This window comes from Peribacillus sp. NPDC097264 (genome assembly GCF_050277925.1).
GTDB lineage: Bacteria > Bacillota > Bacilli > Bacillales > DSM-1321 > Peribacillus.
The window spans coordinates 57,672-115,342 of the sequence record NZ_JBNNSR010000010.1 but is presented as its reverse complement, the minus strand read 5'-3'; the positions used below and the strand labels follow the sequence as shown (position 1 = coordinate 115,342).

The 57,671-nt window shown below is 42.3% G+C and carries 59 protein-coding genes, 4 pseudogenes and 1 riboswitch (1 of these 64 only partly in view); of the genes and pseudogenes, 27 read left to right on the top strand and 36 right to left on the bottom strand.

The genetic code is table 11. The annotated features are described in order from the left end of the window. The 5 genes from ACQKL0_RS16585 to ACQKL0_RS16565 form a co-directional block, all read right to left on the bottom strand. Positions 1-159, bottom strand: the 5' portion of a protein-coding gene (locus ACQKL0_RS16585) for a tRNA dihydrouridine synthase (protein ID WP_427688644.1). 819 nt of this gene lie to the left of the window's left edge; 159 of the gene's 978 nt are visible here — the first part of the coding sequence; its start codon is at positions 157-159; its stop codon lies off the left edge, out of view. 180 nt (positions 160-339) lie between these two features. Beyond that, entirely contained in the window at positions 340-1,722 is a 1,383-nt protein-coding gene (gene rlmD, locus ACQKL0_RS16580) for a 23S rRNA (uracil(1939)-C(5))-methyltransferase RlmD (protein ID WP_427688642.1), read from the bottom strand. Continuing rightward, positions 1,719-2,603 carry a DNA-3-methyladenine glycosylase family protein gene (locus tag ACQKL0_RS16575; protein ID WP_427688640.1) on the bottom strand — a complete coding sequence of 295 codons (885 nt, stop codon included), beginning with the start codon at positions 2,601-2,603 and terminating at the stop codon, positions 1,719-1,721. Before ACQKL0_RS16575 ends, rlmD begins: the two co-directional genes overlap by 4 nt. Positions 2,604-2,726: 123 nt before the next feature. Continuing rightward, the gene (pdaA, locus tag ACQKL0_RS16570; RefSeq protein WP_427688729.1) at positions 2,727-3,503 is read right to left on the bottom strand and encodes a delta-lactam-biosynthetic de-N-acetylase; all 777 of its coding nucleotides are present in this window, start codon (positions 3,501-3,503) and stop codon (positions 2,727-2,729) included. 368 nt (positions 3,504-3,871) lie between these two features. Next, entirely contained in the window at positions 3,872-4,057 is a 186-nt protein-coding gene (locus ACQKL0_RS16565; RefSeq protein ID WP_402871756.1) for a hypothetical protein, read from the bottom strand. Between the two features lie 114 nt (positions 4,058-4,171). On the opposite strand from ACQKL0_RS16565, the gene ACQKL0_RS16560 reads away from it, so the two are divergent. Continuing rightward, entirely contained in the window at positions 4,172-4,417 is a 246-nt protein-coding gene (locus ACQKL0_RS16560; RefSeq protein WP_427688638.1) for a hypothetical protein, read from the top strand. 42 nt (positions 4,418-4,459) lie between these two features. On the opposite strand, the gene ACQKL0_RS16555 is transcribed toward ACQKL0_RS16560, so the two are convergent. Together ACQKL0_RS16555 and ACQKL0_RS16550 are read right to left on the bottom strand one after the other, a co-directional pair. Beyond that, complete coding sequence (locus ACQKL0_RS16555) at positions 4,460-6,028, bottom strand: fumarate hydratase (RefSeq protein WP_402989112.1); 1,569 nt, start codon at positions 6,026-6,028, stop codon at positions 4,460-4,462. A 210-nt stretch (positions 6,029-6,238) separates the two neighbouring features. Continuing rightward, the gene (locus ACQKL0_RS16550) at positions 6,239-6,427 is read right to left on the bottom strand and encodes an SE1561 family protein (protein WP_402871764.1); all 189 of its coding nucleotides are present in this window, start codon (positions 6,425-6,427) and stop codon (positions 6,239-6,241) included. A gap of 155 nt (positions 6,428-6,582) precedes the next feature. Between ACQKL0_RS16550 and yfkAB the strand changes: the two genes are divergently transcribed. Both yfkAB and ACQKL0_RS16540 read left to right on the top strand, forming a co-directional pair. After that, positions 6,583-7,704, top strand: coding sequence for a radical SAM/CxCxxxxC motif protein YfkAB (gene yfkAB / locus ACQKL0_RS16545; protein WP_402872303.1), 1,122 nt, complete (start codon positions 6,583-6,585; stop codon positions 7,702-7,704). A gap of 31 nt (positions 7,705-7,735) precedes the next feature. Further along, complete coding sequence (locus tag ACQKL0_RS16540; RefSeq protein ID WP_402989115.1) at positions 7,736-8,047, top strand: hypothetical protein; 312 nt, start codon at positions 7,736-7,738, stop codon at positions 8,045-8,047. Positions 8,048-8,077: 30 nt separating this feature from the next. Here the strand turns inward: ACQKL0_RS16540 and ACQKL0_RS16535 are convergent, their stop codons facing one another. Next, the gene (locus tag ACQKL0_RS16535) at positions 8,078-8,875 is read right to left on the bottom strand and encodes a YfkD family protein (RefSeq protein WP_427591592.1); all 798 of its coding nucleotides are present in this window, start codon (positions 8,873-8,875) and stop codon (positions 8,078-8,080) included. 490 nt (positions 8,876-9,365) lie between these two features. After that, entirely contained in the window at positions 9,366-10,430 is a 1,065-nt protein-coding gene (gene cax, locus ACQKL0_RS16530; protein ID WP_402871770.1) for a calcium/proton exchanger, read from the bottom strand. A 190-nt stretch (positions 10,431-10,620) separates the two neighbouring features. Between cax and ACQKL0_RS16525 the strand changes: the two genes are divergently transcribed. Together ACQKL0_RS16525 and ACQKL0_RS16520 are read left to right on the top strand one after the other, a co-directional pair. Beyond that, on the top strand, positions 10,621-11,787 hold the full coding sequence (locus ACQKL0_RS16525) for an MFS transporter (RefSeq protein WP_402989121.1): 1,167 nt from the start codon (positions 10,621-10,623) through the stop codon (positions 11,785-11,787). A gap of 329 nt (positions 11,788-12,116) precedes the next feature. Next, positions 12,117-14,036, top strand: coding sequence for a heavy metal translocating P-type ATPase (locus ACQKL0_RS16520; RefSeq protein WP_402989124.1), 1,920 nt, complete (start codon positions 12,117-12,119; stop codon positions 14,034-14,036). Between the two features lie 347 nt (positions 14,037-14,383). Here ACQKL0_RS16520 and ACQKL0_RS16515 read toward each other — a convergent pair whose 3' ends face one another. Beyond that, positions 14,384-15,220, bottom strand: a complete 837-nt coding sequence (locus ACQKL0_RS16515; protein ID WP_402871780.1) for a YihY/virulence factor BrkB family protein — start codon at positions 15,218-15,220, stop codon at positions 14,384-14,386. A 16-nt stretch (positions 15,221-15,236) separates the two neighbouring features. Further along, positions 15,237-15,638 (bottom strand): YtxH domain-containing protein, encoded by a 402-nt coding sequence (locus ACQKL0_RS16510; protein WP_402871783.1) that lies wholly within the window; start codon positions 15,636-15,638, stop codon positions 15,237-15,239. Between the two features lie 209 nt (positions 15,639-15,847). Here ACQKL0_RS16510 and ACQKL0_RS16505 point away from each other — a divergent pair, with 209 nt between their 5' ends. The 3 genes from ACQKL0_RS16505 (at position 15,848) to mobB (ending at position 17,952) form a co-directional block, all read left to right on the top strand. Beyond that, positions 15,848-16,072 (top strand): DUF1128 domain-containing protein, encoded by a 225-nt coding sequence (locus ACQKL0_RS16505; protein ID WP_402871786.1) that lies wholly within the window; start codon positions 15,848-15,850, stop codon positions 16,070-16,072. A gap of 99 nt (positions 16,073-16,171) precedes the next feature. Then, positions 16,172-17,437: a molybdopterin molybdotransferase MoeA gene (locus ACQKL0_RS16500; protein ID WP_402989127.1), complete on the top strand. Its 1,266-nt coding sequence runs from the start codon at positions 16,172-16,174 to the stop codon at positions 17,435-17,437. Beyond that, positions 17,434-17,952 carry a molybdopterin-guanine dinucleotide biosynthesis protein B gene (gene mobB / locus ACQKL0_RS16495; RefSeq protein WP_402872306.1) on the top strand — a complete coding sequence of 173 codons (519 nt, stop codon included), beginning with the start codon at positions 17,434-17,436 and terminating at the stop codon, positions 17,950-17,952. Before ACQKL0_RS16500 ends, mobB begins: the two co-directional genes overlap by 4 nt. A gap of 46 nt (positions 17,953-17,998) precedes the next feature. Here mobB and map read toward each other — a convergent pair whose 3' ends face one another. The 11 genes from map to ACQKL0_RS16440 all read right to left on the bottom strand — a co-directional run bounded on the left by map (position 17,999) and on the right by ACQKL0_RS16440 (position 27,624). Continuing rightward, positions 17,999-18,745 (bottom strand): type I methionyl aminopeptidase, encoded by a 747-nt coding sequence (gene map / locus ACQKL0_RS16490; protein WP_402871791.1) that lies wholly within the window; start codon positions 18,743-18,745, stop codon positions 17,999-18,001. Between the two features lie 111 nt (positions 18,746-18,856). Continuing rightward, complete coding sequence (locus tag ACQKL0_RS16485; RefSeq protein ID WP_402871794.1) at positions 18,857-19,372, bottom strand: type 1 glutamine amidotransferase domain-containing protein; 516 nt, start codon at positions 19,370-19,372, stop codon at positions 18,857-18,859. 543 nt (positions 19,373-19,915) lie between these two features. After that, complete coding sequence (locus ACQKL0_RS16480; protein WP_402989130.1) at positions 19,916-21,136, bottom strand: MFS transporter; 1,221 nt, start codon at positions 21,134-21,136, stop codon at positions 19,916-19,918. A 56-nt stretch (positions 21,137-21,192) separates the two neighbouring features. Beyond that, a complete protein-coding gene (locus ACQKL0_RS16475; RefSeq protein ID WP_402958917.1) occupies positions 21,193-21,768 on the bottom strand; it encodes a TetR/AcrR family transcriptional regulator in 576 nt (191 codons plus the stop codon). A gap of 201 nt (positions 21,769-21,969) precedes the next feature. Beyond that, positions 21,970-22,251 (bottom strand): late competence development ComFB family protein, encoded by a 282-nt coding sequence (locus tag ACQKL0_RS16470; protein ID WP_402871797.1) that lies wholly within the window; start codon positions 22,249-22,251, stop codon positions 21,970-21,972. A gap of 45 nt (positions 22,252-22,296) precedes the next feature. After that, positions 22,297-23,052 carry a flagellar motor protein MotB gene (gene motB, locus ACQKL0_RS16465; protein ID WP_402958915.1) on the bottom strand — a complete coding sequence of 252 codons (756 nt, stop codon included), beginning with the start codon at positions 23,050-23,052 and terminating at the stop codon, positions 22,297-22,299. Further along, positions 23,045-23,836: a flagellar motor stator protein MotA gene (gene motA / locus ACQKL0_RS16460; RefSeq protein ID WP_402871803.1), complete on the bottom strand. Its 792-nt coding sequence runs from the start codon at positions 23,834-23,836 to the stop codon at positions 23,045-23,047. The genes motB and motA overlap by 8 nt, the downstream gene beginning before the upstream one ends. Positions 23,837-24,087: 251 nt before the next feature. Next, positions 24,088-24,294, bottom strand: coding sequence for a hypothetical protein (locus ACQKL0_RS16455; protein ID WP_402989133.1), 207 nt, complete (start codon positions 24,292-24,294; stop codon positions 24,088-24,090). Between the two features lie 151 nt (positions 24,295-24,445). Next, positions 24,446-25,219 (bottom strand): YibE/F family protein, encoded by a 774-nt coding sequence (locus tag ACQKL0_RS16450; protein WP_427688634.1) that lies wholly within the window; start codon positions 25,217-25,219, stop codon positions 24,446-24,448. Next, positions 25,216-26,355, bottom strand: a complete 1,140-nt coding sequence (locus ACQKL0_RS16445; protein ID WP_402871812.1) for a YibE/F family protein — start codon at positions 26,353-26,355, stop codon at positions 25,216-25,218. Before ACQKL0_RS16445 ends, ACQKL0_RS16450 begins: the two co-directional genes overlap by 4 nt. A 177-nt stretch (positions 26,356-26,532) precedes the next feature. Further along, the gene (locus tag ACQKL0_RS16440) at positions 26,533-27,624 is read right to left on the bottom strand and encodes an AbrB family transcriptional regulator (RefSeq protein ID WP_402871814.1); all 1,092 of its coding nucleotides are present in this window, start codon (positions 27,622-27,624) and stop codon (positions 26,533-26,535) included. Positions 27,625-27,761: 137 nt separating this feature from the next. On the opposite strand from ACQKL0_RS16440, the gene ACQKL0_RS16435 reads away from it, so the two are divergent. The 11 genes and pseudogenes from ACQKL0_RS16435 to ACQKL0_RS16385 all read left to right on the top strand — a co-directional run bounded on the left by ACQKL0_RS16435 (position 27,762) and on the right by ACQKL0_RS16385 (position 36,616). After that, on the top strand, positions 27,762-29,018 hold the full coding sequence (locus tag ACQKL0_RS16435; protein WP_427688631.1) for an MDR family MFS transporter: 1,257 nt from the start codon (positions 27,762-27,764) through the stop codon (positions 29,016-29,018). An 87-nt stretch (positions 29,019-29,105) separates the two neighbouring features. Then, the gene (mreBH, locus tag ACQKL0_RS16430) at positions 29,106-30,113 is read left to right on the top strand and encodes a rod-share determining protein MreBH (RefSeq protein WP_402871816.1); all 1,008 of its coding nucleotides are present in this window, start codon (positions 29,106-29,108) and stop codon (positions 30,111-30,113) included. Positions 30,114-30,238: 125 nt separating this feature from the next. Then, positions 30,239-30,916 carry a hypothetical protein gene (locus tag ACQKL0_RS16425; protein WP_402871819.1) on the top strand — a complete coding sequence of 226 codons (678 nt, stop codon included), beginning with the start codon at positions 30,239-30,241 and terminating at the stop codon, positions 30,914-30,916. A 79-nt stretch (positions 30,917-30,995) separates the two neighbouring features. Continuing rightward, the gene (locus ACQKL0_RS16420; protein ID WP_402871822.1) at positions 30,996-31,559 is read left to right on the top strand and encodes a tyrosine-type recombinase/integrase; all 564 of its coding nucleotides are present in this window, start codon (positions 30,996-30,998) and stop codon (positions 31,557-31,559) included. A gap of 51 nt (positions 31,560-31,610) precedes the next feature. After that, positions 31,611-32,108, top strand: coding sequence for a cation:proton antiporter regulatory subunit (locus ACQKL0_RS16415; protein WP_402871825.1), 498 nt, complete (start codon positions 31,611-31,613; stop codon positions 32,106-32,108). Between the two features lie 6 nt (positions 32,109-32,114). Then, a complete protein-coding gene (locus ACQKL0_RS16410; RefSeq protein WP_402871828.1) occupies positions 32,115-33,338 on the top strand; it encodes a cation:proton antiporter in 1,224 nt (407 codons plus the stop codon). A gap of 253 nt (positions 33,339-33,591) precedes the next feature. After that, a complete protein-coding gene (locus tag ACQKL0_RS16405; protein ID WP_402871831.1) occupies positions 33,592-34,458 on the top strand; it encodes a YihY/virulence factor BrkB family protein in 867 nt (288 codons plus the stop codon). 206 nt (positions 34,459-34,664) lie between these two features. Then, a pseudogene (locus tag ACQKL0_RS16400) lies at positions 34,665-35,214 on the top strand (IS3 family transposase); the annotation flags it as partial. 87 nt (positions 35,215-35,301) lie between these two features. Further along, on the top strand, positions 35,302-35,475 hold the full coding sequence (locus ACQKL0_RS16395) for a hypothetical protein (RefSeq protein WP_403079921.1): 174 nt from the start codon (positions 35,302-35,304) through the stop codon (positions 35,473-35,475). 123 nt (positions 35,476-35,598) lie between these two features. Further along, positions 35,599-35,724, top strand: a pseudogene (locus ACQKL0_RS16390) (nuclear transport factor 2 family protein); the annotation flags it as partial. Between the two features lie 13 nt (positions 35,725-35,737). Further along, complete coding sequence (locus ACQKL0_RS16385) at positions 35,738-36,616, top strand: ergot alkaloid biosynthesis protein (protein WP_402871837.1); 879 nt, start codon at positions 35,738-35,740, stop codon at positions 36,614-36,616. 76 nt (positions 36,617-36,692) lie between these two features. Here the strand turns inward: ACQKL0_RS16385 and ACQKL0_RS16380 are convergent, their stop codons facing one another. Both ACQKL0_RS16380 and ACQKL0_RS16375 read right to left on the bottom strand, forming a co-directional pair. Beyond that, a complete protein-coding gene (locus ACQKL0_RS16380) occupies positions 36,693-37,307 on the bottom strand; it encodes a TetR/AcrR family transcriptional regulator (RefSeq protein ID WP_402958894.1) in 615 nt (204 codons plus the stop codon). Between the two features lie 583 nt (positions 37,308-37,890). Beyond that, the gene (locus ACQKL0_RS16375; RefSeq protein ID WP_427688628.1) at positions 37,891-38,619 is read right to left on the bottom strand and encodes an SDR family oxidoreductase; all 729 of its coding nucleotides are present in this window, start codon (positions 38,617-38,619) and stop codon (positions 37,891-37,893) included. Positions 38,620-38,816: 197 nt separating this feature from the next. Between ACQKL0_RS16375 and ACQKL0_RS16370 the strand changes: the two genes are divergently transcribed. Further along, a complete protein-coding gene (locus ACQKL0_RS16370; protein ID WP_427688627.1) occupies positions 38,817-39,161 on the top strand; it encodes a winged helix-turn-helix transcriptional regulator in 345 nt (114 codons plus the stop codon). Positions 39,162-39,733: 572 nt separating this feature from the next. Beyond that, positions 39,734-40,063 (top strand): chaperone CsaA, encoded by a 330-nt coding sequence (gene csaA, locus ACQKL0_RS16365; protein WP_402871847.1) that lies wholly within the window; start codon positions 39,734-39,736, stop codon positions 40,061-40,063. Between the two features lie 359 nt (positions 40,064-40,422). Here csaA and ACQKL0_RS16360 read toward each other — a convergent pair. Both ACQKL0_RS16360 and ACQKL0_RS16355 read right to left on the bottom strand, forming a co-directional pair. After that, a pseudogene (locus tag ACQKL0_RS16360) lies at positions 40,423-40,707 on the bottom strand (IS110 family transposase); the annotation flags it as partial. Between the two features lie 653 nt (positions 40,708-41,360). Then, on the bottom strand, positions 41,361-42,215 hold the full coding sequence (locus tag ACQKL0_RS16355; RefSeq protein ID WP_402871850.1) for an alpha/beta fold hydrolase: 855 nt from the start codon (positions 42,213-42,215) through the stop codon (positions 41,361-41,363). 187 nt (positions 42,216-42,402) lie between these two features. Here ACQKL0_RS16355 and ACQKL0_RS16350 point away from each other — a divergent pair, with 187 nt between their 5' ends. Beyond that, the gene (locus ACQKL0_RS16350; protein WP_402958890.1) at positions 42,403-42,852 is read left to right on the top strand and encodes a MarR family winged helix-turn-helix transcriptional regulator; all 450 of its coding nucleotides are present in this window, start codon (positions 42,403-42,405) and stop codon (positions 42,850-42,852) included. 344 nt (positions 42,853-43,196) lie between these two features. Here the strand turns inward: ACQKL0_RS16350 and ACQKL0_RS16345 are convergent, their stop codons facing one another. Further along, complete coding sequence (locus ACQKL0_RS16345) at positions 43,197-43,943, bottom strand: SDR family NAD(P)-dependent oxidoreductase (RefSeq protein WP_402871862.1); 747 nt, start codon at positions 43,941-43,943, stop codon at positions 43,197-43,199. A 170-nt stretch (positions 43,944-44,113) separates the two neighbouring features. On the opposite strand from ACQKL0_RS16345, the gene ACQKL0_RS16340 reads away from it, so the two are divergent. Together ACQKL0_RS16340 and ACQKL0_RS16335 are read left to right on the top strand one after the other, a co-directional pair. Next, a complete protein-coding gene (locus ACQKL0_RS16340; RefSeq protein WP_402871864.1) occupies positions 44,114-44,470 on the top strand; it encodes a winged helix-turn-helix transcriptional regulator in 357 nt (118 codons plus the stop codon). Positions 44,471-44,900: 430 nt separating this feature from the next. Then, the gene (locus tag ACQKL0_RS16335; protein WP_427688624.1) at positions 44,901-45,242 is read left to right on the top strand and encodes a hypothetical protein; all 342 of its coding nucleotides are present in this window, start codon (positions 44,901-44,903) and stop codon (positions 45,240-45,242) included. A gap of 258 nt (positions 45,243-45,500) precedes the next feature. Here ACQKL0_RS16335 and ACQKL0_RS16330 read toward each other — a convergent pair whose 3' ends face one another. The 5 genes from ACQKL0_RS16330 to ACQKL0_RS16310 all read right to left on the bottom strand — a co-directional run bounded on the left by ACQKL0_RS16330 (position 45,501) and on the right by ACQKL0_RS16310 (position 50,589). Continuing rightward, positions 45,501-46,475, bottom strand: a complete 975-nt coding sequence (locus ACQKL0_RS16330) for a FecCD family ABC transporter permease (RefSeq protein ID WP_402872311.1) — start codon at positions 46,473-46,475, stop codon at positions 45,501-45,503. Positions 46,476-46,494: 19 nt separating this feature from the next. Beyond that, positions 46,495-47,493, bottom strand: a complete 999-nt coding sequence (locus tag ACQKL0_RS16325; RefSeq protein ID WP_402871868.1) for a FecCD family ABC transporter permease — start codon at positions 47,491-47,493, stop codon at positions 46,495-46,497. Between the two features lie 11 nt (positions 47,494-47,504). Beyond that, positions 47,505-48,437: an ABC transporter substrate-binding protein gene (locus ACQKL0_RS16320; protein ID WP_402871870.1), complete on the bottom strand. Its 933-nt coding sequence runs from the start codon at positions 48,435-48,437 to the stop codon at positions 47,505-47,507. Positions 48,438-48,439: 2 nt separating this feature from the next. After that, positions 48,440-49,228 carry an ABC transporter ATP-binding protein gene (locus tag ACQKL0_RS16315; RefSeq protein ID WP_402871873.1) on the bottom strand — a complete coding sequence of 263 codons (789 nt, stop codon included), beginning with the start codon at positions 49,226-49,228 and terminating at the stop codon, positions 48,440-48,442. A 191-nt stretch (positions 49,229-49,419) separates the two neighbouring features. Then, the gene (locus ACQKL0_RS16310) at positions 49,420-50,589 is read right to left on the bottom strand and encodes a DHH family phosphoesterase (RefSeq protein ID WP_402871875.1); all 1,170 of its coding nucleotides are present in this window, start codon (positions 50,587-50,589) and stop codon (positions 49,420-49,422) included. A gap of 224 nt (positions 50,590-50,813) precedes the next feature. Here ACQKL0_RS16310 and ACQKL0_RS16305 point away from each other — a divergent pair, with 224 nt between their 5' ends. Further along, positions 50,814-52,319: a methyl-accepting chemotaxis protein gene (locus ACQKL0_RS16305; protein ID WP_427688622.1), complete on the top strand. Its 1,506-nt coding sequence runs from the start codon at positions 50,814-50,816 to the stop codon at positions 52,317-52,319. Between the two features lie 58 nt (positions 52,320-52,377). Here the strand turns inward: ACQKL0_RS16305 and ribH are convergent, their stop codons facing one another. The 3 genes and pseudogenes from ribH to ribE all read right to left on the bottom strand — a co-directional run bounded on the left by ribH (position 52,378) and on the right by ribE (position 54,171). Continuing rightward, entirely contained in the window at positions 52,378-52,848 is a 471-nt protein-coding gene (gene ribH, locus ACQKL0_RS16300; RefSeq protein ID WP_402871881.1) for a 6,7-dimethyl-8-ribityllumazine synthase, read from the bottom strand. Positions 52,849-52,911: 63 nt separating this feature from the next. Next, positions 52,912-53,514: pseudogene (gene ribB / locus ACQKL0_RS16295) on the bottom strand (3,4-dihydroxy-2-butanone-4-phosphate synthase); the annotation flags it as partial. A gap of 18 nt (positions 53,515-53,532) precedes the next feature. Beyond that, positions 53,533-54,171 carry a riboflavin synthase gene (ribE, locus tag ACQKL0_RS16290; RefSeq protein ID WP_427688620.1) on the bottom strand — a complete coding sequence of 213 codons (639 nt, stop codon included), beginning with the start codon at positions 54,169-54,171 and terminating at the stop codon, positions 53,533-53,535. Between the two features lie 148 nt (positions 54,172-54,319). Next, positions 54,320-54,450: riboswitch (FMN riboswitch) on the bottom strand. 287 nt (positions 54,451-54,737) lie between these two features. Here ribE and ACQKL0_RS16285 point away from each other — a divergent pair. Both ACQKL0_RS16285 and ACQKL0_RS16280 read left to right on the top strand, forming a co-directional pair. Beyond that, a complete protein-coding gene (locus ACQKL0_RS16285; protein WP_427688618.1) occupies positions 54,738-55,328 on the top strand; it encodes a GNAT family N-acetyltransferase in 591 nt (196 codons plus the stop codon). 223 nt (positions 55,329-55,551) lie between these two features. Further along, complete coding sequence (locus ACQKL0_RS16280) at positions 55,552-56,280, top strand: tryptophan-rich sensory protein (protein ID WP_427591609.1); 729 nt, start codon at positions 55,552-55,554, stop codon at positions 56,278-56,280. A gap of 26 nt (positions 56,281-56,306) precedes the next feature. Here the strand turns inward: ACQKL0_RS16280 and megL are convergent, their stop codons facing one another. Beyond that, positions 56,307-57,482 (bottom strand): methionine gamma-lyase, encoded by a 1,176-nt coding sequence (megL, locus tag ACQKL0_RS16275; protein ID WP_402871894.1) that lies wholly within the window; start codon positions 57,480-57,482, stop codon positions 56,307-56,309. Positions 57,483-57,671 lie beyond the last annotated feature (189 nt).

Sequence of the window (57,671 nt, the reverse complement as noted above, 5' to 3'; positions counted from 1 at the left end):
AGGATGACAATAACTTTCCGAATTTGTAAACTCTGTAAAAAATACATCGGGTCTGCCTGCTTCAGCCACTACATGGCGAAACACAACATCCGTCACTTCTTCCATTGGTGCCAGTACAAAAAATGGTCGTGGTAAATCACGCCAAAAATTATCTTTCATCTTTAGATCCAAGTCCTCTCATTAAGGGTTACCAGGCTATGTGAACCAGTTTCCCACTATTTTAAAATCTTCTTTGCCTTCTAAAAGTCCAGCCATGGGCCGCCATGAAAAAGGCCCGGAATTCGGTCATGTTAGTGAACCGAAAACCGAGACTGAATGGGACATCTTTATTTATCTGGATTACTTTTTCAACGTCAATTTCGTGACCACTTCAACATGACTTGTCTGCGGGAACATATCCACAGGTTGCATGGTTTCTACGTTATATAGAGCACTCAATTCATGCAGGTCTTTTGCCAATGTGGATGGGTTACATGATACATACACAATGGTTTTTGGTTTGACCTTCAGGATTGTTTGCAATAAGGATTGGTCCAGGCCGGTTCTTGGTGGATCGACGACGAGTACGTCTGGTTTCCAGCCTTCTCTGATCCAGCGTGGCAGGATGTTTTCGGCTTTTCCTGTTTCATAGTGCATGTTGGTGCGTTTATGTTTGATGGCATTTTTCTTGGCGTCTTCGATCGATTCCTTGATGACGTCCATGCCGCGTACTTCTTTTGCATCTTCCGATAACCAAAGTCCGATTGTCCCTACGCCGCAATAAGCATCGACGACTTTTTCTGTACCTGATAGGGCTGCCGCTTTTTTCACTTCTTCATACATGCGAACCGTTTGAACCGGGTTCAATTGGAAGAACGTGCGCGCCGATAGTTCATACGATAGGTCACCCAATGTTTCGTTGATGACCTTTTCGCCAGCAAGGTGGATCGTTTTTTCGCCGAAGATCAGCGATGTGTTTTGGTTATTGACGTTTTGAACGACCGATTTCACTTCTGGCAATTGGTCACGGATTTGTTTAAGCAATTGATCTTTTTGTGGAACCTCTTCCGCTCCCGTTACTAAGACCACTTGCACTTCGCCCGTTTCAAATCCAACGCGTGTGATGATCGTACGGATGACACCTTTTCTTTTTCTCTCATTATAGATCGAGATGTTCAGGTTCTTCAGGATCTTTTTCACCGTACGGGTGATTTTATTCGTTGCCTTATGCTGCACAAGGCAGTTCGGGATATCGATCAATGTATGGGAATTCAAGCCGTAAAGCCCGGCAATCAGCTTGCCATCTTTCTGGCCGACTTGATATTGGCTTTTGTTGCGGTAGTTCCAAGGATCTTCCATGCCGATCGTTTCTTGGATATCCAATGAATCAATTGGGAAATCCGTATGGCGTTCCATCGCTTGGATGACCATATCGCGTTTTTCGACCAATTGTTGGTCATAGCTTAAATGTTGCAGCTGGCAGCCACCACATTGTTCGTAGACTGGACATGGTGCGGCAATGCGGTGCGGTGATTCTTTCCGGATTGTTTTGATTTTTGCTTCGGAAAAATTCGGCTGAACTTTTGTGATCATCGCAACGATTTCTTCTCCAGGAAGGGCACCTGGGACGAAGACGACTTTCTTTTTAAAATAGCCGACTCCCTCTCCGTTGATGCCAAGGCGTTTAATCGTTAAGGGTAAGGTTTGGTTTACTTCTAGGGTTGTATCTTGAAAGTTTGTCATTTCTTTTCACTCCGTTTTTCGATGCTTCTCCACAAATAGAGGGAAGCGTAGCTTAGATATGGGGCCCACTTCAAACTGTAGGTCTCCATTTCTTCTTGGGTCGGCTTTTGCGGTAAGCCATATAATTGTTTCAGGGCATTTTGGATGCCAATATCGGCTTTTGGGAAAAGGTTCGGTCGCCCTAAGCCAAATAGCAGGAAGTTTTCCGCCGTCCATCTGCCGATTCCGCGTATTTTTATAAGTGTATCCATAATCTCTTGATCGGATAGCTTGTCCAGCTCATCCACACCAAGGTGGCCATGGACGATTTGCTGCGATAAACCGATGACGTATTCCGCTTTTCGGCCGCTGAATTGAATCGCCCTGAGCTGTTCGACCTGAAGCTGCGCAGTCGTTTCCGGTGTCGGGTAAAACCAGGCTCCATCGATCTGGTAGCCGAATGTTTTAACGAATCGTTCCGTTAATGTATGAGCAAAAGCCAGGTTCAATTGCTGGTGAATGATGCATTTGACGATGCAACTATAATAATCGAAGTCAAGGACAATGGCCGTGCCACGGTGCTCTTCAAAAATGTCCCGTAAATCTGACTCCTGGAAGTGCTGGGAAACGGCAGCCAATGGCTCATGCCAGTGAAAAACTTTTTTTAAGCGTTGCAGCGCCTTTGGTTTGTTTTCCTCTGATTGGCCTTTGATGACGAAGACCGGGTCTTCGGTGTCACCGATTGCCTGTACGTGTATAACGGTTGGTACTTTTTCTATATATAATGGAACTTTTACCGTCCTGTTCATAAAATCAACTACTTGAAGTGGGTCTAACGATAATCGTTCGAGTACAAGATCAAAATTATAGGGTCCTTGGACCTCTACTTTTTCCGTCCACACAAGCGATCCATCCTTTTAGCAGTTTTCCAGGTATTATAGCATGTTTTCGAAAATATTACTTGTTATTGAGGATAATGGCAAAAAGCGGAACCTGATTTTCCTAGTCAGGTTCCGCCTTTCATGTTAATACAACATCCTGTTCTGCAGTTGTTTTTCTATCATTAAATCATCCAGGCTTTTGAATGTGTACCCTTTTTTCTCAAGATCCGTCAGAATCGAATCGAGTGCTTCAGCATTATCTTTTGAAACCGTATGCAACAGTAAAATCGCTCCCGGATGGATCTGTTTCATGACTTCATCATGGGCGAAAGCTGCTCCACGCTGTTCATCGACGACCCAGTCCTTGTAAGCAAGCGACCAAAAAATATGGTAGTAGCCTTCTTGTTGGGCAATTTTCATCGTCCGTTCGTTAAAAACCCCACGCGGTGGCCGCAAATAATTCATCCCTTTTTGCCCCGTCAATTTTTCCGTCGCATCCTTGACCCGAAGTAATTCGGTGCGGATGACCCCGTCTGTCACGCTCGTCATGTCTGGGTGGTTCCATGAATGGTTTCCGACAATATGGCCTTCATTCGCCATCCGGACGACAAGTTCAGGCGCCGTCTTTAAATAATGGCCGGTGACGAAAAAGGCCCCCGGTGCCTTATGTTTCTTGAGTACATCTAAGATTTGCGCCGTATAGCCATTTTCATAGCCATTATCGAATGTTAAGTAAATATCCTTTTTCGAGGTATCCCCTTTATAAATCGCTTCATATTTAGGCAGCATCTCATTGAAATTTTTACCCGCATCCGCCGGAGTTCCGTTTTTCCCTTTATTGAAGCCCCAATTATAGGACTCTGCAAAAGCCGGGCCCGCCAAAGACCAGAGTAAACAGAGAATAGCCGACATCATCGCCATCTTCTTCATTGAATCGTCCCCCAATTTCCTTTTTCTTAGTGTTTGAAACGGAAGGATTTATATGCACGATTTTGTGTGTGGCTGAATTATTCTCGTTTCTGGTTGAATAATTCTTGCTCGTGGTCGAATTATGGCTCGCCGTGGTTGAATTACCTACCCGCGTGGTCGAATTCCCGCGCCGGTGGACAGCTTCAAATGAGGTAAACGTCGATTTATCTCGGTTGACGGTCGAATTATTTCCCTGAAAGTCGAATTCCGCTTGCCCACCGTCGAATTAATCGTCTAACAGTCGAATTCCCGCTCCGTATGTATAAAATCCTCACAAAAAAAGGGCCTGTCCCAAATTGGGATAGGCCCCCGAAGTCTGTTTATCCTTTAAATAATGCCTGTGCTGCCTGCCAAATGATGGCGATGGCAAAAACAAGGACGATAACGATTCCGATAACGACTAGAAATGTTCCTAGACCGGAGAAAATCGTGCCTGCCACAGGAAGAAGAATGAACGCAAAACCTGTCAACAAGGCGATGAAGTATAGGAAGTAATTGTTCTGCATAAAATCCCCTCCTTTCCCTTCTAATATATGTTCCGTAAATTCCGTTAGTTTGTACTCCTTTCAGGTAATAATCGCCCTTTTTTTCATATACATAAGAAAAGGGGGGCGTATGTCATGCTGGAATGGTTGATTACGATGGGGTTTATCGGTTGTCTCGCGCTTGGTGCAGGAGTGTTTGTCTATTTTGTGAGAAGTGGGTTTGATTCGAGTGACATTTCACGAATCGATCCCTTTCTTGAACCTGAAGCGGAATCTGAGTCTTTTCAAGAATCTGCTTCTATAACGGAACCGGAGCTGGAATCTCCAACTGAAATAGAACCAGAGTTCAAGTCCGATGCCATTCCCAGAAAGGAAGAGTAATGAAAAAGACGCTCAGCCAAATCGGCGAGCGTCTTTTTTCTATTACTTGAATACGGGTTCTTTGAATTGAGACAGTTTGTCCAATGATGATTGTTGAACATCTTTGTGTAGGCTGTTTCCGTGTGAATCCATCGTCACGACGGCAGTGAAGCCTTCGACGTTAAGATGCCACATGGCTTCAGGAATGCCGAATTCAGTGAAGTTCACGCCTTCGACCGATTTAATGCAGTCTGCGTAGTATTGAGCCGCTCCGCCGATTGCGTTAAGGTAAACGCCGCCATGTTCACTCAGGGCTTCCAACGTTTTTGGTCCCATGCCGCCTTTCCCGATGACCGCGCGGATACCGAAACGTTTCATGATATCGCCTTGGTACGGTTCTTCACGGATACTTGTTGTCGGTCCGGCTGCTTTCACATGCCATTTGCCTTCTTCATCCTTCAGCATAACCGGTCCACAATGGTAGATGATCTGTCCATCAAGGTCGATTGGTGAAGGGTTTTCAGACAAGTGCTTATGGATGGCGTCACGGCCTGTGTACATTCTGCCGTTAATGTGGACGACGTCCCCGACTTGAAGCGCACGGATCTGCTCTTCCGTGATTGGTGCTTGAAGCGTGATTTCACGTGGTGCTTCCACGTCTGTTTCGATGGAGACGGCCACTTCTTCACGTGCTGCTTTTTCAGCTTCACGAGCAAAGTCGATTTTCTCGCCTTCTTGATACAACCATTCGTTGATTGCACCTGTTTCCGGGTTTACTTTCACACCTAAGCGGCGGAAAGCCCAACAGTTGTATGCAACAGATACGAAGAAGCTTGCAGGAATGCGATGCATGACGCCGATTTTACAGCCAAGCAATGTCGTTTCGCCGCCGAAGCCCATTGTTCCGATTCCAAGTTCATTCGCTTTTTCCATAATATACTCTTCTAGCTTGCGAAGATCTTCATTCGGGTTCACATCTTCATTGCTACGGAAAAGTTGCGCTTTAGCCAAGTCATATCCGGATGAACGGTCTCCCCCGATACCGACACCGATGAACCCGGCACTGCAGCCTTGACCTTGTGCTTGATAGACAGAATGAAGGATGCATTTACGGATCCCGTCCAAATCACGGCCCGCTTTCCCTAATCCTTCAAGCTCCATTGGTAGGCTATATTGGATATTTTTATTTTCGCAGCCGCCACCTTTCAAGATCAGGCGCACATCAATATAATCTTCTTCCCATTGATCGAATTTCATGACAGGTAGACCTTCCCCAAGGTTGTCCCCGCTGTTTTTTCCTGTCAAAGAGTCGACAGCATTTGGACGAAGCTTGCCGGCCTTTGTCGCTAAAATAAGGGCATTGCGGATTGCTTCTTTTATTTCAAGTTGGTTCACACCAACAGGAGTTTTTATTTTAAAAGTCGGTAGACCTGTATCCTGGCAAATCGGAGATACATTGTCGTCAGCCATTGTAATATTGTTCGTGATGGTCGCTAGGCTCAATGCTGAACGCGTACCTGCATTTTCACGTTGTTTCGCGCTCTTGACCGCACGACGAACATCCTTTGGAAGATTCGTTGAAGTTTCAACGATAAGACTGTACATGCTTTCTTGGAATTTCTGAATATCCAAATTTCTCTTCCCCCTCTTAATCCCCTAGATATATCACGACAAAAGTAGTCATGACTTGACACCCGTTTTATTATACATCTTCCATAATCTTTCGAAAACAAGTAATTCATTTTCCTTCATAAAAATTGGCATATAAAAAGGGACGACGATTTATCCCGTCATCCCTTTTGAGCATATTCATATTTAAAAAATCATAGTATCCTACAGGTATTATTCTTCTGAACGAGTTTTGAATTGTTGCACTTTATCTTCAAGATCATCTAGCATGCCGATTAGACGGTCGATGTCTTCCAGGTCTGTACTCTCGGGTTCGATATGGTCCAGAACCTCCACGAACATCGTTAGGCGTTCCTTAAGATAGGATAATTGGTCGTTTTTATCTGTAATGGATTTTCCCATGAGGCACTCTCCTTCTGTTCTTCCTTCCATCGTAACGAAAAATGCTCCAAAGTGCAATGGTAAGCTATTGTCCGGGGTTCGCCATTTGACAATTTTTGTTCCCATTGTTCATAATGGGTTAGTGCATTATTACGTAAGGAGTTTTAAACATGTCTATACTGAAGCAAGATCTCTTAACACCAATTACACCCAAGTATGATCCTTGGGAAGCATATATGGACGTCGATCAATATGGAAAGCTCACTCTTACCAATGTGGAATTCACAACCACAACCCTTTGCAACATGCGTTGTGAACATTGCGCAGTCGGTTACACCCTGCAACCGAAAGATCCCGATGCTCTTCCTTTGGAATTATTGATTCAGCGCCTTGACGAAATCCCATCGCTCCGCTCGCTAAGCATAACAGGCGGCGAACCGATGCTTTCAAGAAAACAAGTGAAGAATTATGTCTTGCCTCTATTGAAATATGCGCGTAGCCGCGGCGTTCGCACCCAAATGAATTCCAACTTGACGCTTGACTTGGAAAGATATGAAGAAATCATCCCGTACCTCGATGTCCTTCACATTTCACATAACTGGGGAACGATTGATGAATTCATTGATGTCGGCTTTGCCATGATGGATCGTAAACCTACCCGTGAACAGCGGAAGAAATTATTCGATAAAATGATTGAAAATTCCCGTGCCCTTACAAAGGCCGGTGTGTTGGTTTCGGCTGAAACGATGCTGAATAAAAGCACACTGCCCCATCTTGCGCATATCCATAAACAGATTGTCGAGGAAATGGGCTGTCAGCGCCACGAAATCCATCCGATGTACCCTAGTGATTTTGCTTCGGCCCTTGAAACATTATCATTGGAAAAAATGCGCGAAGCCATTCATCATCTGCTTGATATCCGGGACGAAAATGTCTGGATGCTGTTCGGAACGCTACCATTCTATCCTTGTAATGCCCATCCAGAAGACCTTGAACTTTTAAAGCGCCTTTATAGCTCAAAAAAAGTGACAGTTCGCAATGACCCGGATGGACGATCCCGCCTGAACGTCAACATCTTCACCGGGGAGGTCATCGTGACCGACTTCGGCGATGCTCCAACATTGGGGAACATCCAAGATCAGCCACTGACTGAATCGTATGAAACATGGATGAATTCAAAACTGGCCAATGAATTGAATTGCCACTGCCCGGCGGTCAAATGCCTTGGACCTAACGTCCTTGTCAAAAATGCCTACTATCCAAAAGAGGACTTCAAAACGAGAAAATCCCTTATATAAAAAGAAACTCGCCAAACCGGCGAGTTTTAGTTTGTCGACAAAAGAGGTCCAGAATGGTTCATTACGGACCTCTTTTAAATTTGAACACTTTTCATGGTTTTTTGGCTTAAAAAGGCTGTCCATTGCCTCTTCCTTGGCCATTTCCGGTTGTCTCCAAATCCAGTTGGCCATCTTTTTCAGACGTTTAGAAAGAGAGTTGATTGGAGTGAAAGGCGTGAAGACTCCTGCGGGAATTGAGGGAAAGGTGAGACCCCGCAGGAGCGTATGCGACGAGGAGGCTCACCGCCCGCCCGCGGAAAGCGAAATGCCTGGAACGCAAATCAACACCCATTTTAGAAGATAAAAAAGAAACTCGCCAAACCGGCGAGTTTTTTTATCTTGGCTGTTGTGTAACCGTAAAGCTGAAGGATACGTGGTCCTGAACGGGTATCCATGCACCGATGCCTTGCGAGGTGATGTTTTTAATCACAATCGTGCGCTTATTCCCCCTCAAGTTCAGATACACTTCCCCATAGGTGACCTTCCCTTTTTCATTGACGGCAGATGCATAGCTGGATAAATAACCAATCCGGTTGGAAGCAATATTGTATACTTCATCCTTTTTTGTCCCGGCTCCGATGATGGTTTTAAAAGCGAGTGGCAAATTCGTCTTTTCCGTTGCTTTTAGCAGCATCATTTTCTGGACATCTTCAGCCTTTGGAATTTTCGCGGTCAAGCCCCCGGTCACTTCCTTTTGACTTTCTTGGACATAGCGGATCCGGTATGGAACCTCGCCGCCGCGATTATCATAGTAGTTCATGTTGATCTTTTGATACTCCCAATTAGGGGATGTCTCCAACGATTCATAATTCAATGCCCAATGGCCAAGGTAAATCGTCGCTCTATATCCAAAGGCAAGTGGCGCTTTCGCTATCGCTGATTCATTCAGCATATGAATGAGTTCTGGATTTTCAATTTTTATATCCGATGAATCAATCAATTGTTGGGCAAATTTGCTTGCCTGAAGCATTGGCAGATCTTGAGTCGGGTTCGGATACGTATTTTCCTTGGCGACATTTAAAACGGAAGGCGGGATATTCACCTTGTTCCGAGTTTGTTTGTCTTCCGCTCCTGCATTCGTCTGAATGAAAGCCACTACTGTAATCAATGTGATAAGAATAAGTCGTCTCATGCTGTCGTCTCCTTTAAAGGGTTCCATCTTTTGTTTATAGATTTTGTTTCTATTCAACATTCTATACATGGTGGGTGGAAGTCTATTTTGTAACATATTTGTAAAGTTCTGAATATTTACTTTTCTTTAAAGATGGAGTATACTTAACTTACCTTATAAAAAGGAGGCGAAAACGTTCATACCTAATACCATTCAGGAGGTATGCTTATCGATTCAATCTACGATGCCCTTTAAAAGGATGACAGAAAACGTATTCGCCACTACTTAAATTCACTATGCGAAAGGACGGTGTAACACTCTAGAATATTTCACAACTTTAACAGAAGTATCTTTTTACTTTAACAGAAGCATGATGAAAGATTTTGGATGAATCTATGGATTGTACTATACCTTTATAAAAATGACTCTGCTACGTCTCAATCACAGCAGAGTCATTTTTGTATGCCTTTTTATGAATAAAAGGCCTCCCGATACGGAAGACCTTCCACGTTTATAATAGATAAAACCCAATTCCCATTATGAAATAAGCGGCCAATAGGGTAAGCCCTTCAAACCAGTTCGTCTCTCCATCATTCGAAATCATGATCATCAAGAGAACAGCGGTCACCATTGAAATCAACTCTGGCAAGGTGAAGACAAGTGGCATATTCGTTGAGAACATTAACGAGATCAACACAAGAACCGGTGCGACGAACATCGCTACCTGCAAGGTCGAACCGACGGCGATCTCGACGGCAACATCCATTTTGTTTTTGTAGGCCATGATGACGGCGGATGCATGCTCAGCCGCATTTCCTACGATGGCCACGATAATGACCCCGATGAATAATTCAGTCCATCCGAAGGTTTCCCCGACTTCACTGAAGGTATGAACCAGTTTTTCCGATACGAAAGCAACTGCAACGGTGGCCAAGGCAAGAACCATGATTGCCTTTTTCTTGCTCCATTCCGGAACTTCTTCCTCATGGGGTTCTTCCCCTTCTCTTTTTTCCGCTGGTTGGTATACACCGCGGTGTGTCACCAATTTAAAGAATAGGGCAGCTAAGTATAATAAAATTAAAATAACGGAAATCCCGACACTTAACGACATCGTGCTTGTTTCGTTCATATTCTGAGAGAACACTTCAGGAATAACAAAAGCGACAACGACGGCAAAAATCAATAATCCTGCGTTATGCCTCGCATCAAATACATTGAATTTCTGACGCTTGTATTTCGTCCCACCGATAAAGAAAGATAGTCCAGCGACCAGCAATAAATTTCCTAAAACCGATCCTGTCAAAGATGCTAATACGACGCCAATCAACCCAGCCTTTAATGAGAAGATCGAAATGATCAACTCGACGGCGTTACCAAAGGTTGCGTTCAGTAAACCGCCAATCCTCGGTCCCATCACAATCGCCAGGCTTTCTGTCGCCCGGCCCATGAATCCTGCAAGCGCGATGATCGTTAAGCAATAGACGATGAACATCACGACGCTAGGCCAATGGAGAAAAGACCCAATGAACGATAGAGGCACCCCTAATACGACGAGCCCCAAAAATATTTTATCCAAGAAACTTCCCCTCACTTCTCATGTCCATTTTATTATGTAACAAAAGTAATCATACATTTCTTTATTTAAATGAAAAAGATAAATTTTTTCTAAATCCTCTTCATGTCCATATTTACCCGATTTTCTATTGCTTAATCCTCTTCTTTCCATGTAACATCAACTAGTATACATAAAATAGGAGACGAAAAATATGAATCAAAAACTGCTTATTCCTGTATTAATCTTCATGGTCGGCATATCCGGTTTCTCACAAGGTATGCTTCTTCCGATCATCGCCGTCATTTTCGAACATGATGGACTCAGCTCCTCTTTAAATGGACTGCATGCCGCTTCCCTGTATATTGGAATCCTTTTAATTTCACCTTTTATGGAAGCGCCTCTCCGTAGATTCGGTTATAAACCATTGATTTTGTTTGGTGGATTGACGGTCATTCTCTCGCTTGCCTTATTTCCGCTTTGGAAATCGTTCTGGTTTTGGTTTATATTGCGATTTTTCATTGGAATCGGCGATCATACGTTACACTTTGCGACCCAAACATGGATCACGGCCATTTCGCCCCTGGCGAAAAGGGGCAGGAATATCGCGATATACGGATTGTTTTTCAGCCTTGGCTTCATGATTGGACCGCTTATGACGAAGTTGCTTGATGTGAATCAAGCCTTGCCCTTCATCATCACTTCCATTCTTAGCCTGCTTACGTGGATGTCCGTTTTCCTGATTAAGAACGAAATTCCCGAACACGATGATACCGAAAGTACCTCTTTCCTCGATACGCTCAAGCGATTTTGGAAAGTGAGCCGGATCGCCTGGGTTGCCTTCTTACTGCCATTCACCTTTGGCGTGCTTGAAGCATCTCTTAATAGCAACTTTCCAGTCTTTGCATTGCGTTCCGGCATTAGTCTGACCGCCGTAGCGATTATCATTCCTGCTTTCTCGGCCGGTACATTGCTCACACAGATTCCCTTGGGTATGTTGAGTGATCGCTTCGGTCGGAGGAACATCTTGCTGGTCATTATTTTTTCCGGGTCCCTTATCTTTACTGCGGCTGGGCTTCTTACTCCTTTGGTCAGCGGCCTCTTCTTCTGTTTTTTGTTGGGAGGAATGATGGTAGGATCGACGTTCTCTCTTGGCATCAGCTATATGGCTGATATCCTGCCTCGCCATCTTATGCCGGCCGGAAATTTATTATGCAGCATTTTCTATAGCGTGGGCAGCATCGCCGGTCCCTACTTCGGTGGATTGGCCATCGAACACTTACCAGGCGGAAGCTTTTTCTATCTAATCAGCATCATGCTAGTGCTCATCTTCTTTGCGCTGATGTTTTTCAAAGAAAAACAGTCTGCCACCGGGATCTAATTGTTTTGTAGTATCTTGATTCCCTCTTATATTATTCAGGTTCATTCTCTTTACATATCCTAAAATTAGCTTTACTGTTTATTTATATTTTTTCCTAGATTAGAATCATTCTTCTTTATTTTTTCCTAATATATGTGTTAAGATAATACTACCATACGAAATAGATGATAAAAAACGCTTAAAAAACGTTGATTTCATCACCAATTCATTGATTGACCCTAAATATCGACCCGAAAGATGACGCTGATTATCTTTCTCAATTAGATATCCTATAAATGATAATTAATATCAGTTACGAACAATAGAGAGAAGATTACAGGAGGAACATAATGACAACAGACACTAAACAATTGACCCAGCCAACTGAATGCAACACCTCTTGGCTCGAGAAAACAAAGCCACATCTTGAACTGATTGCCGCCCTACTAAGCGGTGTATTGATCCTGGTAGGTTGGCTGTTATCTAAAAACGGAATGGAAACACCATCCATCATCATCTATTTGGCCTCCTTTGTGATCGGTGGATATGCAAAAGCAAAGGAAGGCATTGAAGATACCATCGCGGATAAAGAACTGAACGTGGAAATGTTGATGATCTTTGCAGCCATCGGATCCGCCATCATTGGCTACTGGACAGAAGGCGCGATTCTCATCTTCATCTTCGCCTTAAGCGGGGCGCTTGAAACCTACACCATGAATAAAAGCCATAAGGAAATCTCGGCCCTCATGGACCTGCAGCCGGAAGAAGCACTCCGCATCACGAATGGATATGAAGAAATCGTGGCCATTTCTGACTTGACGGTCGGCGATACCATTTTGGTTAAACCAGGTGAAAGAGTGCCATCAGACGGAAAAATCACGGATGGGCGTACGAATCTCGATGAAGCAGCCATCACAGGTGAATCCATCCCCGTCAGTAAATCCATCGACGATGAGGTATTCGCCGGAACCGTGAACCTGCGTGGAACGATCAATGTGGAGATTACGAAGCCAACAAGCGAAACGCTCTTTCAAAAAATCATTACGCTTGTTCAATCGGCCCAAAGTGAAAAGTCCCCTTCCCAACTATTCATCGAACAATTTGAAGGGAAATATGTAAAAATCGTCTTAACCATCGTAGCCTTGATGATGTTCGTTCCTCATTTCGCACTCGGTTGGAGCTGGACCGAAACCTTTTACCGGGCCATGATCTTACTTGTTGTCGCATCACCTTGTGCCCTGGTCGCCTCCATCATGCCGGCCACACTTTCCGCCATTTCGAATGGCGCACGTCATGGCATCTTGTTTAAAGGTGGCGTTCACCTGGAGAACTTAGGTAACCTGAAGGCCATCGCCTTGGATAAAACGGGTACCTTGACGAAAGGAAAACCTGAAGTGACGGATGTCATCATCCGTGAAGATTTGAACGAAGAAGAATTCCTATTCCATATTGCATCGGTTGAAAATTATTCGAACCATCCATTGGCGACTTCCATTGTCCGCTATGCTAAAACGAAGATTGAAAGAGAAATCATCAAACCCGAGGACATGGAAGATATCTCTGGTAACGGCGTGCAAGCCTATTTCAACGGGGTCCTTTGGCAAGTCGGAAAAGCCGATTTCGTCGGCCGTAATGAAGCTGAACGATTCCAGAATGGTATTGCGCTGACACTGGCTGAACAAGGAAAGACCGTTGTGTATGCACGTGATGATAAAGGGATTGCCGGCATCCTTACATTGAAAGACGTGGTCCGTGAAGAAACGATTAAAGCAATCGAAGCCTTGAAAGAAGAAGGCCTCCATACCATCATGCTGACTGGCGATAGTCACAATACGGCAAAAGCGATTGCCTCCGAAAGCCATATCGATGATTATATTGCGGAATGCCTGCCTGAAACGAAAGTAAATGAAGTGAAAAAACTTAAAGAACAATACGGCACAGTTGCGATGGTCGGAGATGGAATCAATGATGCACCTGCACTAGCTACCGCTTCTGTCGGGATCGCCATGGGTGAAGGAACCGACGTTGCCTTGGAAACGGCAGATGTCGTACTAATGAAGAATGACCTTCCGCGTATTGCGGAAGCCGTTAAGTTATCGAAGAAAATGAATCGAATCATCAAACAGAACGTGATTTTCTCGATTTCGGTCATCATGATTCTGATTTTATCCAACTTCCTGCAATTCCTTGATCTACCATTTGGCGTCATCGGTCATGAAGGAAGTACGATTCTCGTCATCCTAAACAGCTTACGGTTACTAAGGAACTAAAGAAAAGGAAGCCCGACGAAGGCTTCCTTTTTTTGTTTTGTATCCTGTAACTAGTTAGTGATAGCCATTCTTTCCATTAGCGGAACCTGACGTTTTGTGGTTCCCTTTTTTGCCTTTATGCTTCCCTTTCTTACTCATGAATGAACCCTCCCCACTTACAAGATGTGTTCATCATTAGTGTGTGTCGAAGGTTCTTGAGCTAGTCCGGTAACTATTGCCGTATGTGGTTGAATGTCGGATTATTCTTCTGAATGTCGAATTATTCATGCTCACCGTCGGATTATCCCGTCCAAAGTCAAAATATCCAGATGAACGTCGGATTCGCCGCCTAAATGGTTCAAGGACGTTCAATCACAACCTGGATCCTTTTTACTGAGGAAAGCATTGATTTCTCCGCCGACGATGATGATGAGCCCGGATAAGTAAAACCAGATCATCAGGACGATGATGCCTCCAAGGCTGCCATATGTAGCTGTATAGTTGCCGAAGTTCTCTACATAGTAAGAAAACAGCAACGAAACGAGTGCCCAGCCAGCCGTGGTGAAAATGGAACCTGGAAGGACCGTCAAACATTTCAACCGCTTGTTTGGCGCCAGCCAATACAACATGGTGAACACAATGAATAATACGATCGTACTGATCACCCAACGGAGGCTATTCCAAATCGACAAAAATTCCTCGGAAAGGCCCATTCCATCGAATAAGAAGATTCCAATCTGTTTTCCGAACACAGGAAGCAATAATGCGACAATAAAAACGAAAATCATCGCAAACGTGAGAAGAATCGACATTCCCCGGGAAATATAAAAGGGGCGGTTTTCTTTTACCCTATAAGCATGGTTAAAGGCTTTAATAATGGCATTCATCCCGTTAGAAGCCGACCAAATCGTCCCGATGACACCAAACGACAATAACGTGCCATTTGTTTGCATCACATCGCCCAAAGTATCCTCGATGATCGTCATGGAATCGTCAGGCGTGTAAGAACGTACCAGATTCAGAATATCCTCCTGAGTAAACGGCAGGTAGGCCAATAAAGTAAAAAGGAAAATAAGTAAGGGAAACAGGGAAAGTAAAAAGTAGAAGGATAGCTGGGCAGCAAGCCCCGTTACCTCATCTATCTGAAGTTGCTTGATAAACTTTCTATAGAAAGACCATTTCAGCCATTCCTTTTTATTGGCCATCCCTTCACCTCAATTTCTAATTTAAAGGACTCCGTCTTTCTGAATCTTGTTTACCAGCCGTCGTGTGCATATCCTCCGAAGTAAAAGCTTCCTTCGTTTCCATGACGACATTGGCAACCTGTGAGGGAATATTCTTCATCTCCTCGACCCTTTTCGAAATGAAGGAGACGTCATTGGAAATCTTCTCGACAGTGGAACGGAATTCCGAAGATGTTTCCTGTACTTGCGTTAACAAGTTAGAAGGATTCTGAATCATTTCCTTCATGCATGTCAAACCATTTTTACTATTGGAGATCACCGTTTTTCTTGTATTTTTATCAAAAAGACTTACCGCGGCACCGGCCAAAGCCCCAATCAAAACAGCTTGCATAAACTTACTTTTCTTTTCGCTCCTATATTCTTCTCGAACAGAACTCATATATTCTCCTCCTTGGCATATTTTAATTAATGTATATTTCCATTATACTATTTTACTACCTAGTTTTTTTATCTTTTCCCAAACCAGAGCGCTTTAAAACGTTTCCAAGCAGGAAGTCACAAGATATATCTGCATGAATTCCCATTGACTTATAAGGGCAATCATGCAAAGATAAAAATAATTTAGAAATGTGTGGAAGGATGATAGAATTGGATTTATCACAGAATACGGCAGAGAGCGTCGAGTACATGGTTGAAGCAATAAAGGACAAATTAAGAGTAATGAACTTTGGTGCGATAAAATCCACCCATTTCGATATCGAAATGTATGAAGAACTTCATGATATTTATACTTTGGTCATGAAGAAAACGAATTTCAGTGTCCGTGAAATGGAAGCCATTGCAGAAGAACTTGGAAAATTACGCAATAAATAAATCTTTGAAATCCTCCCTTCCTTGTGAGGATTTTTTTATTTTTTTGCTATACTTGAATAACAATACATAGTTTAACGATTTCAGATAGGAGCGATAAGTATGGTAGAAAGAAGAACACCCATCAAGCTGAGTGAAGCGCTAGATAAGATCATGAAACATGCATTGGAAGGACAAATGGAGATGGTCCCTCTTGAGGAATGCCACTACCGCTATTTGGCGCAGGATATTGTCGCCACAAATGATGTTCCCCACTTCAACCGCTCACCTTATGATGGATTTGCACTACGATCCGCGGATACAGCCGAAGGATCCCTAGATAATCCGCTGGAGTTCGAGGTCATTGAAGAGTTGGCCGCCGGAATGGTCTCGACCATTCCTGTACAGAAAAACCAAGTGGCCCGCATCATGACCGGCGCCCAGATGCCTATGGAATGTGACGCCGTCATCATGCTCGAGCTAACGAAAGAATTTGAAAAAGACGGAAAGAAATATATTTCTTTCAAACGTTCTCTGAAGCATGGCGAAAACGTGTCCATTAAAGGGGAAGACGCGAAGAAAGGCGATATCCTAGTCAAAAAAGGCACAATGATCAATCCTGGCATCATCGGGTTGCTTGCTACTTTCGGGTATGCCGAAGTTCCTGTTGCGAAGAAGCCCGTCGTCGGCCTATTCGCGACTGGATCTGAACTGCTTGATGTCAATGAACCCTTGCAACCTGGAAAAATCCGGAATAGTAACTCTCATGCCATCTCCGCCCAAATCCAAAGAGCAGGTGGGGAAGTCCGTTTCTACGGGAAGCTCAAGGACGAGTTTGACATAAGCTACGAGGCCATTTCCACTGCCTTGGAAGAAGTCGACCTCCTCATCACAACAGGCGGCGTGTCTGTCGGAGATTTTGACCTTCTTCCTGACATCTATAAGAAGCTCGGCGCTGACGTTTTATTCAATAAAGTAGCCATGCGTCCTGGTAGCGTGACGACGGTAGCCGTTCACGAGAACAAGTTTTTATTCGGCTTATCAGGTAATCCATCTGCAAGCTATGTCGGTTTTGAATTGTTTGCCCGGCCAATCATCCGTACCATGCTGTTTTCCGGACAACCGCATTTACGGAAGGAACAAGCTGTGCTGGCTGAAGATTTCCTGAAGGCCAACCCATTCTCCCGCCTCCTTCGTACTCGCATGTATTATGAAAACGGACAGCTTCGTGTCGTCCCTAGCGGCGTCGATAAATCGAATATCACCACAAGCCTAGCTGGGGCGAATTCACTTACCGTACTCCCTGGCGGAACACGCGGTTTTAAAACGGGAGATAGCGTGGATGTCCTGCTTCTTGATGATCAAGAAGGATCAATCTGGCCTTGGTGAAACCGTTCCTATTTCAAATAGTCGGGTACCAAAACAGAGGGAAAACGACTTTCATTACCAAACTGATTCAAGAGCTTCGGATAGAAAATCTGGAGACGGCCGTCTTGAAGCATCATGGCCATGGTGGAAAGCCTGACAATACAGGTGAGAAAGATTCCACTAAGCACTTTCAGGCTGGAGCGGCTGCTTCACTCGTGGAAGGAGACGGTTCCATTGAGTTGCTGGGGAATTTCAAATCTGGGGCCACGCTCCCGGAATTGCTTCACTTATTGGAGATTTTCCACCCCGACGTGATTTTGATTGAGGGATATAAGCGGGAGGACTTTCCTAAGGTCATCCTCCTTAAGGAGGATGAGGACTTTTCATTACTGAAACAGCTCACCAATATTCAGGCCGTGGTGGCTTGGCCCGCCTGCCTTGAACAAGCAACAAGCTTGGCAGAGGTTCCCGTGTTCCCACTGGATTCCGAACATTTTGCTGAATGGTTCATCAAGCAGGTAAAAAAACACGAATAAAGGCAAGAGGCATCCTTTAATGAAGGGTGCCTCTTGTTTTTATTGCTTATTGTTCCGTCAGAATTAGCGGGCCATTCTTTGTGATGGCAATCGTGTGCTCGAATTGTGCCGAGTACTTCCCGTCGGCAGTCGAAGCCGTCCATCCATTCGGATCTCGAGTAGCCTTATATGTACCTACGTTCACCATCGGTTCAATCGTGAAGACCATGCCTTCCTTAAGGCGCGGACCTTTATGAGGCAACCCATAATGAGGGACTTGCGGTTCTTCGTGTATGACATTCCCAATTCCGTGGCCGATAAAGTCACGGACGACAGAGAAACCTTCCGCCTCCACATAAGATTGGATGGCATGCCCAATGTCCCCAATACGATTACCAGCGACAGACACTTCAATGGCCTTATATAGGGATTCCTTCGTTACCTCCACTAAATGTTCCGTTTCTTTGGAAACCTTGCCGACTGTATACGTCCAGGCTGAATCCGAAAGTGCCCCATTATAATTCACGACCATATCAATCGTGACGATATCCCCATTCTTCAATGGCTTTTTGCGGGGAAAACCATGACAGATTTCTTCGTTGATGCTTGCACATGTCGCGTATTCATATCCCTTGTAGCCCTTTTGTTCAGGTTTGGCGCCATGTTTCTTCAAGAATCCTTCCACGAATTCTTCGATTTCCCATGTTGTCACACCTGGTGCGATTAGTTTTGCAATTTCCCTATGACAAGCAGCTAAAATCTTCCCTGATTCATGCATCGCTTGAATTTCACGTTCAGACTTTATTACGATCAATCGTTACACTTCCTTTTTTCATTCTTCTTTTATTTTACTGCAAAGATAGAAGTATATGAATCCAAAAACCTTATAAATAAAAAAATCCTGACGGCTGCCAGGATTTTTTTATTATTTTAATAACTTGAGTGATTCCCGATTGAATGCCGGAAGATCATCAGGCGTCCTGCTTGTAACAAGTTGATCGCCGCATACGACGACTTCTTCGTCCAAGTATGTTGCACCTGCATATTCCATATCAACCTTGATGGATGTATACCCTGTTGCATGGCGTCCTTCAAGGGCTTTAGCCGTAATTAACAGCTGTGGTCCATGACAGATGGCAAACACGGGTTTCTTGGCATCCATGAATGCCTTGGTAAACGTTACAAAGCGTTCGTCCGCCCGTAGAATGTCCGGTGAAAAGCCACCTGGGATAAGCAACGCATCAAAGTCTTCCGCTTTCACAGAATCTATGCTCTCATCGATTGTAATTTCAACGTCACCTTGTTTCCCTTTAACCGTTTTGCCTTTTTCCATCTCAATCGTCGTTACCGTGTGACCCGCTTCTTTAAAAGCTTTGACCGGTTCACTATACTCTGAATCCTCAACCATATCAGTTACTACACATGCTATTTTCTTACTCATAAAAAAATTCATCTCCTCAATTTTGATCGAATGAACTTACTTTATTTATATTCCCTGATTAGACAGGATTAAACACATAAATTGCCCTCTTCATAGAAGTCTCCCATGGTAGTCCCTATCGAATGCTTGCTTCTTAAAACTTGTTTTTACAAAAGCACCCCTTCAGTAGCATGTACTACTATAATCCTTTTAAATAAAGGCTGTTTTCGTAAACTTTATTGTTTTGGGTAAAGAATGGTATTCAACAATCGGGCCAGATTGTGGAGCAACAACTTTAAATAAAACTGAATATAAATGACATTCTAAAAAAATACTCAAACTACCTTATAGAATAATTGAAGAATAGGATTATACAATAAGGCAGTGGAGAAATTTATGAGGTGCTTTGGTTATAATCTTATTTTTGGCATGGGCCAAAACGAATAAAGATAAGCAATAATAGTGATTAATTTGCTCATGATGTAGAAGATAATGCTACTAATGTACCCTGAAAATTAGATTTTCACTCTAACTTTTGGGGTACATTAATAGTTAGGACATGCGTTAGGACATGTATTTGCTTTTGGTTTTCGATAAGTTTATTGTATTATTTTTTATTAAATGAACTAATAAGGCGAATAAAGGCAAGGCTGTTCCAATGAGTAAAGCTACTTCACTATTAAATTTATAGTAAGTATAACTTCCAATCCATGAACCAAAGGCTCCTCCCAAAAAGAAAATAGTCATATATAATCCATTAAGTCTGTTTCTTATTTCGGGATTCAAACCAAAGATAACTTTTTGACCTAATAATAAATTTCCTGATACCCCAATATCGATGCTAATTCCGGAGATAAGAATTAAAATTATACTCAATAGTGAATGATCTTGAACAAAAAATAATAGTAAGATAGATAATAGTACGAGCGCCATTGATACATTCGTCATTGTAAAAATATAACCTTTATCTGCTATTTTACCAATAGTAGGAGCTAACAAAGCTCCAGCTATTGCAACAAAGCCAATTAATGCAATTTCATTATTCGAAAAATTTAGTGGCTCAGACCTTAATAATATTGGCATTATCGTCCAATAGAGACTAAATGTTGCAAATAAACATGCGTGATAAAAAGCTCTTTGTTGTAAAGGAGATGTATTTATTAATAACTTCACCATAGAAGCGATTAAATATGGATATGACATGTTACTAGACGTTACTACCTCATAGTTGGGCAAAAATTTTATAATTAACAGTAATACGGCAACTAGCGTGATTAATGAAAAAAGAAATACCATTCTCCATCCGAACCAGTCAGCTATTCCGATAGATAAAGGGCGAGCAATCATAATCCCAATCAATAAACCACTCATCACTTTACCCACATATTTACCTGTCTCTTCAATGGGTACAATCCTCATTGTTAGTGGAACTAACATTTGAGCCGCACATGCTCCAATGCCAATTATGGTTGTTAATATTGTGAAAATAATTCCATTTGTCGAAATTAGCATACCAATTAATGAAATAATAGTAAGCCCGATAAGAATTCCTATTATTTTCTTACTTTTAAATAAGTCAGCCATTGGTACGATGAAAAATAAGCCCAATCCATACCCAATTTGTGTAAAGGTAGTGAGCAATCCAGATAAATCAGAAGAGATGTTCAGATCTTTTGCAATGAATTGTACAATTGGTTGTGCATAATAAATATTAGCAGCAAGTGAACCACAACTAATTGCCAAAATAAATATTAGAAAATTTATCTTCTTAGTCAATTTCATCATTCCTTTTGTTTATTATTTTTTGGTACGTTCGTTCCAAAAAGCTTAAAAAAGAAAGACTATAGGTCTTCAATAGTCTTATCCACTAAATTATAGGCTAGATTTTTTTCTTTTTTATACTTGGACATTAAATTAATACTATGATTTAAACTTAATAAAGAATATGCCACTAATTCAGAGTTTGCTTCTTGTGAAATTTCTCCATTGTCTTTTCCTTTTTCAATAACTTGCTTAAATACTTTTTCAAGTTCATTAAAATCATATATAAGTATTTTTTCTATGGAAGGATCAATGTGTCCAATAAGCAATGAAGAATTAGTTATAATACAACTTTTAGGAATGTCATCTGAATAGCATTTTTCAATATGTTGATAAAAAAAAGATTTAAGTGATACTTTAGTGTTTATTCCATTAAAAAGTAAATCTCTCTTTCGAGAGCCAAAGTTTTTATAATGCTCTAAAACGAGTTTAAATAGTTCATCTTTATCACCAAAACTAGTATAGAGAGTAGACCGACTTATTCCCATTGTTTCAATAAGATCTGAGATATATGTAGCGTCATAACCTTTTTCCCAAAATAAATACATAGCTTTATCTAAGGCATGTTCTTTGTTAAAACTAATATTTCTACCCAATTTATAACACCTCCGTTCATGTAGTTTAGTATAAAGATTTCGGAATGATGAGTCCAGAGAAATTTATCTTGAAATCAAGTCTTCCGTTAAAGGGCGCAATTGTGGAAGAAGGCCCACTTTTCTCCATAGCAACAACCTTTGAGAAAACAGCCTAAATAAAAAAAAAGATAAGAGTCCTGATCTCTTATCACATGTTGTCGTCTATAGTTGGTGCTTCGGGTACTTGCCCACCACATGAATCGCACTGATAATTCTCTTGTTGATCCATTTCCGGTTTTCTTCCGTATTCAACCTCTCGAATACGATTCTCCGCCCTTCATCCGTCGTTACATAATAAGTGGGAAGGGCGTTCAACGAAATGGTGATGATATCATTCTTGCATTTATTACATGGACAAAATGTTTGATAATCCGTACCGGCCATTAGTATCTGGACCCAAGCGACTACGATTTCTTCCATCACATTAGTAAATTCTCTTTCCATAAAAACTCCTTCGTAAAGAAAAACCTGTCCATTCCAGACAGGTTCTCACTCATTTATCGGGGTACGTGGAACGATCAAAATCTCAACCCGTCGATTTTTAGCCCGGCCTTGTGCCGTCTTATTGGATGCGACCGGCTTAAATTCCCCGTAGCCTTTAGCACTGAACATTTCAGGATCCAAGTTCGTATTCTCAAGAAGCAGCTTCATGAAGTTCACTGCACGCATGACGCTTAAATCCCAATTCGAATCATAGCGATACGTCTTGATGGGAACATTGTCGGTGTGGCCGCTTATGACAATGCCCCGAGGCAAGTCCATAACAAGCAGACTCGAAATCTCCTTGGCAATCCTGCGATCTTCAATTCTCACTTCCGATACTCCCGATTCGAACAGCACATTATCCCTGATGGAAATCAACATGCCTTCATCCGTAAGGTTCGTATCAAGCTCGTCCACTAAATCATTTTCCTGAATATAGGCATTAACCCGTTTCTGTACTTCCATAAGTTGTTGTTCCTCGCTCTTACCCTGCCCCTTCGTCCCTTTAATCCCTGTCATTTGTTCAGGGGACGTGGGATTATTACTGGGGGAGTCACTCGGGTATTCCATGAATCCCGTTCCGCTCGTGAACACTTGGTTAAACACATTGGACAATTGTTGGAATTTGACTGCATCCACCGAACTTGATGCAAATAGAACGATGAAAAGAGCCAGAAGCAGCGTCAATATATCCGCATAGGGGACCAACCAAGATTCATCAATATGTTCGTCATGCTTTTGTTTCTTTTTCCGCCTAGCCATCTTCTCTCACATCGCCTTCTAACCACTTTTTACGATCTCCAGCAGGCAAATAAGATGTTAGTTTTTGTTCAATCGTCCTTGGCGCTTCTCCTTCGATGATCGACAAAATCCCTTCAATCATCATTTCCTTGATGCGGACTTCCTGTTGCGATTTCCGTTTCAGCTTATTCGCAAAGGGATGCCATAACACATATCCTGTGTAAATCCCCATAAGGGTCGCAACGAAAGCGGCAGATATCGCATGCCCCAATGCCTCGCTATCAGCCATGTTACCCAATGCCGCAATCAGCCCGATAACAGCACCCAACACGCCAAGCGTCGGGGCATAGGTGCCTGCCTGGCTAAAGATGGCCGCTCCACTGTGGTGACGTTCTTCCATTGCCTCTATTTCTTCAGCCAATATATCTCGAATATAATCAGCACTCTGACCTTCCACTGCAAGGTTCAACCCATTTTTCAAAAAGGTGTTATCCACCTGATCCGATATGGTTTCCAAGGCCAATAACCCTTCTTTCCTGGCGATGACCGCCCATTCGGAAAAGGTTTTAATCAATTCTTCAGGCTTTGTCAGCTTTTGTTCAAGGAAAAGGATCTTCAATATTTTTGGCAATCTTTTCAATTCAGATAAAGGAAAAGCCGTTACAACCGCAGCCACTGTTCCCACAATGATAATCATGATAGCTGCCGGGTTAATCAGCGCCGTTACGCTTACGCCTTTCAGAACCATTCCCACTAAAATAGCCACTATACCAAGAACTATACCTACAACCGATGTTATATCCATCATACTCACCCATTCATATAAAATCTCGTCTGCTCCTTATATCGGATAAAGTTCGGAAAAAGTGAGGATTATTTTACTATTCCGATAGATTGAATGTAAAAATTCTATCTTTTTTCACAAAGTCTCCCTATATTCATCCTTATACAGCAACCATTCTATCGCATATTTCGCAATATAGGGACAATTTATGACAAAAAGGGAAGAAACGGTTATTTTAAACAGTCGTGTTTATCCCTTCCCTTTGGATGAGTTCACTTGTTTCTCCAAAGTTTAGGTACCCATTTGATGCCCTCCGTTCCAATGACACTTCCTACCATCCCCATTATTACGCTGGCAGAAATAATTTTGACCGCGTAAAAAATCCCAGTACCCGTTATGAGATCGATGATTAAAAAGTTTTTGATGGATGATCCTTTGATGCTATAGAATACAATTTGATGTTGTTTTTTTGTAGTCAACCAATCACATACTTTCATCTTTTTTTCTATAGGTATGATGAATAAGGATTGTCATATGCCCTTTCTGGAGCCGTCACAACAGCAAAAAGGCCACCCGTTGAGATTGGCGGCCTTCTCCACTCTATTCGTTTTTCATTAGGACCCTAGGAAACTACACGACCTTTACCTTCCCCCTTTTTTTCACTAAGTAGTAAGCCGTTATCAATGCTGTAATAGGAATCACAAGGGCTACACCCGTTCCCGCACAAAATATCGTGATCATTTCAGCACTGAATATTTTCGAATTGACGATTTCTCCAACAGAATAAGCTAAGTCCTTAAACCAGATAAGCAATGCCAGATAGCCACCAAAGAAAGCAAAGAACAATGTATTCGTACTGGTTCCCAGGATGTCCCTCCCAATGCTCATTCCAAATTCAAATAAATCTTTCCTGGTGCTGGATGGATGGTGGAGAAACATTTCCCGCATGGGAGACGAAATGGCCATGGCTGTGTCGATAATGGCGCCAATCGTACTCATGATAATGACTGAAACGCCTACCTTCAAAAAGTCCACACCTATATAAAGGGAAAAGATGCTAAGCTCTTCAATTTCTTCTTCACCAAACCCCTGGATCATCGCACGTTCCGTCACCACGACGATAAAAAAGAGGACGATGACAATCGTGATGAGCGTAGAAACGAAGGCTGTCTTGGTCGTACTGTTTACTTCATTAATAAAGAACAACGTGATATAACTAATCACCGTACATGCAATCAATGTGACGATATACGGATCATTATGTGGATTTTTCATAAAGAAGATGGCAAAAAGCAACACACCAAAGTTAAAGAATAAAGCAAAAAATGAACGTGCTCCTTTTTTCCCACCGATCGAGATCATCAAGATAAATAATATGCCTGCTAGTAATACCAATACATTCATGTTCTTCCCTTCCTTCGATTAACGAAATAGATCGAAATATATAAACCTATCGGAATCGTTAGCACGATGCCAATCCCCCCGGCAAGGGCACGGGCCAATTCTAATGATAGGTTCATGGAAAGGGTGAATCCCAACGTGGAAGCATTCTTCAAATACAAAAGAATCACGGGGATGGAACCGCTTATGTAGGCAAAAAACAAAATATTCGTCATGGTTCCCATAATATCTTTCCCTATTTCCAATCCAGAGGCTTTCAGGGCTTTTACGGATATGTCATTATTCTTTTCATACAACCCAAAGATCGAAGAAGACATGGTAATCCCTATATCCATCACAGCTCCTAAAGATCCGATAAACAAGCCTGCATAAAACACCATTTTATAAGGCCTGGTGAGAAATTGCATTTCTTCATATCGGAGGCCATTTTCTCCCGTTAGCCACATAGCAAGATAGGTAATGAACAACGAGGAAAAAGTCCCTAGGAGCGTCGCAATGATGGCTGCGTATGTTTTTTCATTAAAACCGTTAACGAGTAAGAGGGAAAGGACCGTAAATAGAATGATCGCTATGCCGCATATCCAGACCAGGCTGATGCCTGATGTACTCATATAAAAGTCCAGGGCATAGGACAACAAAACGGCATTGACCACCAAACTTATAACGGAAAGCAGCCCCTGCTTTTGACCAACGATCAGGAGGGTAAAAATAAACACCCATGCCACAATCACCACATATTTATCACGTTTGACATCTTTAATCGTTCCGGCTAATTCCGGGCCCTCTCCATCTTTTGCATCGATCGAAACGAATAAATCATTTCCAACTTTGTATTCTTGATCATAGGCACCAGATGAGGAATATTCATTCTTTAACGTAATAAGCTGCCCTTTTTCTTCTCCATTTTGCAATTGGGCTACGATACTCTGTGTAAATAGCCGATCTTCATTGAGATACATATCATCCATTTCCGTTGTACTTTCCAGATTTGTCTTGATGACTTTGGCTATAGGGCCTTCATAGAATGAATAATTGTGAGTCACAAAGAAAACGGAAGCGACAAAACAAAGGGCAATGATGATGTACACCCAAACTTTCTTGTAACCGATTTTTTTAACTGTATTTGCGATAATGTTCAAAAAAAAACCTCCATATATCAGGTGGCCAAAAGGAAAGATGGCGGCAGGTTTGGCTGACTACATCCTACCTTACCAGTATGTAATTTTTTTATCTTATCATGAACACATGACGTTTATGAAATTAAAACCAATGGATGATAACTTTTTCATTGAGGCAGACGGAAAAGACGGGAGCCCTCACTCCCGCCTTTTCTGTCTTCCCTGTCTCCGATCCAGCACTTTGATGAGTGGCGACACTAAAAACAAGATGAATAAAATCCTGAATAAGTGAAAGCTTGTGACCACGGATACATCAACGGAAACGGACATGGCCGTGACCGCCATTTCTGCCACACCACCGGGGGCCATGCTTAAAAACAATTCATTGGCCGGCAAGGATAGGACTGGTGAAAAGTAAACCGCAAGATAGTAACAAAAACCGATTAGCAAAACATTACTCACGAAAACCACCGCGAACATCTTCCTGAAAAGCCGTGGATTATCGACTTTCAATGTGAATCCCAGATGGGCACCAATCAGAAGCTGGGACAAGTTCAACCAGAAGCCTGGAATATGTGGTGCTTCAGATCCTGTCAAATTGAACAGAGCCGCCGCAATGAGTGGTCCTAAAAGGAAAGGAAGTGGGAAATGAACCTTTATGGCAATGAAAATGAATAACGCCAGAGCTGCAATCAGTAGGAGAGCCAAGGTCCCGTCATAATCAAACATAAAGAACGGCCCTTTTGCCATCGTCGCCGTTGCTTCGGAATCCACAGACATGACATGGGTGACGAGCCAAGGTACGATCGATATGACGAGAATGACCCGAAGCGTCTGCATGAAGCCGACAACCGTTTCGTCACTGTCTTTCATTTCCTCGCTCAGGATCACCATTTGAGACAGGCCTCCCGGGAAGCTTCCAAGAAGCGAGGTGCTCATCGATAAGTTCATTCTTTTTCCTACGAACAAGCCTGTTACTACGGTGAACAAAATCAGCACCACCGTGGTAAAAAGCATGACGGGCAAATATTCGCTCATTTCATGTAACGATTGTTTCGTAAATGAACTGCCCAGTTGTAAGCCGAGGATGATCAGTCCGGTGCTTCTTAGCGTTCTCGACCACAACATCGAGTGTCCCCATTTGATTTTTGCGATCATCACCACAAATAACGGTCCGAGCATCCACGGTAAATAGATGCCAAGTTTGTCGAACAGGTACCCTCCTAGAAACGCCAGTAAAGCTGTGAAAGTCATTTTTAAACTCTTATGATCCGATATGAATGTCTTCAATTCCATAACCTTCTTATCTATAAAAATTCCACTTACATAGTACCATAACTTATTTGACGGAATTTATCCCTTGTCTTGTCTTCATTTCAAACTCAGAGTATGATGGGGAAAATAACAGAAAGTATGGGAATTCTACTATGCGTTTACGAGATTGGGATACGAACTTAAAGATTCGCCTTGCCGGGGAATCTGTCGTCAATATATCATTTTGGATGTTTTTTCCGTTCCTTGCGATTTACTTCTCCGAATCGTTCGGGAAAACAACCGCTGGATTACTGCTGATTTTCTCGCAGTTCTTTGCGGTTGTTGCCAATTTATTTGGGGGATATTGTGCTGATCGATTCGGAAGAAAGCGGATGATGGTCATTTCCACCTTCGGCCAAGGCATAGCCTACATATTCTTTGCATGGGCCAGCTCCCCTTGGCTGGATTCACCCAGCATCGGGTTTATCAGCTTCACCGCCGTCAGCATATTCAGCGCCTTTTATAATCCTGCCAGCCAGGCAATGGTCGCTGATGTGATTCCAGAAAAAGACCGCAGTGGCGTCTTCGCCGTATTTTATACGTCCATCAATATTGCCGTGGTCATAGGTCCGATTTTGGGAGGGATTTTTTATGCGACCCACCGTTTCGAACTGTTAGCCCTTGCTGCCATCATCAATATCCTGTTAGGTTTCATCCTGCAAACATGGGTCAAAGAAACGGCTCTCCTATCCATTCAGGAAAAGGGATCAGGAAAAAGGGTTAACGGATTCTCTTTTTTACTGAACCAACTACGAGACTATCAAGTCATTTTCCGTGATAAGGTGTTTCTACTTTTCATCATCGCAGGCGTCTTGGTCTATCAAACGTTCATGCAGCTCGACCTTTTGTTCCCTGTCTATATTAATGAAATGGTCGATCCGCAATCCATATTTTCGATCACACTACAGGAAGAGCAGATTTTCGGATTCTTGCTTGCGGAAAATGGATTATTCGTGGCCCTCTTAACCATTACCGTCACGAAATGGGCATCCATGTATAAAGAAAGAAATGTATTCATCATCTCTTCTCTGATATACAGCTTTTCCATGATTTTATTTGGTGCGACCCAATGGGTTTGGGGATTATTCATCGCCATCGCCTTATTTTCCATTGCCGAGCTATTAACGGCCGGCATCCAGCAAGGATTTGTTTCGAAATTGGCCCCAGCACATATGCGTGGCCAGTATTTCGCTGCATCAAGCTTACGTTTCACCATTGGCAGGATGCTTGCCCCACTAGCCATACCGATGACAGGGTGGATTGGATATAATGGGACATTCCTCATGATCAGTATCCTTGCCGTCTTGAGTGCCGTTCTATATTTCATCATGTTTTCCCTGTATGAAAAGACTAAAGTCCAGATTCCATAATCTAACTCCATTTCCTACCCCCATAAACTTACCATTAGAGGTAGAATCATTATATAGGGGTCAAAACTCTTATGGAGGGGTGACTAGATGTTATCAAATACAGAAATTGGTATAGACTTAGGAACGGCAAATACACTCGTTTACAGTAAAAACAAAGGAATCATATTCAATGAGCCATCAGTAGTGGCCATAGATATAGTGACTAATAAAGTATTGGCAGTCGGCCTGGAAGCGAAGAATATGATTGGGAAGACACCTGGCCATATCGTCGCCATCCGCCCATTGAAAGACGGGGTCATTGCGGATTTCGATGTGACCGCACAAATGCTTAAGGAAATCATGAAAAAAGCTAGCAAGGCGATTGGCTTATCGATCCGTAAACCGAATGTGGTCGTATGTACGCCATCCGGTTCCACATCCGTTGAAAGAAGGGCCATTCAGGATGCGGTTAAAAATTGCGGAGCCAAACAGGTTCATCTGATCGAAGAGCCCGTTGCTGCTGCCATAGGAGCTGGACTTCCTGTAGAAGAACCGGTCGCGAATGTCATCGTCGACATTGGTGGAGGTACGACTGAGGTAGCGATCATCTCGTATGGTGGAGTCGTTTCATGTAATTCGGTCCGTATCGGTGGCGATCAACTGGATGAGGATATCTGTCAATATGTAAGAAAAAAACATAACATATTGATTGGGGAACGAACTGCCGAACAAATAAAAATGGAAATCGGCTACGCGCTCATCGACCATTCTCCATTGACCATGGAAGTCAGGGGGCGTGACCTCGTGACGGGTCTTCCGAAGCCCATTACGATTACGTCCTTGGAAGTTCAGGAAGCCATTCAAGAATCCTTGCTTCATATTTTAGAAGCCATCCGTTCCACGTTGGAAGAATGCCCTCCTGAATTAAGTGGGGACATCGTCGACCAAGGCGTGGTCCTTTCCGGGGGCGGAGCCTTGCTTAGCGGGATGCAGGATTGGTTGATGAAAGAACTCATCGTGCCCGTCGAGCTTGCCGATAGTCCGCTTGAATCTGTTGCCATTGGGACAGGCCGTTCACTCGAGATCATTACCAAATTACAAAAAGCCGTTTATTGATAGTATGCGAGAGGGAATCCTTATTAGGGGGTTCCCTCTTTTTCATGCCTAAAAAGCTATTTAGCCCTGCCAGATATATTTCTTTTCCATTCAGTAAAGAATACATAAAAAAAGGAGGACAGAATTTGGATACTTTTCTTTACTTCTTCTATCTTGCCGGATATGTGGCCCTTTTCATTTGGGGAATCACCCTCGCTAATAAATACGGATGGCTCTCTGCTTCCAACGTTCTCTTACTCGTGATTTTCGGGCTAATCGTGGATAACACCCTGCTCGCACTCGGACGGTATATCGGAACGGGGCACTTTCTGGAATCAATCAGCTATGCCCGCTTTTGGGGACATGCCCTCTTCACGCCCACATTAGTTCTCTTTGCTTGGGATTCCCTGAAAAAGGCCGACATCGCGTGGGCCCAAAGAAAACTTGCCAAGTATATCAGTTGCGTATTGGTGATCGCCCTAATATGCTTTGAATTATTCACTGAAACGCTTGGGCTTAAACTGGAGGCCGATTGGAAGTATGGGGTTTTAAGTTATACCAGTTCAGAGCCGACGAGCGGACCGCCCATCATGGTATTGATCATCTCCCTCGTACTGATTATTTCGGGGTTCTTGATCTGGCGAAAACAAAAATGGATATGGTATTTGCTAGGTACGGTCATCATGACCATCGGTAGCGCCGTTCCTCTCCCCATCAAAAGCGATGCGTACATGAACGGATTTGAACTCATCCTCCTGATTTCACTACTTGCCACGAAGCATTTTCAAGACCATGAAGGGCAACGCCAAAAAACAGAGTTTTAGTAACAAGCATCATCGGATGCAATGTAACATAACTTGTGTTATAATATAATTAAGTTACATTGGTAAGAGGAGAAGAATTATGGAATATGTAGAAGCCTTTAAGGATGTCAATGAAATCAGCAAGATCAAAAGTTACTTGCGATCTCACTCCAGCCGCGATTATTTGTTATTTGTTTTAGGGATCAATACGGGAATGAAAATCAATGAGATGTTGGAAGTGACCGTGGCAAGCGTTCTCGATGAAACGGGAAAAGTTAAAGAGTTTTATGAGCAACGCTTGGAAAATGACGAGGTCACTCAAATCTATTTGAATCAGAAAGTCCGGACAGCTTTACAAGAATACATCAAAGACTCGAAAGTGATGGAAGGCCAATTTTTGTTTTTATCACCTAAGACAAAAAAACCGATCACACGCCAACAGGCACACCGGATCATCCATGATGCGGTGGAAGGTGCCGGATTGATTGGTAAGTATGGGGCCAGTTCAATGCGTAAGACATTTGGATATCACGCCTATAAGCAAGGGGTCTCCCTCGCCTTGATCCAAAAGCATTACCATCATTCTAGTCCATCCGAGACACTGAAGTACATTGGCATCTCCAAGGAGAGTAAATTCAAGACGATCATCGACGTGAATTTATAGCATATTTCTATCTTTTGTAATCTCAAACCACCATTTTAAGGAGGAATTCAAGTGAAAATTAGAGAAAGCGAACTTCCTGGTATAGGCCAGAAATTCGAGATTATCACGAGAAATGATGAAAAATTAGTGATTGTCATTCACGATGATGGCCGTAGGGAGTTATACCACTTTGATACCGATCATGAGGATGTTATTTCAAGCATCACACTCAATGATCAGGAAGCGCGTCAAATGGCGTCCATCATCGGCGGTATGATTTATAAACCACAGGCACTCGAAACAATCGAAATGTCATTAGGTGACTTGGTCATCGAATGGTTCAAAGTGGAACCAGGTTCCAAAGCGATTAACCAAACGATTGGTGACATTGACATTCGTAACAATTACAACGTGACGGTTATCGCCCATTCGAAAAAAGGGAAAAAACAACTGAATAACCCAGGTCCTGATTCAATCATTGCTGCAGGCGACACGCTGGTCATCTCTGGTGAAAGAAAAGACATCAAAAATCTGATTAGAGAATTACTGACCGACGAAAGGAGTGACTAAGTACATATGGATCACTTAGTCTTCGAAGTAGGAACGGCCCTATTATTGGTTGCAGCCGCAGCTCTCATAGCAGGGAAATTCAAAATATCGAATGTACCCATCTTAATTATCGTCGGCATGTTGGTAGGACCTCATGCCCCGCATTTTGGAATGATCGATTTACGCTTCATCGAAAGTGAAGAGATCATTGCCTTCCTCGGAAGAGTCGGTATTCTTTTCCTTCTATTCTATTTAGGACTTGAATTTTCTGTAAAAAAATTGATGAAATCCGGAAAAAACATCGTGACAGGCGGATCCATCTATATTGTCATAAACGTTGGTTTAGCGATGGCTTATGGTTTCCTCATGGGTCTTCCACTGAAAGAAGTCCTCATTTTAACCGGGATCATCAGCTTTTCATCAAGTGCCATAGTAGCCAAAGTACTTGTTGATTTAAGAAGGACCGGTAATAACGAAACGGAACTTATCCTGGGAATCATCATGTTTGAAGATATATTCCTTGCCGTTTATTTATCCGTCGTATCAGGATTGGTATTAAGCTCATCCGGTTCAGTCTGGGGAACATTATTATCTACGTTTATCGCAATCGGATATATGCTATTATTTTTCGTCATCGCTCGAAAAGCATCCGGTTTCCTCAACAAATTATTCAATATTACCTCTGATGAGATTTTCATCATTGTCGTATTCGCCTTACTGTTCTTTATCGCAGGTTTCTCTGAAACGATTCATGTTGCAGAAGCAATCGGCGCATTACTGCTCGGACTCGTCTTTTCTGAAACGGAACATAGTGACCGCATCGAAAAACTTGTCATTCCTTTCAGGGACTTCTTTGGAGCCATATTCTTCTTCAGCTTTGGATTGAGTATCGATCCGACAACGCTAGGTGGAGCAGTCTGGATGGTACTTGGAGCCGTCATCATTACCATTATCGGTAACTTCGTTGCTGGTATGATTGCTGGACGTAAATCCGGTTTGTCCCATAAAGCCTCAGCCAATATCGGCTTGACGATCGTTTCACGCGGTGAATTCTCCATCATTCTCGCAAACCTAGGCATTGCTGGCGGTTTGATGCCTATCCTAACCCCGTTTGCGGCATTATATGTGCTGACATTAGCGATTCTTGGACCAGTCCTTACGAAAGAATCCAAGCATATATATAATATCCTCAATAAAATCTTCAAATGGACGCCGCCAAAAGTCCAAAAAGAACAACAAAAAGAAGGCTAATCAAAAAGGTCCAGACACCTACGTCTGGACCTTTTTCGATATTCTCTGAGTTTCTTAGATTACTAACTTGCAAGATGTGCCGACTCCCACCTAGTCATCCCTTCTTATTTTCCATCCCATAGACATGTTGGAAGAGATTTTCGAATAGTAAATGGGTAACTGCTTTACAATATTTACTCTCAGGAGGGTTAAGGTACCCGATCTGAGGGAAAAGAAGCAGATAAACGAAGAAACTTTTCAGGAGTGATGCCGATTGAATAAGTCGATTGATTTTAGCAAGAAACTCATCAAGGAAGTCAAGGAGGATCGTGTCACAGGATTGGCAGCTGAACAGGCATACTATTACCTCCTCGCACTATTCCCTTTGCTCATTTTATTGCTGTCGATTTTGCCATACTTGAACATCGATACGCAAACAGCTTTGGATACGTTAAAGACATTCATGCCATCGGAAACGATGAAAACCATCGAAGAGAATATCATCAAGATATTGAATGAACGGAATGGCGGCTTGCTGACCTTTGGTATCCTTGGTACCATCTGGTCCGCTTCGAATGGAATGAATGCATTTATTCATTCGATGAACATTGCCTATGATGTGGAAGAAACGCGCAGCTTCATCAAGGCTCGCCTCATTTCCATCCTGTTAACATTAGGATTGGTCTTTGCATTTATCGTGATGCTGGTTCTTCCCGTCTTTGGGAAAGTACTCATCGATTTAATGGAACAAGTCGTGTCCCTTCCAGAAGAAACACAAAGTCTATTCAGTATATTGCGATGGGTGATCGCCGTTGCGGTTATCTCTTTCGTGCTAGCCATTCTATACCGTTACGCACCGAATAAGAACTTCCCGTTCAAACACGTCATTCCGGGTGCAATTACGGCCACAATACTCTGGTTTGTCATCTCCATCGGTTTTTCCTTTTATGTCAGCAATTTCGCTAATTATTCGTCCACGTACGGCAGTTTAGGGGGCGTCATCGTTTTAATGTTATGGCTGTACCTGACCGGTTTGATCTTAATGCTCGGCGGCGAAATCAATGCGATTCTACACCGTCAAAATACCACACCTCAAAAGAAGTCTCGAACACTCGTACATCCCGTACCTTTAAAACGATAAAGAAAAAACCAGGTTCCTATAATGGTAGAATGTACCCTATAGAGTAGACACTTAAAAAAAGTCTCTCTGTAGGGTACTTTTATGTATAAAGAAGATACATGGGATTGGAGATACATCAAAATGAGTAACAAGACTTTTACAGAATAAGAAATGAAGGCCTTATCAAAGAATCCTTATGTTAAGGGGATTAGCCGAAAGGGGATTAGATCCGAAGAATAATGAAGAAGTATGGGATTGTCTGCCCCATTAGAAAAGCAAATCCCTATCGGAGAATGATGAAAGCAACCCAAGAACATAGGGTCATGCCAAACCTATTAAAGCGACAATTTAAGCAAGATATCCCCGGAAAAGTACTCCTAACCGATATCACATATTTATTTTACGGAACGGGCCACAAAGCCTATTTGTCTACCATTAAAGATGGCTCGACCAATGAAACTTGGCCTACCACGTATCAGACCGAATCACCATGGATTTAGCTATAGACACCCTTCTGAAGCTAAAGAAGAATCGATGATATAAAAAAGCAGAAAGTGCCTTATTACACTCGGATCAAGGTACCCACTACACACACCCCGACTTTCAAAAGTTAGTGAAGAAATTAGGATTACATCAATCGAAGTCTAGACGAGGAAACGGTTGGGATAATGCCCCTCAGGAGGCCTTCTTTGGCCACTTTAAGGATGAAGCTTACATTACTATAGACACCAATGGAACCTAAAAAAGATGACCCCTGTTCGGTCCGAATATATTTGACTGTTCGGTCCGAAAAGTGATATAGTAGTCTTAGAAATTCCACCTTTTTCCATCCATCCATTCTCTCAAGAAAGCGAGGCAACTGAAATGAGTACCTTGTCTTATGATCAAGTTGAGCAGCTCATTCAACTTTTCTCAGACCGTTATATTCGTAAGGAGTATGCTACATTTCTAGATTTGTTTGCTGCCGATATCGTCTTCGAATTTCCTTATGCCCAGGAAACAAATCCAAAACGACTGGATGGGAAGGCGGTGCTGTAGCAATATCTGGAAGAATTAGGGGAGATGCTTGAAATCACTTCATTCACCACACCGGTCATTCATATAGCAGCCGATGCCCCCGTGTTCTTCGCTCAGTTCAAAGCAAGTGGAAAAATCCTAGTCACAGGCAGATCTTACGAACAAAGCTATATATCCGTAGTCGAAGTTCAAGATGGTAGGATTATCCGCTATCAGGACTACTGGAATCCATTAGCAGTCAACTTAAAACATGACATAAATAAGAACTAAAGGAGATAATCGTATGCAAAATCAATCCTTTACTCGTATTCTACTAACCGGAGGACAGGGAAAGACCTCCTCCCGCATTGCACAGTTGCTACAAGATCAGGGCTATCTGATTCGGAGAGCCGGACGCAGTTTTCCCAAGCCTGGGGATGAACAAGTCGGTGAACACATACCATTCGACTGGTTCGATGACTCTAACCATGATGACGTCCTGCAGGACGTCCATGCCGTATATTTGGTTGCACCTGCAAGTCTGCATCCTGAAGAAGTCATGATTCCTTTTATCCGCAGAGCACTTGACGCTTCAGTTAAGCGCTTCGTCCTGTTATCCAGTGCCTCGATTCCGGAGGATGGCCCCGTCTTCGGGGGAGTTCACCGTTGCCTGCATGACCATGCCCCCGAATGGGCCGTCCTGCGCCCTTCCTATTTCATGCAGAACTTCACGGAGCCCAGCCATGGTCACGGGCACTCCTTACGCCACAGCGGGCACATCTATACTGCTGCAGGAGACGGCAAGGTAGGCTTCGTCGACGCAGATGATATTGCAGCTGTCGGCTTTCATGCCCTGACCGACAAGGAGCCCCATAACCGGGAGCATATCATTACTGGCCCAGAATCCCTCACTTATGATGATGTGGCCGGAGTGATCCGCAGCGTTACCGGCCTGGAAGCCAAGCATATTCGTGTTACACCGGAGCAACTTACAGAGAGGCATAAGGCAGCCGGCTTGCCGGATAACTATGCCGAATACCTAGCCGGAATGGATGTTCGTATTCGTCTCGAAGGAATGGAGAATCAGATAACAGACACGGTATTTCGAGTAGCCGGCCGAGAGCCGCGTTACCTAGAGCAATTCATTTTGCAGCATAAACATGGTTTCCGTCTAATTAACTAAGAGGTACTTTAAGATAAAAGGCTCTCCAGTCATCACCGTTTAAGATGACCATAGGAGAGCCTTTTGATGTCCACATTTATATGAAATCTTTCGCTTGGCTGCCCTGTATAGTCCGAAAGACCGTTAGTACCATATTTGAGATGGCAAACAGCCTCGGCTCATCCATTCCCAACTTGGCTGACGTGATCAGGGCGATTCGCTCATGTACCAGGAACCGGGCCAGATCTCGGATATTCACCTCCGGGCCTATTGCCCCTTCTTTCACCGCGCGTTCCAGCATATTGTAAAAGATTTGCTCCGACAGTTCGGTGTTCGTCTGCAGATAAGCTGCCAGCTCCTCATTGTGAGGCGCCTGCTCAATAGCGCTGCTAATAATGAAGCACTCTAGACGCAGCTCAGGGTCTATAAGGACTTTAACAATTGTAGTAAATACTAATTCTACCTTGTCAACTACCGTTCCCGGCCCATCGCAAAGTCTCTTCAACTCTTGATTTTTCTGTTCCATATAATGTTGGACAGCTGTGAAAAACAGATCCCATTTCGTTCCATAAGTATCATATATACTTTGGCGGGCAATGCCCAGCCCATTGATTAAATCAGGCAACGAGGTGCCTTCATAGCCACGATTCCCGAAGATATACATGGCTTTATGCAGAATCTCTTTCGTATCAAAGGCCTTCGTTCTTGCCACTGTAAGCGCCCCTTTCCAATTATTCATATAAGTAATTATACTATGCTATGGGCGAACCCGCTTTGACGTATTTCCCCGAAATCCATCCGTTTCTTTAAGAAACCGACCACTTGGGGACTGTTCCACCATATGGTTTATTCGCCCAATTACTCCTGATTCACATATTCCGTATCCGAACCAAAATCTGATACTTGTTGTTGCTAAATAGATAGTCAAAACGCTGAATAGCTTTGGTCAGAACTCCTCGCACGGTAGGTCGTCAGGAAAAGTGGATTATGGCGATCTACATGTAACAATTGATTAAAATGAACGTAAATCTTGGGGTCTATAAAGAAAAAAAAAGTATAATAAATCTTAAAGAGAATACGAAAGGGGATTATCAACTCATCTATGAGGTTGAAAGACAAGAGTGTAGGGAAGTGTAATAAGTAACAGAGTTAGCAGTTATATCCATAGAAAATGGATATAACTGCTAAAATATATAGTAGTATTTCACTCGTGCAGAAAATGGATAAGATAATGTATGAGGAAATATTTTTTATCCAGATGCTTTGGACATTAAAGCTAACTTATTCCTTCAGTTTTACCAAGGCACAACTCCATTGTCATCAAAAAAGCCACCAGTTGGACCATCACTATTTATTGTGGCAAGCTTCACTACAATGGAAGCTGCTTGTTCGACTGAACGATAGCCACTATTACCATTTAAATCGGTAGCTGTAAATCCAGGGCAAACTGAGTTGATTTTAATAGGAGAATTGTTTAATTCTTTAGCAAAGAAAACAGTTAAAGCATTCACAGCCGTTTTGGAGCTATTGTAGGCGAGCGAATTCACATTATAAAATTCCGAAGCTGGGTCTGAATTCAAGGTTAAGGAACCTAATCCGCTGGAAAGATTAACAATTCTTCCAGAAGAAGAATTTCTGAGCAATGGAAGCATTGCTTTAGTAACAGAAAATACGCCGAAAACGTTTGTTTCATATGTGCTCTTTAGAACGGACAGTTCCAGTTCACTTGGAGGTATGTTACCTTCCGAAAACACGCCTGCATTATTAATCAAGATATCAAGCAATCCATATTCTTGTTCAATCCAATCTGCTGCGGAGAGAAGAGAGCTGGGGTTCGTGACATCAAGAAGCACTGTTTTAGCTTTAATTTTCTCCGTTTCCAATAACGTTACGGCCTCATGTCCCTTTTTTTCGTTTCTTGCTCCTATTAAAATCTCATACCCCATGTTTCCCAATTGTCTTGCTGTCTCAAAACCAATACCTTTGTTTCCACCTGTAATTAATACGATCTTGGATTTAATCATAAAATTGCCTCCCTAGTCTATTTTTCTAAAACCTGTACTTACGAGTACATAGTTACTTCTTATCTTTGTCCCGGCCTTTTATATGTACATGTAATCATGATATGAACTCCTTTCATTTTTGATATAATTAATATAATGGAAAAAATTGATAATTGTAAGTAGGCACATTTTTGTAACTTAAAGAATGGAGTGGAAATATGGGATATGGATTAAAAAATTATGGCGATTGTAGTGAAGAGGTTATAAGGGCCTGCCCTGTTGAAATAGTTTTACATATGATAGGAGGCAAATGGAAGGGAATCATTATCGACATTTTATCCAAAAAATCGGTCAGATTTAATGAAATTAGACGCTTAATACCGGGGATTTCACAACGAATGCTGACATTACAGCTCAGGGAACTCGAGGCGGATGGAATTGTGAAGAGGGTGGTAGATGACACTGTGCCACCCAAAACAGAATACTTCCTCACTGAACAAGGAAATAAATTGTCGAGCATCATCGATTCTATAAGAGTATGGGGAAAAGAGTTTCTATCCTAAGTCTGCGATTGAGAAGTCTTAGCGTGTCGTGGATGCTCTTTTTCAATCTCCGGTAAATCAGAACTATGAATCGATAATGACAGAACACGTTTTGAACCGACCGGTTTTAAAACATTGAACTGACTATAAAGGTTGCGCAGTCCGTCTATGCTCCTCTGCCTGTGGGCCAACTGATCCATAACTATTTTGCTGAAGGAATGAACCATGGTTATGATGAAATGGATTGGACGGCTTTAATCCGTTGTCTGGAGCATTCTTCTTAAAATTTTATTCGACCCGATTCTCTTGCTGGGCGTGGAATATCCGCGGCTCGAAATCATAGAGTGGGGGCAAAAAAATCGCCGCATACCGGGCGCGTTCGGGTTGTCGGGCACAATTTGAAGAGCGTGAGTGGGCAAGTAGGTTAGTTGCAAACGGAGACGCTGCTTCACGTAAAACGTATATTTTTCAGGGTCCTCCCTTATAAGGGTCCATTTTTTCATGTAACGCATCGCTCATTGATCTGGAGAAAAATGGTATAATATTTATTATTTAAAACAATTTGGTATGAACAATTGAAACGGGGGATTACTGTGACAACAATTGAAGATTTTTTGAAGTTGGACATTCGGGTCGGTACTGTAATAACGGCAGAACCGTTTCCGGAAGCTCGAAAACCTGCATTAAAGTTAGAGATTGATTTTGGCGAGATGGGCATCAAACGCTCTTCCGCTCAAATTACGAGAAGGTATGAACCTCAGCAGCTTATCGGCCGTCAAGTTGCTGCAGTAATAAACTTTCCCGTTCGGCGAATCGCTGGTTTTGAATCAGAAGTATTGGTAATCGGAGGTGTGCCGGAAGAAGGCGATGTCGTGCTTTTAAAACCGGATGAAACTGTCAAAAATGGAACGCCGATTGCCTGATCGGATCTGTATCGCATGCCACGATATTTACTTTGCCGTGGCTTCAATGCCATAAGTAATGGAACCGGTGCAAAAAGCACTAAAGGAAGATCATTTGATAAAGAATAATCGTTCCTAAAACAATTAATAAGCAAATCCTGATAACGGTATTTGCTAAGAAAAGTAGTGGAACAAAACCGGCACGCTGGGGCTAGAACTGATTAACATGAGTTTTTCCGTTTTCTTTTTATGCTAAGAGAAATAGCCAAAATTTTCACAACCCAACGAGTACCTGAATAGCTATTTAACTGATACATACAAAACATACTAACATCAGTAGTACAAACCTAGGCCATGGTTTGTGCTACTTTTTTTTATAGTAGCAGTGAAGAAAAGCTGACCTGCCTCTGGAACCCTTTGTGAGTCCGTATATCATCGTGCTGTCTCATCAGATTACGCAAGTTCAAAAGCTGGATTCCACGCTTTTTATAGGGTTATAAATCCTCTTTATAATATAGCTCGCAGAGAAGGCGGGCATCAGTTATGTCTGCTTTGACTTTGCGTAAACTTGAACTTTTCGCTTTGTAAGAAATGAGTGGATTCATAATGATTAACAGATATCCTCTTTTCTCGAAATACTGAACGATAGGCAGATGATAATGTCCCATAGATGTAGATTTGAAATAAACTTCCGATGTTTATAAAAAAATTCGATAAAAATCCTTTGTTGATATATAGGATATTTTTATTACACAAACTGCATAGATAACATTGTGGTGGATTGTACTTAAACTACTAAAAGACAGTCAGTTGAAGAAGATTTTAATGATTAAGTATAAGACGAAAAGTTGGAGTGTTAGTAATCTCTGAAAATACGTCATCCTCTTACATTCTTTAATGACCTCTTCTAACGAAACATCCCATTGGGTTTTAAATAAAGATGATAACTTGCTTTTCAATTCTTTATCATTCAAATCCAGAATTTCCATATGTCTATAATCTTTTCTTATTACATCCAGTAATGGCTCACGCCTCTATCAAGTAATATTAGGTTATAAGTGGCAAGAATTTCGTAAATAACACTACGAATCTCTTCATTTATGTTAGAAATATCTATAAAGCTCATAGAAACAACCAATCTGCTGATTTAATTGCATAATATACAGCGTTAGCAATCATTTGTTGAGTACCTTTATTTTCTTAATACAATATGTAAATAAAAAAGGATAATTAGCCCTCAGAATGGACTAACTATCCTATGATTTAATATCTTAATTTAACAATTGGGTGCCTTCCTTGTTTGCTTTAAGAATAGCAGTTATATAGAATCTGATTCAGTAGTATTCAAGAATTGAATGAGTTCCGCGTTGAACTCCTCGGCATGCGTCACATTAAATCCATGCGGACCACCTTTAATCACCACAAGCTGGCTGTTAGGAATGCGCTCATGTGCCTTCTGGCCACTGATTTCGACCGGAACGATTGCATCCGCATCCCCATGAAGAATAAGTGTCGGCAAGTCGAACTTATCTAGATCACCTCGGAAATCTGTTTGACTAAACGCTGAGATACAGTCAAGCGTGCCCTTTGGAGACGCGAATGCTGCAATGTCACGATTGTATAACCGGAATTCTTCGCTCACTAGATCCGTTCTGTCCCCGGAGGCGAAGAAGTTAGTTGTAAACGTATCGAGGAACGAAAGTCGATCCGCCTTAACCCCATCTTGTAAGCCTTTGATCACTGCATCATCAAATCCTCCATCGGGGTTATCTGTAGCCTTGTAAAGGTATGGTGGAACTGCCCCCGCTAACACAGCCTTCGATACACGATCCGTTCCGTAGGTGCCAATGTAACGAGCCACCTCACCGCCACCCATTGAGAATCCAACCAAAGTCACGTCATGAAGATCAAGATGCTCCAGCAGTTTGTGCAGATCAGCCGCAAACGTATTGTACTCATAACCATTCCAGGGCTGAGAAGACTGTCCGAACCCTCGTCGATCATACGTAATAACTCGGTGACCAGCCTCCACAAGTGCAGGAACTTGTTTTTCCCAAGATCTTCCACTGAGTGGCCAACCATGAATCAACACGACCGGCTTTCCAGATCCTACATCCTCGTAGTGAAGCTCAATAGGTGCACCATTTTCAAATCCAACTGTAATATTACTCATTATAAATTCCTCCATTATCAGTATTTTATATTTTACAAAATTGTATTTTGCAAAATATAATTTGTGAATTTATCTTAGTCTATTTACAAAATATTGTCAACAATTTAATTTTGCAAAACATTTTTTATTGTCCACGAGTTATGTTAAAATATTAATGAAGAAAATACTGATTATTCGAGGTGCAACCATGGAGACTAACCCGCATAATCTTAACTTAGAGGATCACTTATGTTTCTCGTTGTATGCCTGTTCAAGGGCTATATTACGACTTTATCGCCCTTACCTAGATGAACTTCAACTCACTTACCCTCAATATCTGGTCTTAGTTACGTTGTGGGAGAAGCAACAAAGCACAATTAAAGAGCTAGGTGAAGCGCTTAATCTTGATACCGGTACACTGACTCCTCTACTCAAACGTATGGAAGCTGCCGGTCTCATCGAGCGTCGCCGTGACACAGTGGACGAACGCGTCGTGAACATTCTCATTACTAAAGCAGGCAAAGCTCTACAGGAGAAGGCATCGTGCGTTCCTCAATCCTTATTCGACGCTTCTGGTATGAGTAAAAAGGAACTGGGTGAAATAAACAAGACAATAATGCGTCTGTTACACCTGCTGAATGTAAAAGACGAGAAATAGATGCATACGAAAAATCCACTCTATTACCTAAGAGTGGATTTTTCGTATGCATCGGTTAATAACTATTCGGGGACCCGTTGTGTTGTAAATAGGTTGGTTATTATTGAAATCCTTGTTGAGCTAAAGCCCCCGATAGCTTAAGTACATTTCTTCACAAAGTTATCCTTTTTACAGGTCATTTAGGGGTAGCGTCAGGAAAATACGGATTTACAACGTTAAGCAAATTCAAACATAAAAAAGTCGAATTCCCTGTCCTTAAGGAAAACGACTTTTTAATTTGACTTCTTCAAGTAAAGCCCCATTAACCTTTTTTCGGGACCATTTGTAATCTCTGCGAAGTTAAATTAAACCTGTGCTAGCCCGCCATCTACGAACAATTCAACACCCGTCAAGTAACTGCTTTCGTCTGAAGCAAGGAAAGATACAGCGTTTGCTACTTCTTTAGGTGTCCCAACTCTTCCAGCTGGAACAGTATTTCTGCTATTTTCTATTACTCCTTCAAGTGCATCACCAAAAAGCTCATCGTATGCAGGTGTAAGAATACCTCCCGGACTAACCACATTTACACGGATTCCAGTTCCTTTTAGGTCAAGAATCCAGTCACGAACTAGTGCTCTTAATGCTGCTTTAGAAGCTCCATATACACTAAACGCTGGGTTGCCAATTGATCCAGCAGTAGAGCCCGTTACAATAATAGAACCTACTTTGTTCGGGAATAGTGATAACGCTTTTTGAACAGTAAAGATGGTTCCTTTAACGTTAATGTCGAACGTTCTATCAACCTGCTCTTCAGTAATTTCACCTAATGGAAGGAAGCTGCCGACACCTGCATTAGCAAAAAGAATGTCCAACTTACCTTTTTCCTGCTTTATAATGTCATATAGTTTGTCTAAGTCATCAAGCTTAGAAATATCCCCTTGAACACCGGTTACGTTCTTGCCAATTAGGTTAACAGCTTTATCAAGTTCGTTTTGTCTGCGTCCTGTGATATAAACATATGCACCTTCGTTTACAAACTTTTGTGCTGTAGCAAGACCAATCCCACTTGTTCCACCCGTTACAAGCGCTATTTTACCTTCAAATTTACCCATATAATTAACACTCCTTTAGAATTAATTTTATTTTATGTCTAGTACCTTTAAGTACTTGAAGAACAACTTACAAAATATAGTATCCTTCATTAAGCACATTATCGGAAGTACCCACTTTTTTGTGATATAGTAACTAAAAAGTAATAAATGTAGAATGGAGAGCTTTAGACATGAAAAAATTTAGTTGTGGGTTTGAAGTGACAAAGGAAGTTATTGGCGGAAAATGGAAAGGCCTTGTATTATACTTTTTAATGAATGGACCAAAGAGAACGAGTGAATTAAAGCGCATTATCCCAAATATAACTCAGAAAATGCTGATTCAAACACTTAGAGAGCTTGAAGCCAGTGGACTTGTGAGCAGAAAGATGTATAATCAAGTACCGCCAAAGGTTGAATATTCATCCACTGAACTTGGAGAATCTCTTAAACCCATCTTGCAGGAGCTCTGTCAATGGGGAGGCCATTATGCGGAGCAACAGTATGCAGAAGGTGAATTTGAAATCGTTCAACCAGAAGAGGCTTCTTAATGAGGAAACCAACTTATAACACCATGGATATATATATTGAATTATTGCTCACAGTTTAAGAAAGGAGAGTTAAAGAAAAGTTAGTTAACATAAACCCCTATTATCGGTATGACTGAAGAGGAAACAAATAATGTATTTCGAAGATATACTCTATGATAAATACAACTTATTGCTCGTATACCTAAAAAATAGAATAGGGGAAACTATGAATAAACATTTTTTCATCACTCTTTTTGTTGTTTATTTAGTCATGAACCTTACAGACAATCTTAACTTTTTAAATAGCTGGTTACTCACTGAATTAGTTAGATTAATAATGTGTCTTTTATCAGTTCTTTTAATTGCATTTATTTTTGGAAATAAAAAAAAGTCAGAAACAAATTAACATAATTCAACTTATCGGTTTAAGTATTCTTGGAAAACAACCTAAGTGATTAGCTCCCTGAATTGTCCTATTTTATATGTGCTTTCTTTTGGAGATTTTGAGGGTATTTATATCGCTGCAATACATTTTGCTAGAATGCTTGCAAATGTATTGCAAAGTGTATTGCAAATGCAATTTTCTAGTACCCATCATTTTGTTAGGCTTTGCCTAACTCCACACCCTTGGTGGGGACAAAAATCCCTTATGCTCTTCAGTTTTTCTTCAAGGTATCCATTGGAGAGATTACTTTTGAAAAATCAAAAAGCCGTTATCTTTTTAGATACACAATATCTGGATCATGAACGGGCCCAATATCTTCATCCTCCATATCTAACTGTTGAACAATAAAAGAGTCGAGATCCATGCCCGTAAACTTCCCTTTAGTCGATAATTCCTTCATTCTAGATCACAGTTAGCACTTATAGTTGTTCAAATTGAGGAGTTATGCTTAGAGGAATTTCAATTCAAATCGTACCAATGGAGCTAAATTTAGAATGACTCCTGCACAATACAGGAGTCATCGTTTAGCTGTTTAAACTATAGGTCTTTTTTTAGACTGTCCATTTTATGGGGCACAGTTCATGGAAACCTGGTTTTTTAATCCGATCAAGCTGTCTTCCTTAATAAGTATAGGAAGTAAGGAGCTCCGATAATAGCGACGATGATTCCAGCTGGAATGGTTTGTTCACTATAAATGATGCGGCCTATTGTATCAGCGAAAACTAAGATGGCTGCACCAATTATGGGAGATAAGAATAAAAAGCTCTGATGCTTGGAACCGACCAACTGTTTGGCGATATGAGGAGCAATCAATCCAATGAAACTAATACTCCCAACGACCGAAACCGCTGAAGCCGCCAATGCTACCGCAATGATCAGCAAAAGGGCCCGATCCCTGTTCAGGGAAACGCCCAACCCTTTCGCCACCGTTTCATTAAGAGCGAGGAGATTCATTGCCTTTTGCTTCCAAAGTAAAAACGGTATCGCCACCAGTAGCCAGGGAAGAAGCGCTAGAATAAAGGGCCAATCGGCTCCCCATATATTCCCTGCGAGCCATTTGGAGATGAATTGGACATCCTCCTGTTTAGCGCTTGAAACCAGGATGATCATTAATCCCGATAATGCTGAGGCAAACCCGACCCCCATCAGCACGAGCTTGATCGGCTGGATACCGTTTTTCCTGTCCAACGTGAAGAGGACGATCAGCCCGGCTGTAATGATCCCACCTAAGAAACCTACTGCCGGTAACTGATAGGTATAGGAGTCTAAATTGGCGTCAACGAACAAGTAAAATAAGGTAATTGCAACCCCTGCTCCAGCATTTATACCGATAATACCTGGATCAGCCAGATCATTTTTGGTCAATGTCTGTAAAATGGCACCGGATAATGCCAGCGACATCCCTGCTAAAGTTAGGACCAGGACGCGAGGAAACCGAACGGAAAAGAGAATGAATTCCTCTTTGAATGTCCCATCCCCCAATATCGTCGGAATGATTTGAGAGATACCGACTGAGGAAGGTCCTAAGCTGATGCCGGCAAGGATACTTATGATCAGTAAAAGGGTCGTTAAGCTATACATCCATCGTACATTACTTTTTTTACGCAAAGAAAGTTCGACCTCCTTTCTTTACCAAGACCAGGAAGAATAGGAACCCGATTAATGAGACCAATGCAACAATGGGGATTTCCAATGGAGCAATTACGATTCTACTAATGAAATCTGTTAGAACCATAAAGGATCCGCCGATTATAATCGACATCGGGATGATCAAACGGTAATCCGCCCCCACGATCTTCCGGACGATATGCGGAATGAATAAGCCCACGAACGACAAATTCCCTATCAGGGCTACTGCCGTTCCTGCTAAAACGATGACCACGAACATCAAAATCACTTTGATCTTCTTCGTCTTCTGTCCAAGCCCTTTCGCCACTTCTTCATTTAAGCTAAGGACAGTCAATGGTTTGCTATAGACAGTCGCCAACACTAAACCAAAGATGATGAAGGGGACAATGATCAAAGCATCCCATGTTGTGCTGATCAACCCTCCAGCCGTCCATGTACTGACATTTTTCGATACATTGAAAAGAATGGCTATACCACTTGAAATGGCCTGTAAAAAGAGAGAAACGGCCGCTCCCGCTAAAACGAGCTTTAGCGGAGATAAACCGTTTCTAGACGTGATACCTATTCCAAATACAAGTAGCATACCAATCATTGCACCTATAAAAGAACTGAACATAAGCATTAAGAAGGTGATTCCGGGAATGAAGGCCAAGACCAGGGTAAGAGCTAAAGTAGCACCTGAAGTCAGACCGAGTAGACCCGGATCGGCAAGAGGATTCCTTGTCATCCCTTGCATGATGGCCCCGGCAACTGCCAACGCGGCTCCCACGAAGAATGCCGCGATGACACGAGGAAGACGAATTTCTCTTAGCACATCATAATAGGGTCCACCGCTTCTTCCGATAACAGCTTCATATAAATCTTGAAAACTCGTATTTGCTGCACCATACCCTAACGCCAAGACCACGACCACCATCAAAACAACGAACGATAAAACCATTTTGCTTATAATAGAATAGGAGACTTTCATCGAATCTCCCCTTATTTACCTAGAAAAGATTCTTCGAAGAAGTCTAGTTGTTTATCGAAAGAATGGGCATCGGCGAAATAGAATGCAGAACCTTCCGCATAAAATACCTTTTTATCTTTAACCGCCGGTATTTTGTTGTACCAAGTAGAGTCCATGAATGAAGTATCTTGTCCTTCTTTCACTAAATTAAGAACTAAATAATCCCCAACATAGTCACCTAATACTTCTTCGGAAATTCCAAAAAATCCAGGCTCAAGGGCAACATCTTTAACAGCCTTCGGCATGTTCAATCCCATTTCTTGATACAGGATTTCCGTTCCACGTCCCCAGCTATCGCCAAATAAATAGATTTGCTTATCAGAGTTACCAGCAACCGTTATAGTAGCATCTTCTCCGATTTTATCTTTGATTTTGTCTCCTACTACTTTCGAACGTGCTTGGAAATCTTTAACCCACTTAGTCATTTCCTCTTCTTTATTGACTACTTTACCCACTTCGATACGTTGGTCGATGTAATTCAAAGCACCGTATGTGAAGATTACGGTTGGTGCAATCTCTTGTAATTTTTTAACGTCTTCCACATCATTAGAACCGATGATCAAATCTGGATCAAGTTCAATGATTTTCTCATAATCCGTGCTTGCTACCACTTCAGCATCCGGATATTTTTTGGCGAAATCCGGGTTATCTTTTGACCATGAATCCATACCGACTACGTTGATACCCATTTCCATTAAATCTCCCACGAATAACGATAAAACGACTACGCGTTTTGGATCGGCGGGAACTTTAACCGTACCGTTTTCCGATTTATAGCTGATCGTACCCGATTTTTTTGCATCATCCTTGCCTTGCGATGTTTCTTTAGTCGATGATTCATCATTTCCACAAGCCGTTAAAATAACCATTAATGCTGCAACTAAGAATAAAAGCCATTTTTTCATGTTCATTCTCCTTTTATTAGATCGTATGTGATGCAAACTGGTTTACCTGTACGGGGGTCTTTACTGATTTCCGCGTCAATTTTAAACACTTTCTTCAGTACATCTGGACTCATCACTTCTTCTGGTGTGCCCGCTTTTATTAAATTCCCACTCTCAAGAGCGATCATGAAATGTGAAAACCGGGCTGCATGATTCAAATCATGTAGAACCATCACAATGGTCCGATTTTCCTTTTCATTCAAGTTCTGCAAAAGCTCCAATACTTCAAGTTGATGGGCCATGTCCAGATAGGTTGTAGGCTCATCCAAAAAAATGATGTCCGTGTTTTGCGCAAGTGCCAAGGCAATCCACACCCGCTGTTTTTGACCTCCGGAAAGTTCATCTACAGAGTTGTGTCTAAATTCATATGTATTAGTAGACTTCATGGCCCAATCAATGATTTCTTTGTCTTCTTTTTTTAGGCCACCGAACCCTGATTGATATGGAAAACGACCATATGAAACCAGTTCCTCGACTAAAAGTCCTACTGCACTATCCTGTGTTTGTGGCAAGATCGACAGTTCCCTCGCCAATTCTTTCGTATTCTTTTTTTGTATTTCCGCTCCATCAAGAAAGACCTGTCCATTTTGATAGGGAATGATTCTTGTTAAAGCTTTTAATAACGTTGATTTTCCACACCCATTAGATCCTATGATTGTAGTAATTTGGCCATCGGGAATTTCAATCGTCAAGCCGTTAACGATCACTTTTTTGTCGTATCCAACTTCAACGTTACTAACGTTCATTCGCATGTAATCATTACCTCCCCTTTCACGCTGAAATTGATAATCGTTATCAACTACTTAACAATAAGATTATTCAGTATAATCGAATCTTTGTCAAGCGTTTTTAGGAGAAAAGAACTAAGGTACTACCCTCATTTTTTTCCCTCCATATAACAACTGCAAATAACAGCCGCCCAAATTTGGACAGCTGCATTGCCTTACCCTCTATTCACAAACTCTTCGTATCTTTCATCGTTCGCAAGCCAGGCTACATATTTACGTTTCGTGTATTTTTCCGCTTCCTCGAACGTATCAAACGATTTCTTTATCAGTTTTCCATTCACTTCAATGATCCACTCTTCTTCTTCATCATTTTCATAAATGAAGATATCCTGTTTATCTCTCGTTGAATATAGGCAACCTTCTGGTGAATTCTTCACATTCAATTGGTTCTTATGAGCGTCGCGCTTAATCGGTTCAGAGAAGAAGGTCTTCTCGACGAATTGGCTGTATGCTTTTTCCGACATCGTACAACCTGCGGCTTTTTGATGGCCGCCCCCATCATATTTCCCTGCAACCTCAGCTACATCTATCTCATCATGGATGGTGCGGAAACTGATTCTTTTGCTTCCGACCATAAGGATCGCAATATAATCCAGATGGGAAAATTCTTTTGATAGCTCATTACCCAATTCCGAATGGTAAGACTCGGCATGGACCACCCCAACTGTATGAGGACCGACCGTAGCCTGATACACTTCTCTTTTTTTCCTATTTATGTACCGATCCACACGACTCTCTTCCACTCCCAAAAGAGTCTGTTCCACTTCATCAAACGCGAAGCTTTCAGCTGATGAGAGCTTATGGGCAATCTTCGTTTCGAATTCTTCAATCGGAATCATGAAGAATAAGTCATTCAACCGCTTGGCCGTTACATTATTATTGGCCTGCCATTCCCATGTATCATATTGTCGAACCAATTCAACGAATTCAGAGAAAATCCGGGAAGGCTCCAGCCACTTTTGATCCACCGCATATTGATAGAATAAAGAAGTGGCTGCCGTTTGTTTGCCGTCTTCCTGTTCAACCGTAACAGATGCCCAGTCATGTTCATTCAAATGCAGTGCCGACTTATGATGGTCGATTAAAAGTGCATGTCCTCCATCCTCAACGAATTGCGTAATCATTTTTTCATTATCTTCATTTACCGAAAGATCGGTAACAATCAATGTATCCTCGATATTCGCCTGCTCAAGAAATGCTTCGACATTCTGATTAAGGCGGCCGATTGAATTATAGCTAACTACCACGTCTTCCCCGAATGCAAGCTTCGCGACGATTCCGCAGCCGACCCCGTCTAAATCATTATGTGTAAAAAGATAGTACACATAAACCCCTCCTAAAAACTAATATATTTACTTTTCCCTAAGAAATGATTTTCAATTGCAATCTTTACAATTGTAGCATAATCACATCCGACTATTTTAACACGGTTCCACCCAAAACCGCTTTGAACGTAAAAAAAAATCGACCACCTTCAATTTTTTTCTTTATTTTGTAATATTTACATCGTAATATAGATGAGTTACTAAATAGAAATCGAGGTATGACAATGTATCAGTTCAGATCAGATCGTGCATCAAGAGAAATAATAAATAACTCAAGACACTCGGCCATCATCATCTATACACTATTCACGATTGCTGCCGGCCTCCTATTATCATTCACAGTCGGCATACCGACTCTAAACATTGGAATCATTGCCCTTTTTAGCATCATCCCCGCCGTTGTGGCCTCCATTTTGATCAAGCAAAAAAAATGGACACTCGGGGTGCCCTATCTTATCGGCATCACGATCAACCTTTTATTCGCTTCGATCATCATCCAGTCCAGTAGCCCTTTGTCATTGGTCCTGTTATATCTAGGGCTTCTTTTTGCGTCCATTTATTACGATTATTATCATGTCATCTTGTCGATCGTCCTATATTCAGGGTTCCTGATTTACCTGATTTTATGGTCAGAACCTTTTTCCATGGTTTTATCTGAAAAGGGCGTCACTGTACTTGGTATCATTCTTTTATTTATTTTAACTGCCATTTTATCCGTCTTTTTCAGTTTAATCGGTAGTGCTTCGATTAATGTCGCTTTGGTCGAGCTTGCTAAGAGCCGACAAACGGAAATCAAGACCAAGGATATGCTTGACGAAATCACCAAATCCGTTCATGGATTGACCGACTTTTACAATGAGCTGCAAGCCAATGTCCAAGTCACTGGAAATATCTCCAAGGAAATCACGAATGCCTTTATAGAAGTCACAAGGAATATTGAATCCCAGGCATTTAGCGCCAATGAAGTGAAAGATTCCATCGATTCATTCGATGTAGAAGTTCAACAGGCCACCCTTGCATCCGATAAAATGAAAGTCCATACGGTAGAAAATGAATCAAGCACCAAAGATGGACGTCAGGCGATGATCATCCTTGCCCAAGATATTATATCCGTGGGGGAAAAGGCTAAACAGACCGCCTTCTTAATGGAAGAATTGAATCAACAAAATAAGCAGATCCAAACGATTCTGGCAACAATCGAAGACATCTCGGACCAAACGAACTTAATTTCCTTGAATGCCTCCATCGAGGCGGCACGAGCGGGGGAACATGGGAAGAGCTTTGCCGTGGTTGCGGATGAGATCAGGAAGCTTGCTGTAAACAGCCGACAGGCGACCAATCAAATCCAGCAAATCTTACATCATATCTCCATCAAGTCTAATGAGGTGACAGATGGCGTGAATCAGAGCTTGGATGTTGCAGGCATGATAAAGAAAAACTCCGAAGATGTCGAACACGTTTTCAAAGAGATGGAAGGAAACACGCTCCAAGTCATGGAACAATCGATCAAACTTCAAACCATGCTTCAAGCTTTGACGCAAAACTCGAGTACGGCAACGAATGAAGTGACCAATATTGCCAGCATCGTACAGGAAAATGCCGCTTCCCTGGAGGAAGTCGCCGCGAGCGTGGTGGATCAGAATACCCTCATTACCCAAATGGAAAGTAACTTCTCCAGTTTTGAAGACCTTTTAAGAAGCCTGGAAAAGCTGACAGTCAGCGAGAAGTAATTTGTTTGTTCAAGAAGAAAGCCGCGGATGGTTGCCCTTCCGCGGCTTTCTATCTAATTTATTGTTCAATCAGTTTTCCAAGGTTCGCCATTTCTATGGCACTGACCGCTGCTTCATATCCTTTATTTCCCGATTTCGTGCCGGCCCGTTCAATGGCCTGCTCGATATTTTCCGTCGTCAATAATCCGAAGATGACCGGAACGCCGGTATCCAAAGCAACGGAGGCCATTCCTTTCGCTGCTTCATTGCAGACATAATCATAATGCGAAGTAGAACCTCTGATGACCGTCCCTAATCCAATCACTGCGTCGTATTTCCCCGTGTTCACAAGTTTCTTGGCAATGAGCGGCAATTCAAATGCTCCTGGCACCCAAGCGATGTCCACGTCATCCTCGTCAACACCGTGGCGTTTCAGACCATCCAATGCTCCGCCCAATAGCTTGCTTGTAATGAACTCATTGAACCTTCCAACCACGATTCCCACTTTCAGTCCCGATCCGATTAATTGTGCTTCGATAATTTTCCCCATGTCTATTTCCTCCTCATTTTAAAAACATCATGCATTTTGAATGTATACCTGTTCTTGCGATGATTCCTTTTGCTTACGGTATTGTACCAAGTCCGCAATCGTAATGAATTTCAGGTTGAATTTATCCGCAATTAGTTCCAAGTCGGATACACGTGCCATGCTTCCATCTTCATTCATGATTTCACAAATGACACCTGCTGGAGCAGCCCCACATAACTTGGCCAAGTCGACGGAGGCTTCCGTATGTCCCGTGCGGCTTAACACGCCCCCTGCCTTGGCTATCAACGGAAAAGTGTGCCCCGGGCGTTGAAAGTCCTCGGCAACCGAATCTTCCTTCAAAAGCTCAAGGATGGTAATGGACCGCTCGAACGCACTGATTCCGGTAGACGTGCTTTTATGATCGATACTTACGGTGAAGGCCGTCCCATGATGATCGGTGTTATCATTGACCATCGGATGCAAGTTCAGCTTTTTCGCCAACTGTTCGGTAATCGTCGTACAAATCAACCCACGGCCATGCGTCGCCATAAAGTTGATGGCTTCGGGTGTCGCCTTTTCTGCAAGCACCACGAAATCCCCTTCATTTTCGCGGTCTTCATCATCGGAAATGATGATTACTTTCCCAGCTTTCAAATCTTCAATCGCTTCTTCAATGGTATGGAACATCCTGTACACCTCCATTTATTAGAATCCATGCTTAGACAAGAATGCTAAATCCAGTCCTGGTTTTGATTCGCTGTTTTTCATTTGATGTATGATATATTTCCCTAACATGTCGTTTTCAATGTTTACGATATCGCCTGCCGCCTTCCTGCCCAAAATGGTATCCTGATGGGTCAAGGGAATGAGTGATACAGTCAGCAAATTTCCCTCGATGCCGAATATCGTCAAGCTTGTCCCATCGATGGCAACAGATCCTTTTGGCATACAGTATGTACTGAGCCCTTCTTCCAGCTGAATCACATAATAGACGGCATTTTCTTTTCGTTCTTTTTTCATGATGGTGCCCGTTCCATCGATATGACCTGAAACGAAATGGCCGCCGAAACGTCCATTAGCACTCATCGCACGTTCAAGATTCACTTCTGAACCTGGTTTCAATGTCCGGATCGATGAAGCTTTCACCGTTTCCGGCATCACATCGACCGTAAATAAAGTCTGTGTGAAGGAAGTCACCGTCAAACAGACCCCGTTAACGGAAATGCTGTCTCCAAGATGGACATCTTCCAGTACTTTCTTAGAGGAAATGGCCAGTTCCATGCTGCTTCTTCCCTTTTTCATGGAATGAACCGTGCCGATATCCTCAATGATTCCGGTAAACATAGTTTCTCCCCCTTTTATACACATATAAAAAACCCCTTAGGATGGCCTAAGGAGTTAGCAGGAGAAATGAGTGAAAAAAATGGTATACCTAATAAACCCATCATTTCATATTCTGAAAAAATAGGCGTACGTATACACTTGGATTTCACACGTCCTTCTCCCATCCAGACTGTACTGTCGGCTTTGGATTCTCACCAAATCCTGCCTTTATCAGGCTCGCGGGCTTAGAATTGCTTCATCACCGCCGGTTGGGATTTTCACCCGACCCCGAAGGACTAACTATTTTTTTGAATCTTCCATTATTTTAACACTCTAAAGTACGGATGTAAAACATCTATCCTAAAATGAATCGATAGTTGCAAGCACTTCCTATAAGAAAAAGAAGGAAACGATCCTATGTAAGCGACTATAGCCGTGGTGCTTACATATCAATGGATCCCTGCCATAATACAAATCTCGTATACACGATCTGAGTGAGATGCTAAAATTTGATTCCATTATTTTCTTATAAATGTGACAAATCATGATATAATAATTGGAAAATCAAGAATAAATGGGGAATTCAAATGGGAAAGACAAACCTTTTAATGGTTCAGCACAATCATATCGAAAGTGAGCGTATCATCTTACGTCCGGTTTCGCTTGATGATGCTGAGGATATGTATGAATATACATCTGATGAAGAAACGACACGTTACCTTTACGACAAACATAAAGATTTGGACCAGACTAAGAACTTCATAGCGAACTATTTCTTGGAAGAGCCTATCGGCAAATATGCACTCGTGTTAAAGGAAGACAACAAAATGATTGGGGCTATCGAATTCAGAGTGCATGAATCGAACAAATGTGGAGAACTGGGTTATACTTTAAACCGGAATTTCTGGGGTAAAGGCTATATGACCGAAGCGGGAAAATCAATACTGGAATTAGCCTTCCATGTTTTGGATTTGGAGCGAGTATTTGCTGAATGTGATGTGATAAATGCCGCATCCGGGAAAGTATTGGATCGCTTAGGCATGAAGTGTGAAGGGATTCACCGTAAAAGCCACATGACGAAGGGTACATTATTAGACAGCGCCTATTATTCCATATTAAAAGAAGAATATGTAACCCCCGAAAAAAAGGATGAAACGGTTGTTAACGCTAAATCCTAATTTTACTAATTAATTAAGCACCTTTAAAGGACCTTGCTGCAATAAAAGTAGCAAGGTCCTTATTTTTTAGACGTGTTGTACCTTTATCCCTTTACAGATCTTGAATACCTTCTTTTATCCACCAAGTAAGAATCCTTCCTTCCGATGTGCTAAAAAAGGTTATCTCTCCAATTTAAAAGGAATAAGATAATATGTCCCAATTTCATTCAAAGGAGGAAGACACATGCTAATTGTTCTTATCAATCTTGTTGCCTATCTGTTCGTCATCACGATGAACTTCCTGGCTAATTACCTTCCCTTCAATGGCCAAACCTCAGGGGAAGTTTCCGGGAAACTGGACGTTCTTTTTACCCCAGCCGGCTATGTATTCTCGATATGGGGATTGATTTATTTTCTTCTTGCCATCTGGGTAGCCAGACAGTTTATGGGGAAACACAAAACAAGTCCCGCATATATGGTCTCTTTCCCATGGTTCGCCTTAAGCTGTATATTTAACGGAGCCTGGCTATTAGCTTGGCATTACGAATACTTCCTGTTATCCGTCATCATCATCATTACACTTTTATTGACCTTGATTGTCATTTACACAAACATTATAAAAGTGAGGCATGCCTTTCTCGACTTGATGCCCTTTTCCGTCTATCTAGGATGGGTGAGCGTCGCGACCATTGCTAACATTTCCTACTATCTGACCTATATCGGCTGGAATGGTTTCGGGATTTCCGATGTAGCATGGACGATCGCCCTCTTACTCGTAGCCACGGCTCTGGCATTCATCTTTGCCATCAAAAACAAGGACTGGTGCTACCCACTCGTCTTCGTCTGGGCCATCATCGGAATCGGCGTAAGGAACAGCACGCCCCATCCTACAATCACCACCACATCCTATATCCTGGCCGCCCTCATCCTCATCCTATCCATAACCGTCCTGATCAGGAACCTCAGGAAATAATTCAGGAAATAAAAGGGGTCAGACCCCTAAAACGCCTGTTCAAGGTCAGACCAGATGTCATGCCAGGATTCTAGGCCGACGGAGAGCCGTATGAGTTGGTCGGTGATGCCCATCTGCGTTCTTGATTCTTTTGGGATGGACGAGTGTGTCATCGTAGCGGGATGCTGGATCAAGGATTCAGCGTCTCCTAGGCTGACCGCGATTTTTATAAGCTTCAAGTTATTGAGGAATCGTTGGGCATCCTGTTTTGTCCCCTCCAGTTCAAAGGAAATCATGCCTCCACCGGATTTCATCTGTTTTTCCATGATCCGATAATCCCCTGATTCTGCGTCGCCTGGATAATAGACGGCCTTAACCCGTTGATGCTGTTTCAGCATGCGAAAGATCTCCGTTGCATTAGAAGCGTGACGATCCATCCTGACTGGCAACGTCTTCAATCCCCGCAACAGCAACCATGCATCAAATGGCGAAATAATCCCTCCGATATCCTTTTGTGTTGTCATGGCCACCTGATTGATAAACTCCTTCTTTCCGACAATCAGACCCGCGACAACGTCCCCATGTCCACAAAGATACTTCGTAGCACTATGAAGGACGACATCACATCCAAATTCCAGTGGCTTCTGTAAATATGGAGTGGAAAACGTATTATCGACCACAACAGGTACATTATTCTCCTTGGCGACTTTCATGACCAATGCTAAATCGATCATTTTCATCGTCGGATTAATCGGCGTCTCAACATAGATGCAGGTCGTATTCGGACGGATCATGCTCCTTAGCTGGTCCTCCGTTTCCATATCGCAAAAATCGTGGGTGATCCGGTATTTTTCCTCCATCAGTTGAAGAAGGCCGAAAGTACATCCATACAACCCTTTTGAACAAACGATATGGTCATCGGCTTTGGTCAAAGCAAAAAGGACCGCAGACACGGCAGCCATCCCTGAACTGAACGCAAGTCCCGCTTCCCCGCCTTCCAAGGCCGCAATCTTCTCTTCCAGCACCCGAACCGTCGGATTTCCCAGCCTCGAGTAAATGTATCCATCTTCTAAACCAGCAAACCGGTTTTCCCCTTGTTCGGCCGTATCGAACGTAAATGTCGAGGTTTGAAACAAAGGTGTGGTCAAGCTTCCTAAATGCTCCTTCGAATCATATCCTTCATGAATCACAGCTGTTTCAATATGCTTATATTTCTCTCCCATTCTAACTCCCCCTATCCAAATAGCTATATCTATCATATGTTAAAAAAACATATTTTGGAAGCGTTTTCAATGTAAGTCGCCTGGGCATTCGTACAGGATCAGTCCTGTTGCCCTTGTTAATCATCCACAAAGCTTGTGAAGCGGCCAGTTTTCCTTTAAAAAGCTTGCAATCTATCAAATAGGAACGTC

Coding starts and splice junctions, on each gene's coding strand:
- motA (WP_402871803.1), bottom strand. CDS start 23,836: ATGGATATAACATCGGTTGTAGGTATAGTTCTTGGTATAGTGGCTATT.
- ACQKL0_RS16350 (WP_402958890.1), top strand. CDS start 42,403: ATGGAGACTAACCCGCATAATCTTAACTTAGAGGATCACTTATGTTTC.
- ACQKL0_RS16330 (WP_402872311.1), bottom strand. CDS start 46,475: ATGTATAGCTTAACGACCCTTTTACTGATCATAAGTATCCTTGCCGGC.
- megL (WP_402871894.1), bottom strand. CDS start 57,482: ATGGGAGAGAAATATAAGCATATTGAAACAGCTGTGATTCATGAAGGA.
- ACQKL0_RS16470 (WP_402871797.1), bottom strand. CDS start 22,251: ATGGAAAGAGAATTTACTAATGTGATGGAAGAAATCGTAGTCGCTTGG.
- ACQKL0_RS16340 (WP_402871864.1), top strand. CDS start 44,114: ATGAAAAAATTTAGTTGTGGGTTTGAAGTGACAAAGGAAGTTATTGGC.
- ACQKL0_RS16280 (WP_427591609.1), top strand. CDS start 55,552: ATGCTAATTGTTCTTATCAATCTTGTTGCCTATCTGTTCGTCATCACG.
- ACQKL0_RS16500 (WP_402989127.1), top strand. CDS start 16,172: ATGGTAGAAAGAAGAACACCCATCAAGCTGAGTGAAGCGCTAGATAAG.
- ACQKL0_RS16520 (WP_402989124.1), top strand. CDS start 12,117: ATGACAACAGACACTAAACAATTGACCCAGCCAACTGAATGCAACACC.
- ACQKL0_RS16565 (WP_402871756.1), bottom strand. CDS start 4,057: ATGCAGAACAATTACTTCCTATACTTCATCGCCTTGTTGACAGGTTTT.
- ACQKL0_RS16285 (WP_427688618.1), top strand. CDS start 54,738: ATGGGAAAGACAAACCTTTTAATGGTTCAGCACAATCATATCGAAAGT.
- ACQKL0_RS16535 (WP_427591592.1), bottom strand. CDS start 8,875: ATGAGACGACTTATTCTTATCACATTGATTACAGTAGTGGCTTTCATT.
- ACQKL0_RS16375 (WP_427688628.1), bottom strand. CDS start 38,619: ATGATTAAATCCAAGATCGTATTAATTACAGGTGGAAACAAAGGTATT.
- ACQKL0_RS16550 (WP_402871764.1), bottom strand. CDS start 6,427: ATGGGAAAATCCATTACAGATAAAAACGACCAATTATCCTATCTTAAG.
- ribH (WP_402871881.1), bottom strand. CDS start 52,848: ATGGGGAAAATTATCGAAGCACAATTAATCGGATCGGGACTGAAAGTG.
- pdaA (WP_427688729.1), bottom strand. CDS start 3,503: ATGGCGATGATGTCGGCTATTCTCTGTTTACTCTGGTCTTTGGCGGGC.
- rlmD (WP_427688642.1), bottom strand. CDS start 1,722: ATGACAAACTTTCAAGATACAACCCTAGAAGTAAACCAAACCTTACCC.
- ACQKL0_RS16420 (WP_402871822.1), top strand. CDS start 30,996: ATGGAATATGTAGAAGCCTTTAAGGATGTCAATGAAATCAGCAAGATC.
- ACQKL0_RS16480 (WP_402989130.1), bottom strand. CDS start 21,136: ATGATGAAATTGACTAAGAAGATAAATTTTCTAATATTTATTTTGGCA.
- ACQKL0_RS16450 (WP_427688634.1), bottom strand. CDS start 25,219: ATGAATGTATTGGTATTACTAGCAGGCATATTATTTATCTTGATGATC.
- ACQKL0_RS16560 (WP_427688638.1), top strand. CDS start 4,172: ATGCTGGAATGGTTGATTACGATGGGGTTTATCGGTTGTCTCGCGCTT.
- ACQKL0_RS16385 (WP_402871837.1), top strand. CDS start 35,738: ATGCAAAATCAATCCTTTACTCGTATTCTACTAACCGGAGGACAGGGA.
- ACQKL0_RS16370 (WP_427688627.1), top strand. CDS start 38,817: ATGGGATATGGATTAAAAAATTATGGCGATTGTAGTGAAGAGGTTATA.
- ACQKL0_RS16305 (WP_427688622.1), top strand. CDS start 50,814: ATGTATCAGTTCAGATCAGATCGTGCATCAAGAGAAATAATAAATAAC.
- ACQKL0_RS16320 (WP_402871870.1), bottom strand. CDS start 48,437: ATGAAAAAATGGCTTTTATTCTTAGTTGCAGCATTAATGGTTATTTTA.
- ACQKL0_RS16510 (WP_402871783.1), bottom strand. CDS start 15,638: ATGAGTTCTGTTCGAGAAGAATATAGGAGCGAAAAGAAAAGTAAGTTT.
- ACQKL0_RS16485 (WP_402871794.1), bottom strand. CDS start 19,372: ATGAGTAAGAAAATAGCATGTGTAGTAACTGATATGGTTGAGGATTCA.
- ACQKL0_RS16355 (WP_402871850.1), bottom strand. CDS start 42,215: ATGAGTAATATTACAGTTGGATTTGAAAATGGTGCACCTATTGAGCTT.
- ACQKL0_RS16410 (WP_402871828.1), top strand. CDS start 32,115: ATGGATCACTTAGTCTTCGAAGTAGGAACGGCCCTATTATTGGTTGCA.
- ACQKL0_RS16525 (WP_402989121.1), top strand. CDS start 10,621: ATGAATCAAAAACTGCTTATTCCTGTATTAATCTTCATGGTCGGCATA.
- ACQKL0_RS16395 (WP_403079921.1), top strand. CDS start 35,302: ATGAGTACCTTGTCTTATGATCAAGTTGAGCAGCTCATTCAACTTTTC.
- ACQKL0_RS16325 (WP_402871868.1), bottom strand. CDS start 47,493: ATGAAAGTCTCCTATTCTATTATAAGCAAAATGGTTTTATCGTTCGTT.
- ribE (WP_427688620.1), bottom strand. CDS start 54,171: ATGTTTACCGGAATCATTGAGGATATCGGCACGGTTCATTCCATGAAA.
- ACQKL0_RS16315 (WP_402871873.1), bottom strand. CDS start 49,228: ATGCGAATGAACGTTAGTAACGTTGAAGTTGGATACGACAAAAAAGTG.
- ACQKL0_RS16435 (WP_427688631.1), top strand. CDS start 27,762: ATGCGTTTACGAGATTGGGATACGAACTTAAAGATTCGCCTTGCCGGG.
- ACQKL0_RS16515 (WP_402871780.1), bottom strand. CDS start 15,220: ATGGCCAATAAAAAGGAATGGCTGAAATGGTCTTTCTATAGAAAGTTT.
- motB (WP_402958915.1), bottom strand. CDS start 23,052: ATGGCTAGGCGGAAAAAGAAACAAAAGCATGACGAACATATTGATGAA.
- mreBH (WP_402871816.1), top strand. CDS start 29,106: ATGTTATCAAATACAGAAATTGGTATAGACTTAGGAACGGCAAATACA.
- ACQKL0_RS16345 (WP_402871862.1), bottom strand. CDS start 43,943: ATGGGTAAATTTGAAGGTAAAATAGCGCTTGTAACGGGTGGAACAAGT.